General features: G+C 67.0%; 52 protein-coding genes and 1 pseudogene. 29 read left to right on the forward strand and 24 right to left on the reverse strand.

Annotated features, from left to right (window positions below):
- From MELE44368_RS14845 to rnhA, 3 genes and pseudogenes are all read right to left on the reverse strand, one after another.
- A pseudogene (locus MELE44368_RS14845) lies at window positions 1-219 on the reverse strand (HNH endonuclease signature motif containing protein); the annotation flags it as partial.
- Between the two features lie 157 nt (window positions 220-376).
- Entirely contained in the window at window positions 377-1375 is a 999-nt protein-coding gene (locus MELE44368_RS14850; RefSeq protein ID WP_206613773.1) for a glycoside hydrolase family 6 protein, read from the reverse strand.
- Between the two features lie 76 nt (window positions 1376-1451).
- Window positions 1452-1928, reverse strand: a complete 477-nt coding sequence (rnhA, locus tag MELE44368_RS14855; RefSeq protein WP_206613777.1) for a ribonuclease HI — start codon at window positions 1926-1928, stop codon at window positions 1452-1454.
- Window positions 1929-2019: 91 nt separating this feature from the next.
- Here rnhA and MELE44368_RS14860 point away from each other — a divergent pair, with 91 nt between their 5' ends.
- Entirely contained in the window at window positions 2020-2289 is a 270-nt protein-coding gene (locus tag MELE44368_RS14860; protein WP_128109200.1) for a YdeI/OmpD-associated family protein, read from the forward strand.
- On the opposite strand, the gene MELE44368_RS14865 is transcribed toward MELE44368_RS14860, so the two are convergent.
- Entirely contained in the window at window positions 2286-3503 is a 1218-nt protein-coding gene (locus MELE44368_RS14865) for an NAD(P)/FAD-dependent oxidoreductase (RefSeq protein WP_128109201.1), read from the reverse strand. The genes MELE44368_RS14860 and MELE44368_RS14865 overlap by 4 nt on opposite strands.
- A 385-nt stretch (window positions 3504-3888) precedes the next feature.
- Here MELE44368_RS14865 and MELE44368_RS14870 point away from each other — a divergent pair, with 385 nt between their 5' ends.
- A complete protein-coding gene (locus tag MELE44368_RS14870; RefSeq protein ID WP_128109202.1) occupies window positions 3889-5241 on the forward strand; it encodes a hypothetical protein in 1353 nt (450 codons plus the stop codon).
- A 25-nt stretch (window positions 5242-5266) separates the two neighbouring features.
- On the opposite strand, the gene MELE44368_RS14875 is transcribed toward MELE44368_RS14870, so the two are convergent.
- The gene (locus MELE44368_RS14875) at window positions 5267-6178 is read right to left on the reverse strand and encodes an NAD(P)H-dependent flavin oxidoreductase (RefSeq protein ID WP_128109203.1); all 912 of its coding nucleotides are present in this window, start codon (window positions 6176-6178) and stop codon (window positions 5267-5269) included.
- 107 nt (window positions 6179-6285) lie between these two features.
- Between MELE44368_RS14875 and MELE44368_RS14880 the strand changes: the two genes are divergently transcribed.
- From MELE44368_RS14880 to MELE44368_RS14890, 3 genes are read left to right on the forward strand one after another with little or no spacing between them, the layout of a single operon-like run.
- The gene (locus MELE44368_RS14880) at window positions 6286-7329 is read left to right on the forward strand and encodes an aromatic ring-hydroxylating dioxygenase subunit alpha (RefSeq protein ID WP_128109204.1); all 1044 of its coding nucleotides are present in this window, start codon (window positions 6286-6288) and stop codon (window positions 7327-7329) included.
- Window positions 7326-8408 carry an NAD(P)H-dependent amine dehydrogenase family protein gene (locus tag MELE44368_RS14885; RefSeq protein ID WP_128109205.1) on the forward strand — a complete coding sequence of 361 codons (1083 nt, stop codon included), beginning with the start codon at window positions 7326-7328 and terminating at the stop codon, window positions 8406-8408. The genes MELE44368_RS14880 and MELE44368_RS14885 overlap by 4 nt, the downstream gene beginning before the upstream one ends.
- A 19-nt stretch (window positions 8409-8427) precedes the next feature.
- Entirely contained in the window at window positions 8428-9054 is a 627-nt protein-coding gene (locus MELE44368_RS14890; protein WP_128109206.1) for a TetR/AcrR family transcriptional regulator, read from the forward strand.
- 74 nt (window positions 9055-9128) lie between these two features.
- On the opposite strand, the gene MELE44368_RS14895 is transcribed toward MELE44368_RS14890, so the two are convergent.
- Window positions 9129-10253: an acyl-CoA dehydrogenase family protein gene (locus MELE44368_RS14895; protein ID WP_128109207.1), complete on the reverse strand. Its 1125-nt coding sequence runs from the start codon at window positions 10251-10253 to the stop codon at window positions 9129-9131.
- Window positions 10254-10266: 13 nt separating this feature from the next.
- On the reverse strand, window positions 10267-11505 hold the full coding sequence (locus tag MELE44368_RS14900) for an acyl-CoA dehydrogenase family protein (protein ID WP_128109208.1): 1239 nt from the start codon (window positions 11503-11505) through the stop codon (window positions 10267-10269).
- Between the two features lie 162 nt (window positions 11506-11667).
- On the opposite strand from MELE44368_RS14900, the gene MELE44368_RS14905 reads away from it, so the two are divergent.
- Window positions 11668-12030 (forward strand): PAS domain-containing protein, encoded by a 363-nt coding sequence (locus tag MELE44368_RS14905; RefSeq protein WP_198529443.1) that lies wholly within the window; start codon window positions 11668-11670, stop codon window positions 12028-12030.
- A gap of 3 nt (window positions 12031-12033) precedes the next feature.
- Here MELE44368_RS14905 and MELE44368_RS14910 read toward each other — a convergent pair whose 3' ends face one another.
- Together MELE44368_RS14910 and MELE44368_RS14915 are read right to left on the reverse strand one after the other, a co-directional pair.
- Window positions 12034-12684, reverse strand: coding sequence for a ScbR family autoregulator-binding transcription factor (locus MELE44368_RS14910; protein ID WP_128109209.1), 651 nt, complete (start codon window positions 12682-12684; stop codon window positions 12034-12036).
- A gap of 64 nt (window positions 12685-12748) precedes the next feature.
- Window positions 12749-13417 carry a TetR family transcriptional regulator gene (locus tag MELE44368_RS14915; protein WP_128109210.1) on the reverse strand — a complete coding sequence of 223 codons (669 nt, stop codon included), beginning with the start codon at window positions 13415-13417 and terminating at the stop codon, window positions 12749-12751.
- 520 nt (window positions 13418-13937) lie between these two features.
- Here MELE44368_RS14915 and MELE44368_RS14920 point away from each other — a divergent pair.
- Window positions 13938-14870 carry an FAD-binding protein gene (locus tag MELE44368_RS14920; RefSeq protein WP_128109211.1) on the forward strand — a complete coding sequence of 311 codons (933 nt, stop codon included), beginning with the start codon at window positions 13938-13940 and terminating at the stop codon, window positions 14868-14870.
- On the opposite strand, the gene MELE44368_RS14925 is transcribed toward MELE44368_RS14920, so the two are convergent.
- The 3 genes from MELE44368_RS14925 to MELE44368_RS14935 are packed head-to-tail and all read right to left on the reverse strand — an operon-like array spanning window position 14817 to window position 19536.
- On the reverse strand, window positions 14817-16616 hold the full coding sequence (locus MELE44368_RS14925) for a putative bifunctional diguanylate cyclase/phosphodiesterase (RefSeq protein ID WP_276050821.1): 1800 nt from the start codon (window positions 16614-16616) through the stop codon (window positions 14817-14819). The two genes, MELE44368_RS14920 and MELE44368_RS14925, sit on opposite strands and share 54 nt — an antisense overlap.
- 47 nt (window positions 16617-16663) lie before the next feature.
- Window positions 16664-18790 (reverse strand): Rv1355c family protein, encoded by a 2127-nt coding sequence (locus MELE44368_RS14930; protein ID WP_128109213.1) that lies wholly within the window; start codon window positions 18788-18790, stop codon window positions 16664-16666.
- A complete protein-coding gene (locus MELE44368_RS14935) occupies window positions 18787-19536 on the reverse strand; it encodes a hypothetical protein (RefSeq protein WP_128109214.1) in 750 nt (249 codons plus the stop codon). Before MELE44368_RS14935 ends, MELE44368_RS14930 begins: the two co-directional genes overlap by 4 nt.
- 643 nt (window positions 19537-20179) lie before the next feature.
- On the opposite strand from MELE44368_RS14935, the gene purU reads away from it, so the two are divergent.
- A complete protein-coding gene (gene purU, locus MELE44368_RS14940) occupies window positions 20180-21076 on the forward strand; it encodes a formyltetrahydrofolate deformylase (RefSeq protein WP_128109215.1) in 897 nt (298 codons plus the stop codon).
- Between the two features lie 18 nt (window positions 21077-21094).
- Window positions 21095-21547 (forward strand): MaoC family dehydratase, encoded by a 453-nt coding sequence (locus tag MELE44368_RS14945; RefSeq protein ID WP_128109216.1) that lies wholly within the window; start codon window positions 21095-21097, stop codon window positions 21545-21547.
- Between the two features lie 119 nt (window positions 21548-21666).
- Here MELE44368_RS14945 and MELE44368_RS14950 read toward each other — a convergent pair whose 3' ends face one another.
- Entirely contained in the window at window positions 21667-22488 is an 822-nt protein-coding gene (locus MELE44368_RS14950; protein WP_128109217.1) for a mycofactocin-coupled SDR family oxidoreductase, read from the reverse strand.
- Window positions 22485-23657, reverse strand: coding sequence for an acyl-CoA dehydrogenase family protein (locus MELE44368_RS14955; protein ID WP_128109218.1), 1173 nt, complete (start codon window positions 23655-23657; stop codon window positions 22485-22487). Before MELE44368_RS14955 ends, MELE44368_RS14950 begins: the two co-directional genes overlap by 4 nt.
- A gap of 151 nt (window positions 23658-23808) precedes the next feature.
- On the opposite strand from MELE44368_RS14955, the gene fabG reads away from it, so the two are divergent.
- The 4 genes from fabG (at window position 23809) to MELE44368_RS14975 (ending at window position 27705) form a co-directional block, all read left to right on the forward strand.
- Window positions 23809-24549, forward strand: coding sequence for a 3-oxoacyl-ACP reductase FabG (gene fabG / locus MELE44368_RS14960; protein ID WP_164890115.1), 741 nt, complete (start codon window positions 23809-23811; stop codon window positions 24547-24549).
- 81 nt (window positions 24550-24630) lie between these two features.
- Entirely contained in the window at window positions 24631-25845 is a 1215-nt protein-coding gene (locus tag MELE44368_RS14965; protein WP_409366126.1) for an acetyl-CoA C-acetyltransferase, read from the forward strand.
- Window positions 25842-27035 (forward strand): acyl-CoA dehydrogenase family protein, encoded by a 1194-nt coding sequence (locus MELE44368_RS14970; protein ID WP_128109220.1) that lies wholly within the window; start codon window positions 25842-25844, stop codon window positions 27033-27035. The genes MELE44368_RS14965 and MELE44368_RS14970 overlap by 4 nt, the downstream gene beginning before the upstream one ends.
- A 1-nt stretch (window position 27036) precedes the next feature.
- Window positions 27037-27705 carry a GntR family transcriptional regulator gene (locus tag MELE44368_RS14975; protein WP_128109221.1) on the forward strand — a complete coding sequence of 223 codons (669 nt, stop codon included), beginning with the start codon at window positions 27037-27039 and terminating at the stop codon, window positions 27703-27705.
- Between the two features lie 112 nt (window positions 27706-27817).
- Here MELE44368_RS14975 and MELE44368_RS14980 read toward each other — a convergent pair whose 3' ends face one another.
- The 6 genes from MELE44368_RS14980 to MELE44368_RS15005 are packed head-to-tail and all read right to left on the reverse strand — an operon-like array spanning window position 27818 to window position 34683.
- Window positions 27818-29305, reverse strand: coding sequence for a class I adenylate-forming enzyme family protein (locus MELE44368_RS14980; protein WP_128109222.1), 1488 nt, complete (start codon window positions 29303-29305; stop codon window positions 27818-27820).
- Window positions 29298-30812, reverse strand: a complete 1515-nt coding sequence (locus MELE44368_RS14985) for a class I adenylate-forming enzyme family protein (protein ID WP_128109223.1) — start codon at window positions 30810-30812, stop codon at window positions 29298-29300. Before MELE44368_RS14985 ends, MELE44368_RS14980 begins: the two co-directional genes overlap by 8 nt.
- Entirely contained in the window at window positions 30805-32271 is a 1467-nt protein-coding gene (locus MELE44368_RS14990) for a class I adenylate-forming enzyme family protein (RefSeq protein WP_128109224.1), read from the reverse strand. Before MELE44368_RS14990 ends, MELE44368_RS14985 begins: the two co-directional genes overlap by 8 nt.
- Window positions 32268-33056, reverse strand: coding sequence for an enoyl-CoA hydratase/isomerase family protein (locus tag MELE44368_RS14995; RefSeq protein WP_128109225.1), 789 nt, complete (start codon window positions 33054-33056; stop codon window positions 32268-32270). Before MELE44368_RS14995 ends, MELE44368_RS14990 begins: the two co-directional genes overlap by 4 nt.
- A complete protein-coding gene (locus MELE44368_RS15000; RefSeq protein ID WP_128109226.1) occupies window positions 33053-33862 on the reverse strand; it encodes an enoyl-CoA hydratase/isomerase family protein in 810 nt (269 codons plus the stop codon). The genes MELE44368_RS14995 and MELE44368_RS15000 overlap by 4 nt, the downstream gene beginning before the upstream one ends.
- Before the next feature lie 17 nt (window positions 33863-33879).
- Entirely contained in the window at window positions 33880-34683 is an 804-nt protein-coding gene (locus MELE44368_RS15005) for an enoyl-CoA hydratase/isomerase family protein (RefSeq protein WP_128109227.1), read from the reverse strand.
- Between the two features lie 96 nt (window positions 34684-34779).
- Here MELE44368_RS15005 and MELE44368_RS15010 point away from each other — a divergent pair, with 96 nt between their 5' ends.
- The 4 genes from MELE44368_RS15010 (at window position 34780) to MELE44368_RS15025 (ending at window position 38366) form a co-directional block, all read left to right on the forward strand.
- Window positions 34780-35442 carry a hotdog family protein gene (locus tag MELE44368_RS15010; RefSeq protein WP_046754034.1) on the forward strand — a complete coding sequence of 221 codons (663 nt, stop codon included), beginning with the start codon at window positions 34780-34782 and terminating at the stop codon, window positions 35440-35442.
- On the forward strand, window positions 35439-36218 hold the full coding sequence (locus tag MELE44368_RS15015; protein ID WP_128109228.1) for a FadR/GntR family transcriptional regulator: 780 nt from the start codon (window positions 35439-35441) through the stop codon (window positions 36216-36218). Before MELE44368_RS15010 ends, MELE44368_RS15015 begins: the two co-directional genes overlap by 4 nt.
- Before the next feature lie 10 nt (window positions 36219-36228).
- Window positions 36229-37110, forward strand: coding sequence for an enoyl-CoA hydratase/isomerase family protein (locus MELE44368_RS15020; RefSeq protein WP_128109229.1), 882 nt, complete (start codon window positions 36229-36231; stop codon window positions 37108-37110).
- An 80-nt stretch (window positions 37111-37190) separates the two neighbouring features.
- The gene (locus MELE44368_RS15025; RefSeq protein WP_128109230.1) at window positions 37191-38366 is read left to right on the forward strand and encodes a thiolase family protein; all 1176 of its coding nucleotides are present in this window, start codon (window positions 37191-37193) and stop codon (window positions 38364-38366) included.
- 55 nt (window positions 38367-38421) lie between these two features.
- Here the strand turns inward: MELE44368_RS15025 and MELE44368_RS15030 are convergent, their stop codons facing one another.
- On the reverse strand, window positions 38422-39153 hold the full coding sequence (locus MELE44368_RS15030) for a TetR/AcrR family transcriptional regulator (RefSeq protein WP_128109231.1): 732 nt from the start codon (window positions 39151-39153) through the stop codon (window positions 38422-38424).
- 234 nt (window positions 39154-39387) lie between these two features.
- Between MELE44368_RS15030 and MELE44368_RS15035 the strand changes: the two genes are divergently transcribed.
- From MELE44368_RS15035 to MELE44368_RS15045, 3 genes are read left to right on the forward strand one after another with little or no spacing between them, the layout of a single operon-like run.
- Window positions 39388-40149 carry a crotonase/enoyl-CoA hydratase family protein gene (locus MELE44368_RS15035; RefSeq protein WP_128109232.1) on the forward strand — a complete coding sequence of 254 codons (762 nt, stop codon included), beginning with the start codon at window positions 39388-39390 and terminating at the stop codon, window positions 40147-40149.
- 7 nt (window positions 40150-40156) lie between these two features.
- A complete protein-coding gene (locus tag MELE44368_RS15040; RefSeq protein ID WP_128109233.1) occupies window positions 40157-40954 on the forward strand; it encodes an SDR family NAD(P)-dependent oxidoreductase in 798 nt (265 codons plus the stop codon).
- A gap of 10 nt (window positions 40955-40964) precedes the next feature.
- Window positions 40965-41972 carry a dihydrodipicolinate synthase family protein gene (locus MELE44368_RS15045; protein ID WP_128109234.1) on the forward strand — a complete coding sequence of 336 codons (1008 nt, stop codon included), beginning with the start codon at window positions 40965-40967 and terminating at the stop codon, window positions 41970-41972.
- 137 nt (window positions 41973-42109) lie between these two features.
- Here MELE44368_RS15045 and MELE44368_RS15050 read toward each other — a convergent pair whose 3' ends face one another.
- A complete protein-coding gene (locus MELE44368_RS15050) occupies window positions 42110-43528 on the reverse strand; it encodes a hypothetical protein (protein WP_128109235.1) in 1419 nt (472 codons plus the stop codon).
- Window positions 43529-43975: 447 nt separating this feature from the next.
- Here MELE44368_RS15050 and MELE44368_RS15055 point away from each other — a divergent pair, with 447 nt between their 5' ends.
- The 8 genes from MELE44368_RS15055 (at window position 43976) to MELE44368_RS15090 (ending at window position 52313) form a co-directional block, all read left to right on the forward strand.
- Window positions 43976-44824, forward strand: coding sequence for an enoyl-CoA hydratase (locus MELE44368_RS15055; RefSeq protein WP_128109236.1), 849 nt, complete (start codon window positions 43976-43978; stop codon window positions 44822-44824).
- Complete coding sequence (locus MELE44368_RS15060) at window positions 44821-46029, forward strand: amidohydrolase family protein (RefSeq protein ID WP_128109237.1); 1209 nt, start codon at window positions 44821-44823, stop codon at window positions 46027-46029. Before MELE44368_RS15055 ends, MELE44368_RS15060 begins: the two co-directional genes overlap by 4 nt.
- Window positions 46030-46032: 3 nt before the next feature.
- Window positions 46033-47637 carry an acyl-CoA synthetase gene (locus tag MELE44368_RS15065; RefSeq protein ID WP_128109238.1) on the forward strand — a complete coding sequence of 535 codons (1605 nt, stop codon included), beginning with the start codon at window positions 46033-46035 and terminating at the stop codon, window positions 47635-47637.
- Window positions 47634-48470 (forward strand): amidohydrolase family protein, encoded by an 837-nt coding sequence (locus MELE44368_RS15070; protein WP_128109239.1) that lies wholly within the window; start codon window positions 47634-47636, stop codon window positions 48468-48470. Before MELE44368_RS15065 ends, MELE44368_RS15070 begins: the two co-directional genes overlap by 4 nt.
- Window positions 48470-49516, forward strand: a complete 1047-nt coding sequence (locus MELE44368_RS15075) for an acyl-CoA dehydrogenase family protein (RefSeq protein WP_128109240.1) — start codon at window positions 48470-48472, stop codon at window positions 49514-49516. The genes MELE44368_RS15070 and MELE44368_RS15075 overlap by 1 nt, the downstream gene beginning before the upstream one ends.
- Window positions 49516-50709 carry an acyl-CoA dehydrogenase family protein gene (locus MELE44368_RS15080; RefSeq protein WP_128109241.1) on the forward strand — a complete coding sequence of 398 codons (1194 nt, stop codon included), beginning with the start codon at window positions 49516-49518 and terminating at the stop codon, window positions 50707-50709. The genes MELE44368_RS15075 and MELE44368_RS15080 overlap by 1 nt, the downstream gene beginning before the upstream one ends.
- 90 nt (window positions 50710-50799) lie before the next feature.
- Complete coding sequence (locus tag MELE44368_RS15085; RefSeq protein ID WP_128109242.1) at window positions 50800-51828, forward strand: NAD-dependent epimerase/dehydratase family protein; 1029 nt, start codon at window positions 50800-50802, stop codon at window positions 51826-51828.
- Window positions 51825-52313, forward strand: a complete 489-nt coding sequence (locus tag MELE44368_RS15090) for a nuclear transport factor 2 family protein (protein WP_128109243.1) — start codon at window positions 51825-51827, stop codon at window positions 52311-52313. The genes MELE44368_RS15085 and MELE44368_RS15090 overlap by 4 nt, the downstream gene beginning before the upstream one ends.
- Before the next feature lie 6 nt (window positions 52314-52319).
- Here MELE44368_RS15090 and MELE44368_RS15095 read toward each other — a convergent pair whose 3' ends face one another.
- Together MELE44368_RS15095 and MELE44368_RS15100 are read right to left on the reverse strand one after the other, a co-directional pair.
- Window positions 52320-53144, reverse strand: a complete 825-nt coding sequence (locus tag MELE44368_RS15095; protein ID WP_128109244.1) for an alpha/beta fold hydrolase — start codon at window positions 53142-53144, stop codon at window positions 52320-52322.
- A gap of 219 nt (window positions 53145-53363) precedes the next feature.
- On the reverse strand, window positions 53364-54509 hold the full coding sequence (locus MELE44368_RS15100; protein ID WP_128109245.1) for a thiolase family protein: 1146 nt from the start codon (window positions 54507-54509) through the stop codon (window positions 53364-53366).
- A gap of 126 nt (window positions 54510-54635) precedes the next feature.
- Here MELE44368_RS15100 and MELE44368_RS15105 point away from each other — a divergent pair, with 126 nt between their 5' ends.
- On the forward strand, window positions 54636-56759 hold the full coding sequence (locus MELE44368_RS15105; RefSeq protein ID WP_409366127.1) for a molybdopterin-containing oxidoreductase family protein: 2124 nt from the start codon (window positions 54636-54638) through the stop codon (window positions 56757-56759).
- Window positions 56760-56828 lie beyond the last annotated feature (69 nt).

Below are 56828 nucleotides of genomic sequence, written 5' to 3' on the forward strand. Positions count from 1 at the left end.
GCCCATTTCCTGCGGTGTGGTCTCGGTCTGCAGCCGCGCCAGCACGCGCTGGCTGATCGTGGGCAGCCGGCACGACAGCGTTTCGATCTCATCGAGGGCGGCCAGCAGATCGGGGCGGGTCAACAAGCTCAGATCGCAGGCGGCCACCTGTTCATAGGCCGCACGCAGTTCGGCGATCGCCGCCTGCAACCCGCTCCCCGACATACTTCGAACATACATTCGAGAACCGACAAACAGCCCGCGCACTCCAGGCCGTCGGGTGGAATTTGTTAACGAGCGCGAGATGCCGACGCAATCCACTGCGACGGCGGACATTACGTCGATCTCGATCTGTTTTCTAGACCGACGACCACCAGGCGCCCGCCACTAAACGCTCCTACCAGCCCGCGTTGCGGGCGAGCTCGATGCCGTAATCGTTGACGAATCGTCCCGCCGCGGGTTCGCCGCGGTTACACGACCCGTCGGACTCACCCGGGCGTTTGATCCACAGGTAGGCGTCGGCATTCGGGCTCGCGGTCTGGGTCGTCGGCGGGACACCGAGCGCCCGGCCCTTCGGATTGCACCAGTACAGCTCGTCGTCGGTCGGGCCGGCGCCGTTGCGTGACGTGTCGATGACGTAGTGGGCGCCGTTGGTGAGCCCGGAGATCGCCTCGCCGTAGCCGATCGACTCCTCGGTGGTGAAGAAGTTCGCGGTGTTGAGGCTGAATCCCTGCGCCTTGGTCACCCCGACTTCGTTGAGCCGGGCGGCCATGTCCTCCACGCTCACCCAGCGCGGATGCCCGGCGTCGACATACACGGCGGTGGCCGGGTTGCGGGTCAGGGTGTCGACCGCGTAGCGGATCAGGTCGAACCGTTCCTGTCGCTGGTCTGCCGACAGGCAGTCGGCCATGGCGAGCGCATCGGGTTCAAGGATGACCGCGGCCGGACCCGACCCGATGGCGGCCGCGACCCCGTCGATCCAACCGCGGTACGCGCCGGCGGACCCGAACCCGCCGGCGGCGAAGCTTCCGCAGTCGCGGTTGGGGATCCCGTACAGCGCCAGGATCGGCATGGCGCCTGCCGCTTGCGCGTCAGCGATGTACTTCGCGTCGACCGCGGGAGTGGACAGGTGATCCATCCAGTAGGCCGTCGGTGTGTTGGCGATGGCGTTCAGTTCCGGGCTCGGCGGATTGGCGCCGTCCGCGGCGACCCTGGCCTTCGACTGCGGGTTGACGTAAAACGGCATTCCGGCCAACGGGTTCGCCTCTGCGGCGAGCCGCGCCTGCGGGCCCGGGCCGGCCGTCACCGGGTCCGCGAGTAGACCCGCGCCGGCCACCGCGGCCACGGTCAGGAAGGGAAGGGTCCAGCGAGCGACTGCGTGTACAGCGGAGGACATCACTCGGAGAAAATAAGGCCTCGGCGCGACAAAGCGCCAATCGATGCGCCAATCAATGCGCCAATCAATGCGCCAATCACCGCACAGAAGGCCCGGCAACCGGCTGCTGCAGGGCGAGGGCTTCTTGCAACCCGCGGGTCGCCAGCGCATCGGCCAGTTCGTTGTCGGCGACACCCGCGTGCCCCTTCACCCAGAACCATTCGACCCGGTGGCGGGCGCACGCCTCGTGCAGCCGCTGCCAGAGGTCGACGTTCTTCACCGGCTGTTTGGCCGCCGTCATCCAGCCGTTGCGCTGCCAGCCGAGCACCCACTTCGTGATGCCGTTTCGGACGTAGGTGCTGTCGGTGTGTAGATGGACCACCACCGGTCGGGTGAGAGCCTCCAACGCCATGATCGGCGCCATCAGCTCCATCCGGTTGTTACTGGTTTGAGCGGGTTCACCGCCGTACATCTCGCGGACGTGGTGCCGGTGCCGCAACACCGCCCCCCAGCCGCCCGGTCCTGGGTTGGGCCGGCAGCCGCCGTCGGTGTGGATGACCACGAGGTCCTCGATAGACTCGAGCATGCGCCGAGAATAGGCGCCGCACTGAGCAATTGGCTTCACGACACACGTTCGGCAAGGAGGCTGGATTATCGTGGCCGCCGTGAGTAGTCAGCGAGTACCCGGCGGGGTGGTCCATAAGCTACCCGCGGATCTGCGGTCGGCGTTGGTCTCCAACGAGAAGGCATTGGCTGCATGGAAGGACATCACGCCGCTGGCGCGCAACGAGTTCATCTGCTGGGTTGAGGACGCCAAGCAGGCGGCGACCCGTGAGCGGCGCATCCGTCGCACCCAGGAGGAACTGGAAGAGGGGATGCGTCGGCCGTGCTGCTGGCCGGGCTGCAAGCATCGCGAGCGCAACGGCAGACCCTAGTGCCCGTATGCCGGGGCGGCCTGCACTTGCGGGGCCGCCGCCGCGAGCAGCGCGGCGCGATCGCCGGTGAGCGGAGGATAGATGCGCTGACGGTTGATGGTCATCTTGGTCGCCTTGGCGTCCGCGCCGGTGCTGACCACTTGGCGGTCCCAGCCTTCGGTGTAGACCGCGCCGGCGGGCCCTAGATCGAGAACCGTTACGTACCAAGGGATCCGCAGCGGCAGGAGGGGTGCGCCCAGCAGGTCGCCGATCACGTTGTGGCCCGCATAGCGGCCCATCGGCCGGCCGTGCTGACACGACATCACCGAGAGGTGCTCGTCGTCCATCCTCGCCGCCGCCACATCACCGGCGGCGAACACCCCCGGCACGCCCTTGACGCGGAGATAGTCGTCAACGGGTAGGCGGCCCAGCCTGTCGCAGGGCACACCGAGTTGTGCGGTCAGCGGGTTCGCGCGCATCCCGGCGCACCACACCACGGTGGCCGCGGGAATGGCCTCGCCCGTCGACAGCGTCACACCGTGGCCGTCGACGGCGCTGACGCCCACACCCGTGATGGTCTCGATGTTGTTGTGCGCCATGGCATCTTCGATGACCGGGCGGGCCGACTCGCCCATGTCCGAGCCGATGTGCGGGTTGCGGTCGACGAGGATCACCCGTGGTGTGACGGCCGGGCCGAGCGCCTCGGACAGCATCGACGGCAGCTCGCTGGCGATCTCGATGCCGGTGAGGCCGGCGCCGACGACCACCGCCGTCGCCGCTGCCGGATCGGACCGGTGCCGGGCCAGGTGCCGGATGTGGGTGTGAAGCTTGGTCGCGCCGTCGTAGGTGTCGACGTCGTAGCCGAATTCGGCCAGCCCCGGCAGGTCCGGTTTGACCACCGTGCTGCCCAGCGCCATCACGAGCCGGTCGTAGTCCAGCGTCGCACCGCCCGCGAGGCGCACCGTCGCCGTCGACGCGTCGATTCCCGTCACCTCAGCCGTGACGTGGCCGACGCCGGCGGGTTCGAGCAGCTTGTGCAGCGGGATCCGGGAGGGGCTCAGATCGGCCTCGTAATTGCGGACCCGGATGTCGTGGAACGGCTGCGCGCTGACGGAAATGACCTCGACGGCATCCGGGGGCGTCCCGAGTTCATCAAGCCGGCGCGCGGCTCCCAGCGCCGCCCACAGGCCTGCGAACCCCGCTCCCAGAACAACGACACGTCTCGTGCGCGGCACGGTCACATCGTCGCCCCCGGCGAAGACGCAAACAAGCAGAGATTCAATATTGCGTAAATCGGACCAGCACACCCAAGGCACTGGCAACCTCCGACGCCGCCTTTACGTTCCGTGCATTTCAATGGAAACAAGCAAACGCGGAGTAAATTGCCGATGCATCCCGCAAACGTCAGCGTTCGAAGAATTGCGGCCGAATAGCCGAATCGCGAAATGGGATCAGCAACCGTCTGTGAGGGACGGGGAGCCACCGTGTCGCGCCGATTTCGCAGCGGTTTGGTGCAGTTGACCACCACTCTGTGCGACAATGGCCAGCGACTATTCGCGGGCGGGGGCTTGCTGGACGGAGGCGATCATCCCTACGTCAGTTTTGCGCATCTCGGCGGGCGTGTGCACGCTCGCACTTGGCCTGTTCATCGGCAGTGCCGGCGCGGTTGCCGCGGCGGACTCCGACACGGGTGGTTCATCGACATCAAGCCAGGGCACGACGGGCACAGACCAGGGTCAGGAGTCGTCGAGCAAGCCGTCGAACAAATTGACCGCTGGTTTCGGCATCCGCACGCCGAAGTTCACCACGGGCATCGTGCGGGTGGGCGCCACGCCTTTCGCTGAGGACGACACGGCGACCACCGGGGAGGCCGAAGAACCCGCGTCGACCGATCTCGTCACGGACGACGAGGACGATGCCGCAGCCGGTGTCTCGGACGTGGACGAGAACACCACGGCCGAGGACTCCGAGGTCACGATCCTGCCCGCGGCCGACCCGGATGGCGCCGCCGACACCACGCCGGCAGCGGCCTCGACGACACCGGCGGCCGGCTCGCCCGAGCCGACGGCGCCCGCGTCGGCGTCGCCGAAACCCAGCTGGCGATCCAGCCTGCAGTCCGCGCTGACCCGCACCCCGCCCGCACCGGAGGGTGTGCCTGACAGGTTCTCGCCTTATTACTCCACACAGTTCCTGAAGGCGATCGAGCCGATCACCAACGCTTTCACCACCGTGGTGCAGGTGATGGAGACGGTGCCGCGCACCTTGGCGGCGCTGCCGACGTCGAAGACCCCGATCACTGACGTCATCACCTCGATGCAGTACATGCTCAGCACGGTCGTCGAGGCCGTTGTTCCGATCGTTTACGTGCCCCGGAACCTGTACGCCTTGATGGTCACCGTGCCGCCGGTGACGCCGCCGGTGTTCGCCGGGCCCGTCACGTCTGAACGGCCGACACCGGTGCCCGCCGGCGAGGCCCCGTTGTTCGGTCCCCAGATGGCGCAGGTGCCGTATCTCGCACCCGCCGGTGCGCCGCTGTTCGGCACCATGACCCCGCGCGCCGCGCTCGGAACCGTCGTCAGCAGCGGGTTGAACAAGCCCCTCTCGGTAGCGGGGACGGTGCCGGCGGCATCCGAGGCGGCCAAGCCGCCAGCCGCGAAGTGGTTCCTCGACCACGTCGTCAGCGCGGTTCTGGTGCCTGCCTCGTTGACCGCGCTGGCCGCGTTGGCGCTGCCGGGCGTCGCCGGTCTGTTGGTCATCGTCGCTGCGGGCATCCGGCTGGGTTACCGCCAGGCCAAGGCGGCGTTCGTAATGCGGGCAAGCGGCATCGCACGCTTCGCCGGTTCAGGGCCGGTGGGCGTCGTCCGCTCGGGCTCGTTCATCACATTGCGCCAGCGGGCCCGGGGTCCGCGGACCAAGCGCGCGGTCTGCCCCCAGTCGGCGGGTGTCGTGCGCACGCTGGAGGAAGTCGCCTAGCGTTCGGAGCCGTCCGTCGGCGCCGTCACATCCCCGTGCGGGATCGCGCGGCAGCCAAGGCCGTTTCGATCTCCTTCCACGTCCGCTGCACGATATCTGCCACCGGTAGCAGCTCGGCGATGCGCGACGACACCTGCCCGGTGTTGGCGACGCTGGCTTCCATGTCGCCGTCGAAATAGAGCCGGGTGACCTCGCCGAGAAGTCCGGCGTCGGCGGCATCCCGCGTGGCCATACCGGTGCGCAGGACCCGCATCGTCGGGTTGCCCGGAACGGCGAGAAGCACGGTGCCCGAGTCGTCGGCCTCGACGATCGCGTTCTTGAAATTGGCGTGCACCGCGGACTCCAGGCTGGCCAGCATCCGCGTGCCCATCTGAACACCCTCGGCGCCCAACACCAGTGCGGCTGCGGCCGACCGTGCGTCACACATGCCGCCCGCCGCGATGATCGGCAAGTCGACGTGATCGGCGATCAGCGGCAGCAGGACCACCGTCGACGCTCCCAACAGAGACTTGAACCCGCCGCCCTCCACGCCTTCGACCACCAACGCGTCGACTCCCGCGTCGACGGCTTTCAGCGCGCCCTTCAGCGATCCCACCACGTGCGCGACCGTCATCCCGGCGTCGTGCAGCCGCGCGGTGAACAAGCCCGGGTGACCCGCCGAGGTGAAGACGTGGCGCACCCCGGCCGCGGCCAGCGTGTCGACGATCGACGGATCGGATTTCCAGCCCTGGATCATGAGGTTCGCCGCGACCGGCTTGTCGGTGAGGTCGCGCACGCGCAACAGGTCGGTGCGCCCTTCGGGAGTGAGCGTTTCGATCATGCCGAGCCCGCCGGCGTCCGAGACGGCCGCGGCGAGTTCGGCGCGGGCGATGTAGGTCATCGGCGCCTGGACGACGGGATAGTCGACACCGAGCAGGGTCTGGATGCGATTGGCCACGGGGTCATTCTGTCCGGCCGGGCGTCGGTGTTGGCCAACCAACTGGCATTTTTATCATTGAGTGCTCTATCATTTTGCCGTCCGGCCGTGTCGACGAGAGGACGCCGATGGCCAAGCCGCCGTTGTCGATGAAACCGACCGGGTGGTTTCAGGTCGCCTGGTCGGCCGAGGTTCAGCCGGGCGAGGTCCGGCGGATGAAGTACTTCGACCGCGAGATGATCTGCTGGCGCACCGCCTCCGATGAGGCTGTAGTGATGGACGCCTACTGCGAGCACCTGGGTGCCCACCTGGGCTACGGGGGCCATGTGGAGGGCGACGTCATCCAGTGCCCGTTCCACGGTTGGCAGTGGAACAAGGAGGGACGCAACGTCTGCATCCCGTACGAGAGCCGACCGAACCGGGGCAAGCGCATCCGCAGCTACCCCGTCGTCGAGCGCAATGAGTCGATCTACATCTGGCACGACATCGACGGCCGCCCACCATATTTCGACGCACCGGACGTATTCGCCAGCTTCGCCGACGGCAGCAGCGCCGACGACTACTACCCGCAGATGACGCTGTTTCGGGAGGGCCTGGAACTGCATCCGCAGTACGTCCTGGAAAACGGTGTCGACTTCGCGCATTTCAAGTACGTGCACCAGACGCCGATCGTGCCGGTGTTCACCCGCCACGATTTCGACCAGCCGGTGTCGTTTGTCGACTTCACCATCACGTTCGAGGGCGACGAGAACCAGTCGATCGACGACGTCAAGAGCGGGGTCGAGGCGATCAACGGCGGGCTGGGCATCGCCGTCACCAAGAGCTGGGGCATGGTGGACAACCGGACCATCTCGGCGGTCACCCCCGTCGACGAGCGCAGCTCCGATGTGCGCTTCACGGTCTACATCGGCCGCCCGAAGAATGCCGTCAAGGACCCGGAGCGGGCGGCGGCGAAGGCTCGGCAGTTCGGCGAGGAAGTCATCCGGCAGTTCACCCAGGACATTCACATCTGGTCGCACCAACGGTATTCCGATCCGCCCGCACTGGCCGGCTCCGAGTACGAGGGATTCACCGCGATCCGCAAGTGGGCCACCCAGTTCTACCCCGACGGGCTCGGCGGTTCGGCCGCCGAGCTGCGATCACGTCACTTCGAGAAAGGCTGTCCCGCATGAGCGCACGCCCGATTCGTGTCTTCCAGGTCGCGACCGGCAACCTGGGCACCGAGATGATTAAGCGGATCGGGCAGCACCCCGATCTGGAGCTCGTCGGATTACATTGCTACACACCCGAAAAGATCGGTCGCGATGCAGGCGAGATCGTCGGCATCGACCCGGTCGGGGTGACGGCCACCGGCACGGTCGAGGAGATCATCGCGGCCAAGCCCGACGTGTTGACCTTCCACGGGGTGTTTCCCGACGAGGACCTGTACGTCAAGGTGCTGGAGGCCGGCATCAACATCGTCACCACCGCGGACTGGATCACCGGCTGGCACCGGGACACCAATCACCCGCATCCGTCGGGTAAGCCGGTGTCGCAACTGCTGCAGGCGGCGTGTGAGAAGGGCGGCGCGACGTTCTACGGCACCGGAATGAACCCCGGCGTGAACCAGATTCTGGGCGTGGTGTGTTCGGCCGACGTCGCCGAGATCGAGAATGTCACCACGATCGAGTCCGTCGACGTGTCGTGTCATCACTCCAAGGACACCTGGGTCGAGGTCGGTTACGGCAGGCCGGTCGACGATCCGGAGATCCCGGGCATGCTCGAGAAGTACACCCGTGTCTTCGCCGACAGTGTGCTGATGATGGCCGACTGCTTCGACATCGATCTCGACGAGGTGACCTTCAGCTACGAACTGGGCGCCTGCACAAAGGATGTCGACCTCGGTTGGTACCAGCTGCCGAAGGGCTCGCTGGGCGGCAGCTACATCAAGTACCAGGGCATGGTGGACGGGGTGCCTCGGGTCGAGACTCACCTGGAGTGGCAGATGACCCCGCACACCGACCCGCATTGGGATATCCAGGGTTGCTACATCACCCACATCAAGGGTGATCCGTGCATCTACAACAAGCACATGATCTTCCCGAAACCCGGTGTGGACCTTTCGGATCCGGGGTCCTTCGCGTCGATCGGGATGACCGTGACCGGAATGCCTGCGCTGCATGCGATCCGGTCGGTCGTCGCCGCGCCGCCGGGAATTCTCACCAGCGCCGACGTGCCGCTGCGCGGGTTCGCCGGGCGTTTCAAGAAGTAGCCGCGGGCCACGCTCGGCCATGACGCGCAACGTCGCCCCGCGCCGTCCCGCCAACGGCAAGCAGGAGCGCGCGGACCGCACCCGCGCGACGGTCATCGCCGAGACCGTCCGGTGTGTGCTCGACGAGGGTTTCGGCGCGGCGAGCGCCAAGCACATCACCGAGCGTGCCGGTGTGACGTGGGGGGTCGTCCAGTACCACTTCGGCGACCGCGACGGACTGCTGATGGCGGTCGTCGACGAGGGCTTCGCTCAGCTGCGGGCCTGCCTCGGCGAACTGCAACCCCGGCTCGGCGCGCACGTCGGCCGGGAGCGCACCGAGCTGGTGATCAACGCGGTCGCCGATGCGTTTCTGAGCCCGACATCGGTTGCTGCCCTTGAGATTCTGATCGCGACCCGGACCGGGCGCACCGCTGCGCAGCAACGTCATCTCGGGGAGTTGTTCTCGACGCTGACCAGGTTGGGCCGTTATGTCGCCGAAGGTCTCGACGCCGCGCACGCCGATGCGGTCGGCAACCTGATCTGGACGGCGCTGATGGGTGCGATGGTGGCGAGGATGACGGTGTCGGAGCCGATCGACGTCAGTCGTGAGTTGCGGGCGCTGACCGATGTCGTGACCGCCTACATCGATCAGCAGCTACGGGCCTAGCTGTTCGACGTTTTGGCGCGTCGCACCTGGGCTTTTCCACCCCTTTGTCCCTTTGGGCGAAAAACGAAAAACAGTCAGGCGCGCGTCAGCGTGGCGTAGCGGGTCACATGGTGATCGGTCGAGCCGAACTCGTACTGCAGCGCGGTCAGCCGTTTGAAGTAGTGCCCGATCGCCAGCTCCTCGGTCATGCCCATCCCGCCGTGCAACTGCACCGCCTGCTGACCGATGAACCGGGCGGCCCGGCCGACGGTGGCCTTGGCCGCCGACACCGCCCGCGCCCGCACAGCCGGCTCGGCTTCGAGGTTGAGGATCGCCAGATAAGCGGCCGACACCGACTGCTCGAGTTCCATGTACATGTCGACCATTCGGTGCTGCAACACCTGGAAACTGCCGATCGGCTGCCCGAACTGCTGACGTTGCTTGGCGTATTCGACGGTGTCGTCCAACACCTTTCGCATACATCCCACCGCTTCGGCACATATCGCGGCGGCACCCTCGTCGCGGGCCTGCTCCAGCGACGGCCCTGCTGCGCCCTCCTCGCCGAGAAGCGCGGAGCCCGGCAGTCGTAGACCGTCGACGACCAGATCGGACGCGCGACGATCGTCGACGGTGCGATAGTGATGGGCCTGCAGGCCCGTGGCGGCATCCGCGAGATCGACGACGAACAGCGAGATTCCGTTGTCGGTGCGTGCGGTGAGCAGAAGATGTGACGCCAGCGGCGCGCTGGCGGCGACGATCTTCGCGCCGCGCACCACCCAGCCGTCACCGTCGCGTTCGGCGACCGTCGCCACCTGCGTCCAGTTGTCGCCGGATGCGGCCTCGGTCGCTGCCAGCGCCACGACGGCCGTGCCCGCGACGATGCGCTCGAGCAGCGAGGTAGCCACCGGCCCGCCCGCACGCCGCAACAGCCCGCCGGCCACCACGACCGTGTCGACGTACGGCTCGATCACCAGCGCCTGTCCCAGCGCCTCGGCGATGACCATCATCTCCACCGGTCCGCCACCGCTGCCGCCGACCTCCTCGGGCAGCGCGGCGCCCAAGATACCCAGTTCGTCGGCGAAGCCGGACCAGATCTCCGGCTGCCACCCGGCCCCGGTCTTGGCCGCGGCTCGGCTCGTCTCGAGGTCGTACCGCGTCGCGAGGAACTTGACCAGGCCGTCGCGCAGAAGTTCCTGTTCCTTGCTCAGCTTGAAGTCCATACCACGCCCTTCGTCACAGTCCGAGGGCCGCTTTGGCCAGAATGTTGCGCTGAATCTCGTTGCTGCCCGCGTAGATCGAGCCCGCCCGATCGTTGAAGTAGCGCAGCGGCGCGACGGCTTGCCATGGTTCACCGCTGAGATAGCCGTCCGGTGGCGGCTCGAACTCCGACACCGGCCCGCCCGGGCAGGTGCCGTGGGGTTGGTACACGCGGCCGCGGGGGCCGGCCGCCTCCATCGCGAGTTCGGTGATGGCCTGGCTCAGTTCGGTCGCGAGCACTTTGAGCATCGACGACGCCGTACCGGGGTTCTTGCCTTCGGCCACGGTCGCCAGCACCCGGTATTCGAGGATCTCCAGCACCTCGGTACGGATCCGCGCGTCGGCGAGCTTGCGGGCGAACGCGGGGTCGTCGATCAGCTTGCCGCCGCCCGGCGCCGGTTGTTCGGCGGCGACGGCGGCGATCTCGTCGGCCATCACCTGCAGGGCGGGAGAGGAGGCGCCGCCGCCGCGTTCGAACTCCAGCAGATACTTGGCGACCGTCCAGCCATCGTCGATCTTGCCGACCACGTTCTTCATCGGGACCCGCACCTCGTCGAAGAAGACCTGGTTCTGCACCTCTTCGCCGGACGTCATCACCAGCGGACGGATCTGGATGCCCGGCGAGGTCATGTCGATGAGCACGAACGTGATGCCCTGCTGCTTCTTCTGGGCCTTCGTCGTGCGCACCAACGCGAACATCCAGTTGGCCTCCCGCGCATGGGTGGTCCAGATCTTGCTGCCCGTGCAGACCAGCTCACCGGCCGCTTCGTCGACGACGGCCGCCATCGACAGCGCCGCCAGATCCGAGCCCGCCTCGGGTTCGGAGTAGCCCTGACAGAAGAACACCTCGCCGGTCAGGATCCTGGGCAGAAAATAGTCCTTCTGCTCGTCGGTGCCGAAGGCGATCAACGCGTGGGCCACCATCCGGATGCCCATCGGCGACAGCGACGGCGCACCGGCCAGGGTGGATTCCCGGCTGAAGATGTAGTGCTGGGTGAGGCTCCAGTCGCAGCCGCCGTAGGCGACCGGCCATGCCGGCGCGGCCCAACCCCGCTCGTGCAGGATCCGCTGCCACTCCATGCTCGCGTCGTGATCGGCATAGACGCTGGTCATCAACCGGCCTGCGCGGCGTAGCTCCGGCGTCAGCTTGTCTGCCAGAAATGCCCGCACCTCATCGCGAAAGGCGATATCGGCATCTGACCAAGTGAGGTCCATCGTCGATCCCCTGTCTGCAGAGCGCCCTCACAGGGTAAACCTAGTTAATTAGGTGGGGTGAACGCGGGTGATCATCACGGATCGTGGGTGACGGTGTTTGCGGTACCCGTAATAATCGAGGTCATGGAAAGGCGTCGAGGCGGCCAGGACGGACAATCACCCATGGCTCTGTTGAGGGAGCTGCCCGCCCTCGTGGTCCTCGAGCGGCTGCCGGTGCCGGTGCTGGCCATCGCCGAGGACGGAGACATCCTGTTCGCCAACCCGGCGTTCGGCGAGATGCTGGGGCACACCCCTGAGGCGGTCATGGAGCTGAAGTTTCGCGACGTCTTCCACACCATGCCGGCGGACGAGTCGGCGGTGTCGCTGGTACGGGCCCACGCCAACCTCGTCGTCGAACTGATGCATCAGGACAGCTCGATCGTGCGGGCGAGGATGAGCAAGTCGGCGCTGCTGCGCGGTGACGACCCGGTGGCGCTGGCCACGTTCCAGGACCTCACCGAACGGCTGTGGGACGAGGAACTGTAGCCGCTAGCCGGATCCGGCATGGCGCATCGACTGCCTGGCCAGGAACTCGCGGAAATAGGGCAGCGATTCGTCGGTGACGATCGCGGGCAGCAGCAGTTCCCACATCCAGATCAGGCGGTCTGGCACGTCGGTGCCCGAAGACATTGCGTTCGAGAGCACTTCGATGCCCAGCACCGCGCCGACCAGCGTCTCACCGACCGCCCGCGCGTCGAGATCCGGCCGCAGGTCACCTTCCCCGATCGCTTCGCGGACACCCGAGGTCATGTTGCGGATCCAAGCGCCGTATTGCTGCGCCGCGACGTTGCTGAACTCGCCAAGGGCCTGGAGCAGGTGAAGCCCGCTGCGGGCCACCGTGTCGGTGCTGAGCAGATCAACGGTGATGAATACGCCGTGGATGATGCGTTCCAGCGCCGGTGCCGACGATTCGCTGATGCTGTTGAACGCGTGCAGCAGCTTCGCGTTTCCCTCTTCGATGATCGCGTTGGCCAGCGACTGTTTTGAGTCGAAGTGGTAGTACAGCGCACCCTTGGTCATCTCGGCATGCTCGATGATGTCGCCCAATCCGGTGGCGTCATAACCGATCTCGTTGAACAGGTGTACCGCCGAGTTGATGATTCGCCGCCGTGTGGCTTCAGACCGGGCTTGGCGAACCATGGTTCGGGTACCTCCGGAGAGTCCGTCGGCCGACCGGGGGCGTTGGCCTGGCGCAAATCATAGATTATCCCGGCAGCGGCTTGGCCTTCCTGATGGCGATGGCGGTTCGCCTCTTGATGAACTCGATGACGTACCCCTTGCGGTCGTCGGCGACGAAGCCCGGAACCGCCAGGGTCCATACCGCCTCGAGGTCGCGCAGGAATCGTTCGGGTTCGGCCAAGTCGCTGGTCTGTCGCAAGCCCAAATACATCGACACCAACAGCCGCGCGACGCCCGTCGGATCGACGTCCTTGCGGACATCGCCCTCACCGACGGCTTTCTTGATGGTTTCCGCGAACGCGTCGACCCACTCGGTGAGTACACGAGATTGCAGGCCGTCGGTCCGTCCGACCGATTCGAGCAGGTTGAGTCCGGCTCGGGCCAGGTGATCACCGATGTCGTCGGTGGCCACCAAAAAGCAGATGTCGACGAGTGTCTCCAGGCCGGAGAGTCGTCGCGCCAGCACTTCGGTGACCGCCGACTTGGCCTCCGCGGAACGGTGCTCGACGATCGCCGTCGCCAAGGCGTGTTTGGAGCGGAAGTGGAAGTACATCGCGCCCTTGGTCACCGATGCGTCGGCGAGGATGTCGTCGAGGCTGACCCTGCTGTAGGGCCGCTCGGCGAAGAGCCTGGCCGCGGCGTGCACGATCTGCAGCCGGGTGCCGTCCGAGCGTCGGTCGACTTGTTCAGTCACGTGGGTAGCGCCGTCCGCCGATTAATATTCTTTGCCGTAAATTACTCAACCGCACAATTCTTTCATCCCCGACATGGGAGTGACAGGGGGCATCCGGATGAAGTGGCTGCATACGGCCACGCTGCAAAACTCCCTCCCGACCGGGCTGTCCGCAGCCCATTCTGCGCCATCCGTTGCTAAAGACTCTAAGTCATGCATGTCCCCCCATAACAGCCGAAAGGTATGTAAAGTACTCCCTGTGATGACTTGCGGTCCGCGCCGACCTGCACATTGGCGTGCAGTGCGCGGCGGGGCCGTTGTGCGGTCGCCACGGCCGCTTGAGCTTCCGCCGAGCAAATCAGCGTGGAATATGTCTTTAGTTGCCGCTTCTCACGCCGGCAAACTTTTCAAGTTTGGTTCGGTGGCCGTGGCGGATTGTCGTGGTCCGCAATCCGTATCCGTTTTGTTCGCCCATCGGCTACGGCCGTTGCTGGTGTCGAGGTCAACGCCAGCCTCCAGAGCAATACTGAGGTAGTTAACGGTGAATTGGGATGAAGAAGTTGACCTGGTGTGCACCGGCTCCGGAACCGCGGGGCTGGCCAGCGCCATCGCGGTGGCCGACATGGGTGGTGACGTCTTCGTCGCCGCGTCCGCTGTCGGTTTCACCGCAGACGATCGGGCGGTAGGTTCGGCCGGCCAGCGGATCTCTTCCTGGCTGGGCCTCGGCGTATCCGACGCCGAGACGAACGACTACCTCGCCGCGGTGTCGTCGGACCTCGGGCCGCTGCCAAGTTCTGTCCGCGACCTCGATCTGCCGGTCCGGGTCGTGTCCGAGCCCCCTGCGGCACGGTCCGGGCGCACCGTCGCCCCGTTCGTCGGCGCCCGGCTCGGAGACTGGGCCGCGCGTTGCCTGGCATCGCCGTACGGCTATCTGCACTCCCGGGTGTCGGACTGGCACTCGAGCACGGTGCAGGCCGGCGACGGCGACATGATCGCCGTCGCCGAGATCGGATCGATGACACCCAGACCAGGCGATGTCGACGCTTCCGTGCACGACTGGCTGCAGGCGCAGGCGCGCGACCGGGGCATCACGGTGCACGCCGAGAGCGTGCTGAACCGCATCGTGTTCGAGGAAGGCGCCGTCGTGGGCGCGGTGTTCACGACGCCGCAGGGTCAGCTGGCGGTGCGTGCCCGACACGGGGTCACGATCGCCGCCGACGCCGCCCAACTCGGCTCGACCGCGGCGGACCGGCTACCGCTCGGCGATACCCCGCTGCGGGTCTGCCTGGTCAGCAAGCATGCGAGCCGGTTCGGCCGGGTCGAGCTGCTGACGTCTGAGCCCGTCGGCCCGCCGCTCCCACCTACCTGCCGGACGGCTAACCACAGGCTGCCCCACAGCCTGCACACCACGCACGACCGCTCACCCCAGTGGCGCTGCGGAAAAGTGCACGGGCATCCGCCCTTTGGCCAGTAGCGACGCCATCTCCTGACCCGGCAGCGGGCGCGACAACAAGAAGCCCTGAGCGCGGTGACACCCGTGCCGCAAAAGCGTCGTCGCCGCGGTGTCGGTCTCGACTCCCTCGGCGACCAACTCGAGACCGAATGCCTCGGCAAGCGCGATGATGGCCCGCACGATCGCCAGATCGCCCCGGTCGACTCCCAGGTCGCGCACGAAGCTTCTGTCGATCTTGAGCGTGTCGACGGGCAGGGATTTGAGGTGCGTCAGCACGCTGTAACCGGTGCCGAAATCGTCAATGGCGAGCTTCACCCCGACGTCCTTGAGTGCGGCCAAGGTGATGCGGGTGGTTTCGATGTCTTGCACCACAACGCTTTCGGTGATCTCCAGACATACGGATGAACCGTCGAGGCCGAACTCGTCGAGGATGTCGGCCACCGATTCGGCGAACCCGTCGGTGACCAACTGCACCGGTGACACGTTGATCCGCAGCAGCGCGTTCTGCGCCACACCGCTGGCCCGCCAGCGGGAGAACTCGGCACAGGCAGCGTGCATCACCCAGCGCCCGAGCTCACCCGCGAGGTTGATCGATTCGGCGACGCCGATGAACGCATCGGGTGCGAGCAAGCCGCGGGTCGGATGCTGCCAGCGGACCAACGCCTCGGCGGCGAGGATCTCACCGTTGCGCATGTCCACCTCGGGCAGGTAATGCAGAACCAATGCGCCGCCCTCGATCTGGCTCTGCAGGTGAAGCTCGATGTCATTGCGGAATTCGCTGTCCAGCGACATCTCATCGGAGAACACCGCCACCTGATTGCCGCCCGCGTTCTTGGCGGTGAGCACTGCCTGGTCGGCGCGTCCGAGCAGGTCTGAGGTGGTGTCGCGACCCGGAACACCCACCGCCACACCGATACTCACTGTGCGGGTCAGCATCTCGCCGTCGACCGCCACGCGTTCATGCAGCGCGAGCTTCAGCTCGTGAGCCAATGCCTCCGCGGTGGTGACCTCCATCGGTTTGGCCGGGACCACGACGAACTCGTCACCGCCGAGCCGCGCGATCATATTCGGTCCGTCGGCGCATTCCTTGAGTCGCTCGGCCAAAGTCCGGATGAACCAGTCACCCGCGGTGTGGCCGAGGTAGTCGTTGATCGCCTTCAGCCGGTCCAGGTCGAAGAACAACACCGCGACCGGCCCGGGCCGGCCCTCCTGTAGCCGGGCGTCCAGGCGCGTCAACAGCGCACGGCGGTTGAACAGCCCCGTCAAGTCGTCGTGTTCGGCCAGGTAGCGAAGCTGGCCCTCAGCGTCGATACGGGCCTGCACCTGCGCGAACAGTGATGCGATCGCCTTGAGCGCGTTGAGCTCCTCCGACGTCCAATCGCGGTCGCCGAACTTGACGAAACCGAGGACCCCGGAGGTGATGTCCCCGGAGAGCAGTGGCACACATGCCATCGAGGTGGCCGGCACATGCCTGCCCTCGTTGATCGTGTGCTGGTACTCGTCGGTGGCGGGTTCGGGGCGAAAGACGATCGGTTCCTTCTGATGTTCCGCGAGCGCGAACACCGGGTCGGCATCGTCGAAATGCACCACCGCCAACGGGTCCGGGTCGGGAATGCCCGGCCGTACCGGCCACTCCGCGACCAACACCGACGCCCGGATCTGATGATCGTTGCGCCGCAGGAAGCTGACGTCGACCCCGAAGTACTGAACGAGGTCGGCCAGCACGCGCTGGCTGACCTCGACCTCGCTGGCCGCGTTCACCCCCATCAACTCGGTCGCGACCGAGGTGACGAGAACTTCGAGGCTTCTTGGCACTAATCCTCCGAGACGGAACGAAACACACTGCGGCGGCGGCTTCGCACCGACGGCCGCGGCGCATGAGCGAACCGGAGTATCAGCGCCTGCGACTCCGTGGCCTCGGTGCCGGCGAGCTTACGGAAATTGTATTGCAGCTCCGCAAGCTCTTCGGTAAACGCAGGTGACAGGCCCCGCAGGTCGGCTTCGTCCACGGCGTAGAGGAACGCCGGTGAAACCGGTTGGACACCAAGCCCTTGCTGTTGGGCGGCCACCCACACCGCCTCGACCGCCGATCCCGCCCGCGCGTAATCGACCAGCCGCCGGCCCAGCACGCAGACCACGCCGAGGGCGCCGCACCCGGCGACCCGGTCATGGGTGTCATCGCCGAGAGCCGCGCCGCCGCCCCATGCCGCCAGGTGGGCCATCACCTCCGGGCGCCGCAGGATATCGAGCATCACCAGGTCTGCCTGCGGTAACTCGAGGCCTCGGATGTCGATCCCGGTGTCAGGTGAGGGGTCGCCGGGCCAGCGGAGCTCGGCGATCATCTCGGCGTGCAGACGCGGCGTCAGGTACCGGATGCGGTCGGCGGCGGCGAGGATGCGGGCGGCGGCCTGCAGCTGTTCGGCCCCGCTGAGAACGGCCAGCCGGGCACCCTCGCGGTCCGCGGCCGCGGCCAGGTGCCCGAGGACGTCGGGGGAGACGGGCGGGCGCCGGGCCTGGTGGCGGTTGGTCTCCCGGTGCAGCATCGCGTCATAGAGCGCGGCCAGCTCCGGATCGTCACCGGGTGAAAGCCTGACGGTGGCGACCAGGGGCGAGGATTCCCCGCCGGGCTCGAGCTTGACGTCGGCGAGCATGCCGTGGGCAGCCGCGGCGACCCGGGCGTTGAAGGTGGCCGCACCCACCGCGACGGCACTGCCCCGGCACCCGACATCCATCGCCGTCGCCCGTTCCGGGTTCAAGGCGATATGCACCTCGCCGCCGTGCGCCCGGATGCGCCACGGCTGCGCGTTTCCGCCAGACGGGGCGCGGTTGGCCGCGAGCATCACGGCCTCGACCGCCTCATCCGCCGTCATCGATGGTTCGCCGCCGTCGCCGGGGCCCGGCTCGGTGGCGGCGACGACCGGTTCCTCGATGCGGTCCAGCGCAGCGGCGACGTCGATCCGCACCCTGCCGGACGCCAGCGGTTCACCCAGCCCGACCCGGCGGACCGCCTCGGCGACCGCGCCGGTGTTCAGCGCCACCTCCGAGGCGATCTGCGGCCATGTCGACAGCGTCTCGCCGACTTCGATGAGCGACGCCGCCATACGGGCGGAAACCTGGCTAGCGTCGACCAAGCGCAGCGAGTGCGGCACCTTGTCACGCGCATCCAAGTCCTTGAGCTGGCTGGCGCGCAGATCACCGACCAGCCCGTGCAACGTCGGCCGGGCGGGATCGAGGTCGAACCGTTCGACGTCGAGCAGGCAGCGGTCAGAGGTGGCCATCAGCACCGGCAGCCGGCGCGCCCGCGCGACCTCGCGCACAAGCAGTTTCGCGTCCAGCGAGTCGCACTCCTCGAGCACGATGTCGACGTTGTCCATGAACTCGTCGACGGAATCCTCTGTGACACCGGAGGTTTGCACCACCAACCGTACGTAAGGGTCGAGCTCGGCGATCCGCCTCGCACACACCACCGCCTTGTTCAACCCGAGGTCGAACACCGTGGCGGGCACCCGGTTCAGATTGGACAGCTCGAGGCGGTCGAAGTCGGCGAGCCGCAGCTCTCCACAGAAGCCTTGCGCGGCAAGGGTGTATGCGATGGCATGTCCCACGCTGAGGCCCACGACGCCGATCCGCAGCCGGCCGAGCCGGTCGAGTTCGTCGGTGGTGACCAGATTGCGGTTGCGGTCCAACCGCAACCGCCTGAAGCCGCGCGGGCCCAGCACACTGACCACCCTTGACCGCCAAGGATAGTAGGCCCACCGGATCGGCTCGTCGGTCACGTCAGCACCCACTGGCGGCCGCAGATCCTTCAGCGCCCCGCGCTGGACGCCCGCCCTGTCGATGAACTCCACGCGCGGGTCGGCCCGCAACTCCTGAAGGAGCGGATCGTCAGTATCGAGGACTATTGCGCTGAACGGCTCTGCACCATCGGTGCCTGGTGTCATTGCGCCATTCCGGCAACCACAGGCTCCCGAGCTTCTTGGAGCCATGGCGCCATTTGCCGCTGCTCGGCATAGAACAGTGAAAGCTGCTGCGGATCAGCATATTTGGCGAAAGTCATGCGGTCCCACCACGCAAGCCGGGTCTGGTATCGGTGATCGGGGTACGGGGTGGCGGGAATCTTGGTCGCCAACTGGCCACCGGAGGACAGCCAGCGCTTGAGCACATAGGAGGCCGCCGTCGCCACGATGAACTGAATATCGAGCAGGTTCATCGCATGCAATGGGGTGCGCGAAATTGCGCTGGTCAGGTGCCGACTTCGGTCGGGGTCATCGGTCACCCATGCGGTCTTCATCTCGACGACGCCGAACGGCAGGCGGTCGGCGACCATTTTGCGCACCCCCGCATACCCTGGCTGGCCACTCCATTCCTGGAGCGCATGGCATTCGTCGGCCGACTGGTAGGGGCCTTTGGCACGCAGGCCGCCGACGACCTGGCCGGCGTCGTTCACGCATGCCGCGAACAAGACCGTGTCGCGGCCGGATGGCAGGGCATCCATGTCAAGCGCCTTCTCGACCCCGTGGCTGGTGTAGCTCTGGTAGGCCCCTTGAACGAAGTCCCGCCACAGATCCCGCTCGACTCGCGGATCGGCGAACACGACCGTGCACTCCGTCTGAGGATCCCAACAACTCGGGCTGTCCTGCAGGCTGGTGACAAAAGGATCGGCGGTGTCGACGGGAAGAATCGTCATGGTCGTCCATTCGTTGAGTAGCCAACGACCCCAGCGGTCGCCGGCGATTACTTGGATAGTTTTGCGCGCATGCAACGTTGAGTATCTCGCTGACGGTCGCTTGAAAACCAGCTAGCGACGAAATCTTTTCCCGTGTCCAAAGAATACCCAGGAGTAGCTTCGCCGACACGGTAGCAAGGCGGGACGTCACGGCTACCTTTATAGCCATTGTTTTACCAGGTCACCGACCCCGAGTTTCGGCCGTGGCGAACTCTATGCCGGTAATGCGCATGTGACCACGGCCGAGTGGCCGAATTTTGCTCCTCACGAGGGCAGCGAGACAATTCTCCGCGGTCAGCGCCGCCCGCAAAGGGGTGAAACACGGGATTCCTTCCCGGGCAGCGGACGTCGGCGACCCCGGTGACCGCCCTTTCGGGGCCCCACCAGTGCCGGCTCGAACCACAAAATCGGACCCCAGCTCACGGGCTATGGACAATTGCACGACAAATCACGGCCCGATTTCGGAAACGACGCGAAGCACGAAAGCCCGCAGGCATCCCGCCGCGTTCAGAACTCGACTGAGCCCCACGGAATTGTGCGCGTCGGCGCGGTTTGTTCGACGACTTTTGTGCGTCTGCCGCCCGCGGATGCCACGCTATGACGAATGGTGCAGGAGTACCCGGATCCGGGCCACGGCACCCTGCCGGCCAAAGACGTCGGCAGGCTGCTGCTGCGGTGCGCCGACAGGCCGGGGCTCGTGGCGGCCGTGAGCGCGTTCCTGGCCGATGCCGGCGCCAACATCGTGTCGCTCGATCAACACGCGACCCAACAGTCCGGCGGCACGTTCATGCAGCGCACGATCTTCCATCTACCCGGGCTGACGGCCGTCCGCGACGAACTGGAGCGCGACTTCGCCGCGCAGGTCGCCGCCCGGTTCGACATGGATTTTCGTCTCACCGAGGCGGCAAAACCCAAGCGGGTGGCGATCATGGCCTCCACGGAGGACCACTGCCTGCTCGATCTGCTCTGGCGCAACCGCCGAGGTGAGCTCGACATGGCGGTGGTCATGGTGATCTCGAACCACCCCGACCTCGCCGACCAGGTCCGGCCGTTCTCGGTGCCGTTTCTGCATGTGCCCGCCACGAAGCACATTCGCGAACAGGCCGAGCAGCGCCAACTCGAGTTGCTGAAGGGCAACGTCGACCTGGTGGTGCTCGCCCGTTACATGCAGATCCTCACCCCGCGGTTCATCGACGAGGTCGGCTGCCCGCTGATCAACATCCACCACTCGTTCCTGCCCGCGTTCATCGGCGCGGCGCCCTATCGGCGCGCCAAGGAGCGCGGGGTCAAACTGGTCGGCGCGACCGCGCACTACGTCACCGAGGACCTCGACGAGGGGCCGATCATCGAGCAGGACGTGGTGCGCGTGGGCCACCGCCACGACGTGGCGGATCTGCGGCGTCTCGGCGCCGATGTGGAACGCCTTGTTTTGTCTCGCGCGGTGCTGTGGCACTGTGAGGACCGCATCATCCGATACGGCAACCAGACAGTCGTCTTCTAGCGGGACGAAGGAGAAGCAGTGAGAACGTTCAAGGACCTCGATGAGCTCGTCGCGGCCGAAGGCAGCCAACTGGGTCCCACGGAGTGGCTCGAAATCACCCAGGAGCGGGTCAATTTGTTCGCCGACGCCACCGACGACCACCAGTGGATCCACGTCGACCCGAAGCGCGCGGCGGACGGCCCGTTCGGGGGCACGATCGCGCACGGGCTGCTGACGCTGTCGCTGCTGCCGCGATTCATGCACGAGCTCTACACCGTCGGCAACATCACGATGGCGATCAACTACGGCTACAACAAGGTTCGCTTCATCACGCCGGTCAAGGTCGGCGCCAAGGTGCGCGCCCGCGCGGAGCTGTCCAAGGTCGACCAGCTCGACGGCGCCGTTCAGTCGACCATGACCACGACGGTCGAGATCGAGGGCTCGGAGAAACCCGCCGCCGTGGCGGAGTCGATCGTCCGCTACATCCGCTGACGCCCCCTTTTCTTGCGCGAGCTGGGCCCACGTGTCAGCTGGGGAACGCGAAACCCCCCATTTTCACCGTGAAATGGGGGGTTTCGCGTCTGCTCGCCGGGCCCAGCTCGCCGGGGGGGTCAGTACTTGGTGGAGCCCTGGTCGACCGGGATGGCCGCCGCGGTCATGTACTTCGACTCGTCGGTGGCCAGCCAGCAGACCACGTCGGCGACGTCCTCGGGCTCGAGGATCCACGTCGGCAGGAACGGCGTCATCATGTTCTGCAGCGACGGGTTGGTCTCCATCGCCTTGCTGAGCGCGGTGACCATGTCGCCCGAACCCATCGCGGTGTTGACCGGGCCGGGGTGCACGCTGTTAACGCGGATCGAGTGCTTGCCGAGTTCGGCCGCGAACCCACGGGCCATGCCGGTGAGCGCGTGCTTGCTGGCGGTGTAGTGAACCATGAACGGCTGCAACTTGATTCCCGCCGCTGAGCTGATCAGGATGATGGAGCCGCCGCGACCCCCGTCGATGATCTTCTGCGCACCCGCCATCACGGTGTTCCAGGTACCGGTGACGTTGACGTCCATCACGTCTCGAAAATCCTCGGGCGTGATCTCGTTCCACACCTGGGGCGGGGAGATGCCGGCGTTCGCGACGATGATGTCGAGGCGACCGAAGGCCGCAACGCCGGCGTCGACGACCCGGCTCAGGCCGTCGGCGTCGCGGATATCGACCTCGGAGGCGAGGATCCGCCGGCCCGTCGCCTCGACGAGGCGGGTGGTCTCCGCGAGATCTTCGGGCGTCGCGTGGTCGTAGGGCACGCAGTTGGGCAGCTTTCCGGCGACGTCCACCGCGATGATGTCCGCACCCTCGCCTGCCATCCGGACGGCGTGCGCCCGGCCCTGACCGCGGGCTGCTCCGGTGATGAACGCCACCTTGCCGGTCAGCCGTCCGCTCATGCGCGCTCCTTCTGTGCTGTCTTGACCAGGTTCGACCCGATGATCAGGCGCTGAATCTCGCTGGTGCCCTCATACAACCGCAGTAACCGGACGTCGCGGTAGATCCGCTCGACGGCGACCTCGCGCATGTAGCCGCTGCCGCCGTGGATCTGTACCGCGAGATCGGCGACCCGGCCTGCCATCTCGGTGCAGTACAGCTTCGCCGCCGACGGGGCCACCCGGCGGTCCTCGTCGTCGACCCATTTGCGCGCGGCGTCGCGGACCAGCGCCCGCCCGGCCAGCACACCGGTCTGCTGGTCGGCCAGCATCGCCTGCACCAGTTGGAAGTTGCCGATCGGCGTGCCGCCCTGGGTCGCGGTGGCGGCGTAGGCCACCGACTCGTCGAGCGCGCGTTGCGCGGTGCCGACCGCGAGCGCGGCGATGTGGACGCGCCCACGCGCCAGCGAGATCATCGCGGCCCGGTAGCCGATGTCCTCGCTGCCGCCGACCAGCGCCTCGGCGGGCACTCGCACGTCGTCGAAGCTGACGTCGGCCGTCCATGCGCCTTCCTGGCCCATCTTGGCGTCCTTCGCGCCGACCTGGACGCCCGCCGTGTCGGCCGGAACCAGAAAGACCGCGATACCGGGGCCGGCGTCGTCGGCGGGACGGGTGCGGGCGAACACGACGAACAGGTTCGCCGTCGGCGCGTTGGTGATGAACCGCTTCTGGCCGCTGATGACCCAGTCATCGCCGTCGGCAACGGCTTTCGTGCGCAACCCCGACGGGTTCGAGCCGGCGCCGGGTTCGGTGAGGGCGAACGAGGCGACGACGTCGCCCGAGGCGATCGGCTCCAGCCAGCGGGCTTTCTGCTCGTCGGTGCCGAAGCCGACGAGCACCTGCCCGGCGATGCCGTTGTTGGTGCCGAACATCGACCGCAACGCCAGCGACGTGTAGCCCAACTCCATCGCCAACTCGACGTCCTGGGCGAGGTTGAGGCCCAGCCCGCCCCACTGCTGGGGGATGGCGTAGCCGAACAAACCCATTTTCTTGGCCTGCTCGCGCAGGTCGTCGGGCACCCGGTCCTCGCGGAGGATCTCCTGCTCCCGCGGCACGACCGCGGTGCGGACGAAATGCCGTGTCTGAGCCAGGATTTCGCGGAAGTCGTCGTCGCTGACCTCGGGTGTCGTCATCGGGAGTGCTCCCTTCGTCAATTGCGAGGCCGGGGTTGATGGCCCGAAGCACGCCGGCGGCGGCCCCGAGCATCGGGCGATCATATATGAAATATGATGTGCGATTGATACGCCCCTGGCGGGCTCAAAATCCGACGAGGAAGGTGGGCAAGTGTCGTTGTTGACCGGACAGACGGCGGTCGTGACGGGCGGTGCGCAGGGCCTCGGCTTGGCGATCGCGGAACGATTCGTCGCCGAGGGCGCGCGCGTGGTGCTCGGCGACCTGGATCTCGCCGCCACCGAAGCGGCGGCCAAGAAACTGGGCGGCGATGACGTCGCACTGGCGGTGCGCAGCGACGTGACCAAGCTCGCCGACGTCGAAGCCCTGGTGGACACCGCGGTGCAGCGGTTCGGTGGGCCGGACATCATGGTCAACAACGCCGGAATCACCCGCGACGCGACGCTGCGCAAGATGACCGAGGAGCAGTTCGACCAGGTCATCGCCGTGCACCTGAGGGGCACCTGGAACGGGTTGAAGGCGGCGGCGCCGATCATGCGCGAGAACAAGCGCGGCGCGATCGTCAACATGTCGTCGATCTCGGGCAAGGTCGGCATGGTCGGGCAGACCAACTACTCGGCGGCCAAGGCCGGCATCGTCGGGATGACCAAGGCCGCCGCCAAGGAACTCGCACATCTCGGCGTGCGGGTCAATGCGATCCAGCCGGGGCTGATCCGCTCGGCGATGACAGAGGCCATGCCGCAACATATTTGGGATTCGAAGCTGGCGGAGGTGCCGATGGGCCGCGCCGGCGAGCCGGAGGAGGTGGCCAAGGTCGCCCTGTTCTTGGCGAGCGACCTGTCGTCGTACATGACTGGGACCGTCCTCGAGATCACCGGCGGGCGGCACCTATGAGCCGAGAAATGGCGGGATCCACTCGCACTTCCCGCCCGTTTGTCCCTCTGGGCGAGAACAGGAGGGTGAGCCATGCGATCCATGCGTGATGCGGTGATCTGTGAACCGGTGCGCACGCCGATCGGCCGGTACGGCGGCATGTTCAAATCGCTGACCGCCGTCGACCTCGGCGTCACCGCGCTGAAGGGTCTGCTCGACCGGACCGGGATCGACCCCGGCGCCGTGCAGGACGTCATCCTCGGACACTGCTATCCCAACAGCGAGGCGCCCGCGATCGGGCGGGTGGTCGCGCTGGACGCCGGGCTTCCGGAGACCGTGCCCGGCATGCAGGTCGACCGCCGATGCGGGTCCGGTCTGCAGGCCGTCATCCAGGCATGCCTGCAGGTGGCCGGCGGCGACAACGACGTCGTGGTCGCAGGCGGCGCCGAAAGCATGAGCAACGTCGCGTTCTATTCAACCGACATGCGTTGGGGCGCAGCCCGAACCGGTGTGCGGATACACGACGGGCTGGCGCGTGGCCGCACAACCGCGGGCGGAGCGCACTACCCGGTGCCCGGCGGCATGCTCGAGACCGCCGAGAACCTGCGCCGCCAGTACAACATCTCCCGGCAGGAGCAGGACGAGCTGGCGGTGACGTCGCATCAGCGGGCGGTGGCCGCACAGAAGAACGGCATCCTGGCCGAGGAGATCGTCCCGGTCACCGTGCGCACCCGCACCGGCGAGGAGGTCATCGACACCGACGAGCATCCGCGTGCGGACACCACCGTCGATTCGCTGGCGAAGCTCAAACCCGTACTGCTGAAGGAAGATTCGGAGGCCACGGTGACGGCGGGCAATGCCAGCGGCCAGAACGACGCCGCGTCGATGTGCGTGGTGACCACCCCGGAGAAGGCCGCCGAACTCGGGCTGACGCCGTTGGTGCGGCTGGTGTCGTGGGGGTCGGCCGGCGTGGCGCCCAACATCATGGGCATCGGACCGGTACCGGCGACCGAGGTCGCGCTCGCCAAGGCCGGTTTGAAGTTGGCCGACATCGACCTCATCGAGCTCAACGAGGCGTTCGCCGCCCAGGCGCTGGCGGTGATGCGCGAATGGCAGTTCACCGCCGCGGATCTCGACCGCACGAACGTGCACGGCTCCGGCATCTCGCTGGGCCACCCGGTCGGGGCGACCGGAGGGCGGATGCTGGCGACCCTGGCCCGCGAGTTGAACCGGCGCGGCGCACGCTACGGCTTGGAGACCATGTGCATCGGTGGCGGGCAGGGGCTGGCCGCCGTGTTCGAGAGGGTCGGCGCATGACCAAGCTCGCCCAGACGCTAGGGCTGACCGAGACGCAGAACGAGATCCTCGCGACCGTGCGCCGGTTCGTCGAGAAGGAGATCATCCCGAACGCCCCGGAGTTCGAGAAGAGCGACACCTACCCGCAGGCCATCGTCGACCACATGAAGGACATGGGTCTGTTCGGGCTGATGATTCCCGAGGAGTACGGCGGTCTCGGTGAATCGCTGCTCACCTACGCGCTGTGCGTCGAGGAACTCGCCCGCGGCTGGATGAGCATCTCTGGTGTGCTCAACACGCACTTCATCGTCGCGTACATGCTGCGTCAGCACGGCACCGAGGCGCAGAAGCAGCGCTTCCTGCCGCGGATGGCGACCGGGGAGACCCGCGGCGCGTTCTCGATGTCCGAACCCGAGCTGGGTTCGGACGTCGCGGCGATCCGCACCCGCGCCACCCGCACCGACGACGGCAACTACACGATCGACGGCCAGAAGATGTGGCTGACCAACGGCGGCACGTCGACGCTGGTCGCGGTGCTGGTGCGCACCGACGAGGGCGCCGACAAGCCGCACCGCAACCTGACCGCGTTCCTGGTCGAAAAGCCGGTCGGCTACGGCGAAGTCGCGCCGGGGCTGACGATCCCGGGCAAGATCGACAAGCTGGGGTACAAGGGCATCGACACCACCGAGCTGATCTTCGACGGATATGTGGCGAACGCCGACGACATCCTCGGCGAGGCCCCCGGGCAGGGTTTCTTCCAGATGATGGACGGCATCGAGGTGGGCCGCGTCAACGTCTCGGCCAGGGCGTGCGGGGTCGGGATCCGGGCGTTCGAGCTCGCGGTGCGCTACGCCCAGCAGCGGCAGACCTTCGGCAAGCCGATCGCCGAACACCAGGCCATCGCGTTCCAATTGGCCGAGATGGCAACCAAAGTGGAGGCCGCGCATCTGATGATGGTCAACGCCGCCCGGCTCAAGGATTCCGGTGAACGCAACGACGTCGCGGCGGGAATGGCCAAGTACCTCGCCAGTGAGTTCTGCTCCGAGGTCACCGAGCAGAGCTTCCGCATCCACGGGGGCTACGGGTACTCCAAGGAATACGAGATCGAACGGCTGATGCGCGACGCGCCGTTCCTGCTCATCGGCGAGGGCACAAGCGAAATCCAGAAGAACATCATCAGCAAGCGGCTGCTCGCGGAGTATCGGATCTGACATGTCCGCCCCGGATTTCGTTTCGCGCCCGCAGCTGGCCGAGGACGTCGCGCGCTTCGTGCGCCGGCGCATCTTCGACGGCACCTATGGGGCGGGAAGATACGTGCGGCTGGATCAACTCGCGGCGGAGCTGGGCATCAGCGTCACGCCGGTGCGCGAGGCGCTGTTCGAGCTGAAGGCCGAAGGCCTGCTCGCGCAACAACCTCGGCGCGGCTTCGTGGTGCTGCCGGTGACGGGGCGCGACGTCACCGACGTGTCCAACGTGCAGGCCTACATCGGAGGCGAGCTGGCGGCGCGGGCGGCGGCCAACATCAGCATCGAGCAGTTGCGCGAAGCGGAGAAGATACAGACCGAGCTCGAGTCGGCCTACGCCGGTGACGACGTCGAGCTGGTGGTCCGCCTCAATCACGAGTTCCACCGGGCGATCAACGTCGCCGCCGACTCACCCAAGCTCGCCCAGTTGATGTCACAGATCACCCGCTACGCGCCGGAGTCGGTGTTTCCGACCATCGCCGGGTGGCCGGAGAAGTCCAACGAGCATCATCGGCGGTTGCTGGCCGCGCTCGAACAGCGCGACGCGGACCTGGCGCGTGCGGCGATGTCGGAGCACCTCGCCGCGGGCGCCGAGCCGCTGATCGACCACCTGACCGAACGCGGCGTGATCACGTAGCGGCTTTTTTGCGCCCAAAGGGACGTTTGGGCGGAAAAGTGCGAGTAGAAACCGCCAAAACGTCGTTCTCCGGCGGAGGCGGGGGCGTGAACAGAGGCCCGCCCCGGAACCGCTAATCCTCGGCGAGCAGCGCGCGCAGCCTGACGGTGTCGACCTTGCCGGTGGCCTTGCGCGGAATGTCGTCGTCGGAGTCGACCAGCCGCCACACGGTGGGAACCTTGAACGCGCTCAACCGGGTTCGGGCAGCGGCGCGTACCTCATCGACCGTGAGGTCGCCGACGACGAGCGCCCCGACGGCGCCGGAAACCTCGGTGACGCACGCATTGAGCACGCCGTCGATGGTGCGCAACGCCTGTTCGACCTCGCTGGGGTAGACCGTGGCGCCGCTGACCTTGAACATGTCGTCGGAGCGGCCGTGGTAGAACATGAACCCGTCGTCGTCGAGATGGCCGAGGTCGCCGGTGGGGTAGTAGCCGTCGGGGGTGAACAGCTCTTCGCGACTGCGCCGGCAGATCCCGCGCATCACGTGCGGTCCGCGGAGCTGGATCTCCCCGATGGTGCCTGCGGGAACCGGCTCACCGGTGTCGGTGTCCACGATCCGAACGTCCATGCCGTCAAATGGTTTTCCGCAACTGCCCCACGCCGATCGGGGCATATCGGTGTCCGCGCGATATCCGCAGTACGGCCCGAACGACTCGGTCATCCCGAAAAGCCTCGCCCGCGCGCCCGGTTCGGCCCGCTGCTCGGCGGGCAGCAGCGCCTCGAGGCTGCCCGGCCGCAGCGAGGACAGATCGGCGCCGACCGACTCGGCGTGCCGGGCCAGCGCCTCGGCCTGATCAGGCCAGCCCCGAAACAGCGTGACCCGTTCGCGTTCCAGCAACCGCAGGGTGGTCTCCGGTCGCGGGATCGGCTCGGTGACCAGCGTCGCGCCCGCCGCCAGCGCGGTCAGGACACCGCTGCCGAAGCCGCCGACCCAGAAGAACGGCATCGGCAGATACAACCGGCTGTCGGCGTCGACGCAGCGCGCATCCAGGCCGGAGCGCACCGCGCGCAGCGCGTTGCCGTGCGAGTGGATGACGCCCTTGGGCGGGCCGCTGCTGCCGGACGTGAACATGATCGCCAGCGTGTCGCTGGGCGTGACGGTCGCCGCGACCGCGCCGATGGACCCGGCGTCACCGGTCGACGGCAGGTGCGCAGGGGACCAGACCTGGCGTAGCGGAGGCAGATCCGCGCGCACAGCGGACAGATCGTCGAGATAGCGGTGCCCGCGGAACTCCTCGACCGTGATCAGGACCTGCACCGACGCGACGCGCAGTTGCGCGGCAAGCTCGGGGGCCTGCAGCAGCGTGCTCAACGGCACCAGGACGGCGCCGATACGGGTCAGCGCCAACGCGATCCGGGCCCACTCGACGCCGTTGGGCATGATCAGCCCGACGCGGGTGCCCTTACCGACGCCGGCGGCGAACAACGCCGCGGCCAGCTGCCGGGTGCCGGCGTCGAGCTCGGCGTAGCTCATCCGCTGCTCGGGGTCGATCACCATCGGCTTGGACCCGCGGTCGGCTGCGTGCAGCCGGATCAACGCGTCGATCGTGTCAGGCATCGAATACCTTTGTCAGACGGGGGATGTCGATCTTGCCACTGGACAGCACCGGGATCTGCGCGGCAGGCAGGGCGGCGAATCGGCGGGGGATCTTGTATGCCGACAGCTCGCGTTTCAACGCCTCACGCAGCGCCGACTCGTCGAAGTCGGGTGTGTGTTCGTCCAGCGCGATGACGGCGGCGACCAGCTGTCCGCGCTCGGGATCGGGGAGACCGACGACGTGGGCCACCGTTCCGCCGGTGACCCTGGCGATCGCTCGTTCGACTTCGGCGGGTGCGACGTTGGCCCCCGCGGTCTTGATCATCGCGCCGTGACGCCCCACGAAGTAGACGTAACCGTCACGATCGACGCGGACGAGATCGCCGGTGTGAAACCAGCCGTCGGCGTCGAAACACTCTTCGCGGCTGCGCTTGTAGTACCGCTGCATCAGGTAGGGGCCGCGGATGCAGAGTTCACCGACTTCACCGGCGGCGACGCTGGCGCCGGTGTCGGGATCGACGACCTTGGTGTCGAAGCCCGGCAGCGGCTTGCCGAACGACCCTCGGCGGTGCTCCGGCTGGTCGGATTCGTCGGCGTCGACGGTGATCACGCTGCCGGCTTCGGTCATGCCGAGCATGGAGTGGCGCAGCTCGGGATCGGCCGGACGCACCTCGGGGGCCATGATCGGATACAGGTTGCCGCGACGAACCGACGTCAGATCACGCTCCGGCAGGCTCGGGTGGCGGGCCAGATGGGCGATACCCGCCACGAAACCGTTGGTCATCGTGGGCTTTTCGGTCTCGATCAGGTCGAGTGTTTCGCCGGCGTCGGTGGCGTTGGAGCACACCAATGTCGCCCCCGCCAGCAGGGTCGCCAGGACCGCGAACGCGATCCCGCCGATCCAGAAGAACGGCGAGTTGCAGAACAGCTTGTCCTGTGCGGTCAGACCGCGAACCTCGTTGAGGGCCTGCTGGTGTTCCAGCAGCGACGCGTGCGTGTGCACCACCCCTTTCGGAGTGCTGGTGGAGCCCGAGGTGTAGACGATCGCCACGGGATCACAGGCGTCGACGTCGTCCTCCAGACCGCGCAGCAGCGCCTCGTCGGCGAAAACGTCGGGCGCGGTGTCGATCAGGACATGGCGCAACAACGGCAGCGCCTCGACACCGTCGAGTCGCTGCCGGTAGTCGTGCGTGCGGTAGGACGCCGCGGCGAGCAGGATCTCGACGTCGGCATGGGCCAGTTGCTCGCGCAACTCCGGCGCGGTGGCGAAGGTGGAGAACGGGATGACGACCGCCCCGATGCGCGCCGCGGCCAGCATCGCCACCAGGAAGGCCGACCCGTTCGGGTACAGCAGCCCGACATGGGTGCCCTTGCCGGCCCCCAGCGCGATCAGGCCGCGGGCCAACCGCGCCGATCGCTCGTCGGCTTCGGCGTAGGTGATCCGGTCGGCGTCGCAGATCAGCAGTGGGTGCGCGCCGCGGCGGTGGGCCTGGCTGCGCAGAACCGCACCGACGGTGGTGTCAGGCATGCTCGACGGAGTCGGTGAAGAAACGCCGAACCGCGCCGAGGTCGGCCTTGCCCGACGGCGTGCGGGGGATCTGGTCGACGACGGCGATGTCGGTGGGAACCTCATAGCGCGCCAGCCGCGTCCGCAGATGGTCCATCAGTGCGGAGGTCTCGACGTGTTCGCGCAACTCCACCATGGCCACCGGCGTCTCGCCGAGCCGCTCGTCGGGGCGGCCGACGACCGCGGCGCCTTCGACCGCGGGATGGCTTTCCAGCGCGGCGCGCACCTCGTCGGGCATCACCTTGAAGCCACCCCGGATGATCGCCTGATCGGCGCGGCCGAGAATCCACACGAAGCCGTCGGCGTCGATGCGTGCCATGTCGGTGGTGCGCAGCCACTCCGCGGCCGGTCCGAACTGACCCGGTTTGACCTCCAGCAGCCCGGGCTGGTCGGGCCCCAACGGGTTGCCCGCGTCGTCGACCACGCGCAACTGCGCACCGAGCGTGGGGCGGCCGACGCTGCCGCGCTTGGCTTTCCAGTACTTCTGATAGTCCGCCAGCGACCAGCCGGCGACCCCACCTCCGAATTCTGTTGCCGCATAGGAGGTCAACACCGGAATGCCGAACCTCTCGGTGAACGCGTCGGCGTCCTCGGCTGACAGCGGCGCGGTGCCCGAGGTGACCGCGCGGATGCTGGACAGGTCGTCTCGGGTCAAATCCGAGCGCAACACGGTGCGCAACGCGGCGGGCACCAGCGACACCGCCCGTGGTCGATGCCTGCGCACCGCATCGGCCCACCGCTGCAGTTCGAAGCGTTCCAACAGCGCGAAACCACGGCCCTCGCAGACACACTGCAGGACCCGGTACACACCGCCGATGTGCACCAGCGGTGCGTTGACGATCGCCACACCCTGTCGCAATTCCGTCGGTGCCGGCGCGTTGTCGTAGTCGGTGCCGATGACGCTGCAGGCCAGCATGTCGTAGGTGAGGTCGACGCGCTTGGGCGGCCCCGTCGTTCCGCTGGTCAGCATCCGCACCGCGACACCTGCGCGGCCGGCGCCGGCGGCCACCGTGTCCGCGGCTGACACCCGCGGCGAATCGGCGAGCCCGGTGATCGCCACCGTGGTGGTGCGGCCCGACGGTTTCACCAGCGCCTCGAGGTCGGCGGGGGATCCGATGATCAGCGGCAGCCGCAGTTGGTCGATGTCGGCCTTGATCCGCTTGTCGCCTCGGGACGGGTTGATCACAACGACGGTGCCGCCGCCCATGAGCACGCCGAGCAGCGCCGCCACGTGGGCGGGGGTGTTGCGCAACAGGATTCCGACGTCGCGGTGAGTGACGCCGATCGACTCGATGCGATGGGCGAGTTCGAAGAGCTGCCCCCAGGTGAACCACTGACCATCGTGCTCGATCGCGGGGGCATCGGGTTGCAGGCTCAGCACGGCGGTGACGCGCCGGCGCAGTGGGTGATCGGTGGTCATCGGATCCTCGGGGTGACCTTGTCGCCGCCGCGGGCGGCGAGTTCGGCCTGTCCGAGCGGGTTGCCCAGCCTGGTGTAGATCAGGTTCTGGTCCAGCGCCGCACGATACGGCTTCTCCAGCGACTCCCAGATCGCCTTCACGGTGCCCTGGGTGGCCGACGGCGGCTTGGCCGCGATGCCGGCGGCGATCTCATGGGCACGCTCCCAGAGCATCTCGGACGTAACCACCTCCGACACCAGCCCGATCCGCAGGGCGGTGTCCGCGCTGACCCGTTCGTCGTTGCCCATCAAGGCGATCCGCAGGGTCTCACCGATCCCGACCCGGCGCATCAACCCGATCGGTTCCAGCGCGCACACCAGCCCGGCGCTGACATGGGAGTCGAAGAACGTCGCATCCTGCGAACAGATCACCACGTCGGACTCGTTGACGAAGTAGAACGCGCCCGCCGTGCACATGCCGTGCACCGCGCACACCACGGGCTTGAACATCTTCTGCCATTTCGGGCTGAGCTTCTCGCCGGGATCCTCGTGGTTCCACACGTTGTCGGGCTGGCCGTACGACGATTTGATGTCCAGCCCCGCGCTGAACGCCCGCTCGCCCGCGGCCCGTAGCACGACCGCGTTGACCGAGTCGTCGAGCTTGACGATGCGCCACGCCTCGGCCATCTCGTCACACATCGCGCGGTTGAACGCGTTCAGCGAATCGGGTCGGTTCAGGGTGATCGTCGCAACGTGGTCCGCGGAATCCACATCCAGCAGGATCGTCTCGAAACCGTGCGTGGTCATCGGCACTTCCAGTTCGGCGCGCGCTTCTCCATGAATGCCTTGGGGCCCTCGATCGCGTCCTCGGTGCGCACCACCCGCTCGCGGAACGTCTCCGCGAGGATCTCGGCATCGTGCAACGGAAGATCCAGTGTCTTGTGGATGCTCAGCCGGGTGCCGCGAACCGCGAGTGGCGCGTTCGAGTTGACGATGTCGGCGATCTCGTTGGCGCGTTCCATGAGCCGGTCGTGTTCGACCACCTCGCTGATCATGCCGAGTTCGTAGGCCCGCTGGGCGCTCATCCGCTCGTGCTTGCCCATCAGCGCCATCCGCAGCGCGATGTTGCGGGGCAGCACCCGCGCCAACCGGACCATCTCGCGGGCGGCCACCAGACCGATGCTCACGTGCGGATCGAAGAAAGTGGCCTTGTCGGACGCGATGGCGATGTCGCCGGTGGTGATCCAGTCCAGACCCGCGCCGCAGCACAGTCCGTTGATGGCGGTCAAGACGGGTTTGGCCATGCGGCGAAACGGCGGCGTGCCCTCCTGCGGGGCTTCCCACTGGTCGTAGGTGGACAGGTAAGGACGTTCGTAGATCACCCTGCCGTCCTCGGGGATTTCACCGACGTCGGCGCCGGTACAGAACGCGCGTCCGGTCCCGGTGACGATGACGATCCAGACGTCGTCGTCGTTCTCGGCCTCGGCGTAGGCGGTGCGCAACTCGGTGATCATGTGCGGGCTCAGCGCGTTGAGCGCGTTGGGCCGGTTCAGCGTGATCGTCGCTTTGTGCCCGTCGACCTCGTACTTGATGTCGCTGAAAGTTGACGACATGTTCGGCTCCCTTTCCGTCAGCGCCCCTGAAAATCCGGCTGGCGCTTGTCGCGGAACGCCGCCAACCCTTCTCTGAAATCTGTTGTCCGACTAGAGAGTTCCACGTTGTACAGCTCCTGATTCATGGATTGGGTCAGCGTGGCATGTTGTCCGTAGCCGATTGCCTGCTTGGCGAGGCCGATGGCCACCGTGGGCCCGGAGGCCAACCGGGACAGCAGTTCCTCGCTCACCGCGTCCACCTCGGATGCGTCGACCGCGCGGTGGATCAGGCCCCACTCGGCGGCCTGGCGCCCGTCGATCTTCTCCCCGAGCAGCAGCATCTGCTTGGCGCGGGTGAGACCGACGAGCCGCGGCAGAAGCCAGGTGGATCCGGAGTCCGGGCTGAACCCTCTGCCGATGAACGGTTCCCAGAACACCGCGTCGGCGGCGGCCACCGTGAAGTCGGCGGCCAGCGCCAGGTTGCAGCCCAGCCCCACCGCCCAGCCGCGCACGCTGCACACCACCGGCAGGGCGATGGTGTGGATCAGCTCGACCACCCGGTTGGAGGTGTGGGGGATACGACGCACCAGGTCGCCGGTGCGTGGGCGCTGACCGGTCGAGTTGGTGGCGACCCAGTCCATGCCGCTGCAGAAGTCGTCTCCCGCGCCGCGGATGTGGATTCCGCGCAGCGAATCGTCGGTGGCAGCGGCGGTCAGCGTCGCGACGAATGTGTCGATCATCGGACGGCTCAACGAGTTCCGTCGCGACGGCCGGTCCAGCGTGACACGCAGGATGGCGCCGTCGCGCACCGCACTCACTGCGCCGTCGGCCGCTTCATTCACAGTTGAATCCGTTCGTGCAGGGCTATACGGTTAGACATACAGTATTGCTATCTTGTACAAGTTAGCAAGGAAAGCGTGGCCGGCGGAAGGGGACGGATGGTCCAGGACAGGCCCCGATACGGCGAGCAACCGCTGCCGCAGACCGTCGCCGCCGCCGGCGCGATCCGGCGGCTCAGCGGCCTGCTGCTCTCGTTGGAGCATGACCACCCGACCGTCGACGCCATGCTGGCGCAGATGGCCGAGTGGGAGCGCGAGCTGGCCGCGGCGGTGCCGCCCGACCCCACTCCGCGGATGGGCCCCGATGGCAACGAAACCCAGCGTGTCTACCTGGACCACGCGTTCGACATCGGCGCCTACAATCCCTGCTTCCCCGAGTACACCTTCGAGCACCTCGACGACCAGAACGCCTCGGGCCGTGTCACTTTCCCCGTCGTGTTCGAAGGCCCACCCGGACTGGTACACGGCGGTTACCTCGCCGTCTTCTTCGACTGCGTCACGCAGCATCAGAGTTGCGCCGCGCGCAGAACCGGCAAGACGCGCTCGCTGACGGTGACGTTCCGCAGGCCGACGCCGATCCTCACCGAGCTGCGTTTCGACGTGGTCCGCGCCGAATCCGATGGGCGGGTCACCTCGACGGCGCGGTTGTTACGCGACGACAGCGATGATGAGGTGCTGTGCGTCGGCGAGTTCAGCACCGTGGCGACCTCGCCGGACAAGCTCTCGGTGGTGGAGTTCGGCAAGCGAGCCACGAGTCCGTGACCAGCGTGCAGCGCATCCGCCAGCCCCGCGTGGCCGAGATCGTCGCGTCGCGGCTGCGCGACGACATCCTGTCGGGCCGGATCAAGGAAGGGGACGTGCTGCCGTCGCAGGACAGCCTGCTCGCCGAGTTCGGTGTCAGCCCGCCGGCCCTGCGTGAGGCGATCCATCTGTTGGAGACCGACGGGTTGATCTCGGTGCGTCGCGGAAACGTCGGTGGCGCAGTCGTTCATCTGCCGTCGGCCGAGCGCACGGCGCACATGATCAGCATGGTGCTGCAGACGCGGTCGGCCACGCCGGCCGACGTCAGCGGCGCGTTGATGCATCTGGAACCGATCTGCGCGGGGATGTGCGCGGCCCGCGAGGACCGCATGACCGAAGTGGTGCCCTACCTCGAAGACGCAATCCGCACGCAGACCGAAGAGTTCGACAACCTGTCGCGATATGTGCCCAACGCCAGACGGTTCCACGAGGCGGTGGTGTCCCGGTGCGGCAACGAGCCGATGATCCTCGTCATCGGATCGCTCGAGTTGATCTGGTCGGCGCACGAATCGTCGGTGTGGAGCGACGAGGCCAGCCCGGCCGATCCGATGAACCGCAAGGTCATGCGGGCCGCCCTGCGGGACCATCAGCGGCTGCTCGATGCCATCCGCGACGGCAACCAGGCCCGTGCGGTGCGGCTGGCGCAGGATCACCTGGCCGCCGCGCGGCGCAACACCCTGGCCGTCGGTGCGGACAAAACCATTGAAGCCAAACTGATCTCAAACGCCGAGCAATGAAGGAGCCACGATGACGGCCACCGGCGACGACCGCGTCTTGTTCGACGTCGAGCATGAGAAGCGGATCGCGACAATCACACTGAACAACCCGTCACAGCGCAACTCCTATGACGCGGCGATGCGCGAGACGATCGGTCGCTGCCTGGATCAGGTGGCCGAGGACGACGACATCGTCGTCGTGGTGCTGCGCGGTGCGGACGGGGTGTTCTCCACCGGTGCCGACATGAACAACGCCTACGGGTGGTACGGCAAGGCGGACGGCGGCGAGAAGGCGCCGGCCAAGAGCAGGCCCAGCCAGCGCCGGCGGTTGGCGGTGGACCGCAAGTCCTTTGGCTTCTACCACAACCTGATGGGCTTCCCGAAGGTGACGGTGGCCGAGGTCAGCGGCTACGCGCTCGGCGGCGGCTTCGAGATGGCGCTGATGGCCGACATCGCCGTCATCGCCGAGACCACCAAGATCGGTATGCCGGCAACCCGGTTCCTCGGCCCGGCGCTGGGCAGCCTGCACATGTTCTTTCACCGACTGGGCCCCGTGCTGGCCCGGCGGTTGCTCTTGACCGGCGACATCATCGAGGCGGGCACGATCGCGCACCTCGGGGTCTTCACCGACACGTGCGAGCCCGACGCGGTGGGCGCCAGGGCGCGGTACTGGGCCGAAAAGGTCGCCAAGATGCCCGCCGACGGCGTCGTCATCGCCAAGGAGGCGTTCCGTCTCGTCGAACAGAGCCAGGCGTATGCGGGCGAGGAGGTGGCCAGCTACCTGTTCCACGCCTACGGCACGAACCTGCAGTTCGCGCCGGGTGAGTTCAACTTCGTCAAGACCCGCGCGCAACACGGCACCAAGGAGGCGTTCCGGCTGCGCGACGAGCACTTCCACGTGCCCGAGCCCTGAGCCTGGCCCTCACCTATTCGCCGCGATACATAAGCTGCTATTTTTGTAACGTCGATAACCCCCCAGCGCGAGGATCCAACATGCCCACTCCCGTCATCGTCGGTGCCACCAGGACAGCGATCGGTCGCTCGTTCAAGGGAGCCCTGGTGAACACCCCACCCGAGGCGCTGATCACGACGGTCCTCCCTGAGGTGGTCCGGCGCTCGGGGATCGACCCGAGCGCCATCGACGACATCATCTTCGCTGAATCCCATTACGGCGGCGGCGATCTCGCTCGTTACGCGGCGACCGCGACAGGGATGGAACACGTCCCGGGCCAGTCGGTGAACCGGCACTGCGCGGGCAGCCTCACCGCGATCGGCAACGCCGCGGCACAGATCGGTTCCGGGATGGAGCGCGCGTTGATCGCCGGTGGTGTCCAGTCGCTGTCGATGACGCCGCTGACGAACCAGCGCATCCCCGGCCCGGAGCTGAAGTTCGAGGAGCGGTGGATGCCGCCCACCCACGTCGAGACGCCGGACGCGCCGTGCAAGGACATGTCGATCACGGTCGGGTGGAACACCGCGCAGACGGTCGGCATCACCCGCGAGGAGATGGACGCCTGGGCCGCACGGTCGCACCAGCGCGCCATCGCGGCGATCGACGCCGGCAAGTTCGTCGAGGAGATCGTTCCGCTGAAGGTGCAGCAGCCCGACGGATCGGTCGTCGACTTCAGCGTCGACGAGCATCCCCGCCGCGACACCACCGTCGAGAAGCTGGCTGGGCTCAAGGTTCTGCACCCCGAGATCGAAGGCTTCTCGATCACCGCGGGCAACAGCAGCGGCACCAATGACGCGGCCGCCGCGGTGGCACTGGTCGACAGCGCCTTCGCCGACGCGGAGAACCTGACCAAGATGGCGACGGTGAAGGCATGGGCCGCAGCCGGTGTCGCGCCGCGCGACTGCGGGCTCGGCGCGGTCAAGGTGATCGGCAAGGTGCTGGACCGGGCCGGGCTGAAACCGTCCGACGTGACGCTGTGGGAGATCAACGAGGCGTTCGCCTCGGTGCCGATCGCGGCGTGCCGCGAGTACGGCCTCGACGAGGAGCTGGTGAACTTCTCCGGAAGTGGTTGCAGCCTCGGCCATCCCATCGCCGCCTCGGGTGCGCGGATGGTGACCACGCTCGTCTACGAACTGCAGCGACGCGGCGGCGGCATCGGGGTGGCCGCGATGTGCGCCGGCGGCGGCCAGGGCGGCGCGGTCGTCATCGAGGTCTAGATTTCGGTGCGCCAACGATCGCTGAGCGCTGGTTAGCGCACCGAAATCGCAGCGCTCAGCGCTTCTTCTTCGCCGACTTGGCCTTCTTGTTGGCCTCGATCAGCCGCTCGGCATGACCGAGGATGCATTCCAGGCCGTACTCGAAGTTTCGCTCGTCGGCGGCGCCGATGTGATGGCCCTTCTCGGTGACCATGGCGAGCAGTGGTGTGCTCTCGGCATCGATGGTCATGGTGTCCTCGATGTCCGCGGGTCCCTCGTTGGCCGCCAGGTTCTTCTCCCGCAGCCGGTGCAACACCACCGACCCGCGCACGTGAACCGACACCGCGGAGTAGGTGTCGAAAGCCTCCTCGGGTGACAGCCCCGCCTCGACCAGGCTGGCGATCGCCTTCTCGACCTCTTGCACACCCAGCTTGGCCGCGCGGGGGCTCAGCGCCGACCGGATGAGGATCAGGTCGCACAAGATGGGATTGCCCACGAAGGTCTTTCGCATGGTGCGCGCATGGTTGCGCAACGTCTCGCGCCAGTCCTTGGCCTCGACATAGGGCGTCGCGAAAACGTACTGCCGCAACGCGCGGTCGGTCATCGCGTTGAGCAACTCGTCCTTCTTGCGGAAGTACCAGTAGATGCTCGTGACGCCGACGCCGAGGTGCTTGCCGAGCAGCGGCATGGACAGGTTGTCGATGCCCACTTGTTCGGCGAGCTCGAAGGCCCCCTTGATGATGTCCTCTGGATTGATGGACCCGCGCTCGCGTCGCTGACGCTTCTCGGCGGTCGCCTGCCTTGCCACGAGGGCACCTCCATCGGAATCAGCCGCGCACGCAGCCCCCCGCACACGGGGTGGTGGACCTGAATGTACCGGCAGCCGTTCTCTATCTGCGTCTTGGCAGGTAGTCGCCGCTCGGACGTTACCGTCAACCTTACCGGGAGCCATCCGGTTCGGGGATCCCGCTGCCGTTTCGCTGTTCTACTGTAAGTCCTATAGTAAGCTTTTCTAGCTACTTTGGAAATCGAAAGGCCGAGGGTGTCGGACGAAATTCTCACGGAACGCCGAGGGCGTGTTCTCGTCATCACAATCAACCGACCGGACGCGCGCAACGCGGTCAACCTCGCGGTCAGCCAGGGTCTGGCCGACGCGGTCGACGAGCTCGACGCCGACAAGGACCTCTCGGTCGGCGTGCTCACCGGCGCGGGGGGCAACTTCTGCTCCGGTATGGACCTCAAGGCGTTCGCGGCAGGCGAGCAGGTCGCGATCCCGGGCCGCGGCATCGGCTTCACCGAACGTCCACCGCGCAAGCCACTGATCTCCGCCGTCGAGGGCTATGCGCTGGCCGGCGGCACCGAGGTCGTGCTCGCGACGGACCTGGTGGTGGCGTCACGGGAAGCGAAGTTCGGTATCCCCGAGGTCAAGCGCGGCCTGGTGGCCGCGGGCGGCGGGCTGTTGCGGCTGCCGCGCCGCATTCCGTATCAGAAGGCCATGGAACTGGCGTTGACCGGCGACAGCTTCACCGCCGAGCAGGGCGCTGCGTGGGGCTTCGTCAACGTGGTGACCGAACCTGGCGGCGCGCTGGCCGGAGCGATCGAACTCGCCGAGCGCATCACCGCCAACGGGCCGCTGGCGGTGGCCACCACGAAGGAAATTCTCGTCAAGTCCGCGGAGTGGAGCGAGGAGGAGATGTGGCAGAAGCAGCTCGAACACATCATTCCCATATTCACCTCCAACGACGCCAAGGAGGGCGCGCTCGCGTTCGCCGAGAAGCGCCAGCCGAACTGGACCGGCACCTGACGGCGACATGGATCTCGGGCTGAAGGACGCAGCGGCCGTCGTGGTCGGCGGCGGTCGCGGGATGGGGCTGGCGTCGGCGCGTTGCCTGGCCGAGGATGGGGCGCGGGTGGCGGTCGTCGGCCGCACCCAGGCGGTGCTCGACGAGGCCGTCGAGACGCTGGCCCGATGCGGAAGCCCTGACGCGGTCGGGCTGGTCGCCGACACCACCGACGCCGACGCCATGCAGCGGGTGTTCGACGAGGTCGGCCGGCGGTGGAACGGTGAGCTCAACGTGCTGATCAACGCCGTGGGCCCGGACGCGGTCGGCACGTTCGAGGATCTGACCGACGACCAGTGGCGCGCGGCGTTCGACGGCGGCGTGATGGGCATGGTGCACTGTGTGCGCTCGGCGCTGCCGCTGCTGCGCAACGCGGAATGGGCTCGGATCGTGAACTTTTCGGCGCATTCCACGCAGCGCCAAAGCGTGATACTGCCCGCCTACACCGCCGCCAAGGCCGCGCTGACCAGCGTTTCGAAGAACCTGTCGTTGCTGCTGGCCCCCGACGAGATCATGGTCAACGTGGTGTCGCCGGGCAGCATCGCTTCCGAAGCTCTGCGGGGCTGGGCGGCCTCGGTGGGGGTCGACGGCAACGACCCGTACGCGCTGATGGCCGCCATCGACGAGCACTTCGGCCATCCGGCGCATCTGCCCCGTGCGGGCTCACCCGACGAGATCGGGCCCGTCGTCGCGTTTCTCGCATCGCGACGGAACTCCTACATGACCGGCGCCAACGTCAACGTCGACGGAGGATCTGACTTCACCTGAGGAGGGCATCGTGGCTACCGCAACAGATGCGCGTGAGTGGGCGCGAGAAGCGCTGCGCGGCATCGGAAATTCACTCTACACCCCCTTCTGCGGCGCCGACGGCGACGAGATCGACTGGGATGCCTACCGGACGTTGGTGCGGTACTGCGTCGGCGAACTGCGCCATCCGCTGTTGTGGTGCACCAGCGGAATCGCCGAGTTCTGGTCGCTGACAATCGATGAGCGCAAGCGCTTGCTCGAGGTGGTGATCGAGGAGGGCCGCGCGGCCAATCCGGACGTCGTCGTGCAGGCGTGTACCGCCGCGATGTCGGCCAAGGACTGCCTGGAGTTGACGCTGCATGCCCAACATGCGGGCGCCGACATCGTCTACATCCAGACGCCGATGATGGAGGTGCACGGCGGGGAAGGGGTGCTGCGCTTCTTCCGCTACATCGCCGACCGCACCGACATCGCGCTCGGCATGTTCAACTCGCCGTCATCGGGTTACGTTCTGACACCGGCGGAGTCAGCCCGCATCTATGCCGAGATTCCCGCGGTCTGCGCCACCAAGGAAGGTGCGTTTCGGCCGGCGGCGAGCCGTGCGCTGCACGAGTTGGCGCCGGGCCTGGCGATTTGGGAGTGCGACAAGACGGTCTACCGCGCCGGGTGGCTGCGCGAGGGGATCGTCTGGCCTGCTCAACTCGGCACGGCCGCATATCTTTTCGAGACCCCGCAGCACCGCCCGTTCTCCGAGTACTGGGACTTGATCGTCAACGACAAGTTGATCGAGGCCATGGATTACGCGCGCGAGTCCGGGCTGGACCGCTTCGAGATCGACATGGCGTCCTGGTTCACGTGCTATCCCGGCCGCCCCGACTACTTCACCCACTGGGGTGCGGCGTTCAAGTACGCGGCGTCGGTTCTGGGCCTGCCCATCGGCGCGTATCCGCATTCACGCCCGCCCCAAGCGGAGTTACCCGCGCAGGCCAAGGACCAGATCGAGGCCGCGTACCGACGGTTCGGGCTGATCGACGCCTGAGCCCCGCCATGGCGGCGACGTCAGCTACGAGTGCCCGACGGGTGATTCGACGCGGGGGATGACCTAGGGGACAGCCGGTTGTCGGCCATCCCCTAGGAGTGGTGCCTCGTTGCCGAGGAACCTTCACCTCAGCCGGTTCAGGCGCCGCCGCCCGAGCCGCCGGAACCGTCGCCGCCGGAACCGTCGCCGCCGGAACCGTCACCGCCCGCGCCGGAGCCGGAGCCCGCACCGGAACCGGAGCCGCTGCCCAAACCGGAGCCGGCGTCGTCATCGCTACCGTCCTCGGAGCCGTCGTCGCCGTCTTCGGAGCCGTCGTCCTCGCCTTCGGTCGGGTCGTCGTCCTCCTCGGTGGAGTCGTCGCCCTCGGTCGAGTCTTCGTCCTCCTCGGTCAGATCGTCGCCCTCGCCTTCGGTCGACTCCTCGCTTTCGCCCTCGGTCGACTCGTCACCGAGACCCGTGTCCTCGTCCTCCCCTTCGGCCGGGCCGTCGTCGGAGCCTTCCTCCTCGCCGGAGCCGTCGGTTCCGCCCGCGAAGGCCCCCTCGTTATCGCCTGGGGCACTTCCGGTTCCGGCATCGACCTTGAGCGCGAAGGCTTGGCCGGAGCCGGGGATGTCGGTCAACGACGACAGTCCCGTGCCCGACGCGAGAGCAGTCGCCGCGGCCGGCGGGGCGAGCGCCCCGGCAATCGCGTTGGGAATCTGAACGAAGAAGAAGTCGAAGAAACCCAGCTCGGCGAACAGTCCCGGGAATTTCTGTGCGGGGAAGTCGGGATCTGTGGTGAAGTCCGGAACGTATCCGTTGAGAAAGGCGTTGAGGACCCTCGCCGGAAGATTGATCAGTTCGCTTGCCGCCGTGGCGAAGTCGAGGTTCGTCAGCGCTTCGCGGGTGCGGTCGAGAATCTCCATGGCCTGGATGGTCGACGTGACCTGCGCGGTCAGCAGAGCCCGGCCGAGGTTGCCGATCACGCTGCGGGTCAGAAGCGCATCGGATACTCGCGCAAGGGGATACAGACCGATGGACTCCAGGAAATCGCCTGGCACCGCGAAGAGATCGAGCAGGGTCTGCCTGGAGTCACTCAGGAAATTGACCAGGAACCAGACGTTGATCGCGCTGAACGCCTCGACGAACTGCCCCTGTGCCAGCCAGGTGGCCGACTGTATCAGCGCTGCCGGCAGCGTCAGGAACGCTTCGAGTTGGGTTTCCCCCAAACTCGCCAGCGCCGCGCCGATCGTCGGGCCGTACTTGAACGGGAATTCGACCAGTGCAGTCAGCAGAGGGAGCGGGTTGGTCACCGTCGACACGACGAACTCGAGCAGTTCGGCGGAAAGCGACGGGCTGAGCAATGCCTCCAACAGCGCGGTCTGCGCGGCCGTCACGTCGATGCTGAGCCGGTTGACGCTGCCGAGCGTGTTGGCGAACGTCTCCTGCCACACCGTGAGCGGATTGGTGAACGCCGTGAGATTGACGGCTTCCGCGCGGACCTCGGGCATGGTGGGGGTCACCACCAGCGGGTTGACGGCGATCACCCCGGCGCTCGCCATGGCGACGCCGGCCACCAACAATTTGGTGCCGTGTGAGGCCGATTGTGAACGGACCGGCTCGGCGCACATGGTCGAGCCGGGGCTATGAGCTAGCTGCACTGTTCTCCCGTTTCTGTGAGGTTGCTGTGAACCGGAGCGAAGATTAGCTGAGCCTTCCCTAATTAACAATAGGGTTCATTTACCTAACTAAGGCGAGCTAGGTGAATTGCGACTTCGTCCTGATTTCCCGGCTTCGAGACTTGCGCTGGAGGCAGCTCGGCCGAGTCTGCCGCCGCCGCCGCTGAATTCGCCGAAATGCTCCTCGGCCGGCGCGTTGACGGGGTCGATCGTGAGGTCGCGGTCAGGTTGCCGCCGGGTTTGGTCGTCCGCGAATCCCGGTCGTGAGCCCTAGCGGAAGGTGCTACCGATAGGTGTACAGTATGCGCATACATCCAGTTCGACGCGCCTGAGAAGGAGTGACGGGTGAGCGTTGGAGATCACGTCGCGCAGCCCGTCGCGGCCGAGCCGGTGCGCTACGAGGTGCGGGAGACCGGTGTCGCGGTGTTGACGCTCAACCGGCCCGAACGGATGAACGGGTGGGGCGGCGGCCTGGCAACCACGTTCTACGCGTGCCTCGATGACGCGGAGGCCGACCCCGACGTCCGCGCGATCGTCGTCACCGGCAGCGGCCGTGCCTTCTGTGCGGGAGCCGACATGGGCGATCTGACCACGATCAGCGCGACCACCGTCGACGCCGCCGCCGACACCGACGTCGGCCAACTGGTCGGCGCGCGCCATCCGCACGCCGTGATGACGATGCGCAAGCCGGTCATCGCAGCGATCAACGGCGCGTGCGCGGGCATGGGCCTGACGCTGGCCTTGGCGTGCGACGCCCGATTCGCCGCCGAGGGCGCCAAGTTCACGACGTCGTTCGCGCGACGCGGGCTGATCGCCGAGTACGGCATCTCCTGGATCCTTCCGCGCATCGTCGGCACCGGGGTGGCGATGGACCTGTTGCTGTCGGGGCGGGTGTTTCTCGCCGACGAAGCCGCGCGTCTCGGACTGGTGAACGCGGTCCTGCCCGCCGAGGACCTGTTGTCACACGCCGTCGGCTACGCGGAGGACATCGCCGCCAACTGCGCACCGAGTTCTCTGGCGGTGATCAAGCAACAGGTGTACGCAGACACCATGCGCACGGTCTTCGAGGCAAGCGACCACGCGGAGAAGCTGATGCACGAGTCGATGCAGCGGCCCGATTTCATCGAAGGCATCACGAGCTTCTTCGAGAAGCGCGCACCCAACTTTCCGCCACTGAAGGGAGAGGGACAATGACCCTGGACTACCGGGCGATCGACGTCGACAACCACTACTACGAACCACTCGATGCGTTCACCCGACACCTGCCCAAGGAGTTCCGCAGCCGGGGCGTGCAGATGCTCACGGACGGCAAGCGCACCTACGCGGTGTTCGGCGGTGTGATCAACCACTTCATCCCGAACCCCACCTTCGACCCGATCATCGAACCCGGCTGCCTGGACCTGCTGTTCCGGGGCGAGATCCCCGAGGGCGTCGACCCCGCATCGCTGATGAAGGTCGACCGGCTGGCCGAGCATCCCGAGTACCAGAACCGCGACGCCCGGGTGAAGATCATGGACCGGCAGAACCTCGAAACCGTGTTCATGCTGCCGACTTTCGCGTGCGGCGTCGAGGAGGGCCTCAAGCACGACATCCCGGCCACCATGGCCTCGATCCACGCCTTCAACCTGTGGCTCGACGAGGACTGGGGCTTCGACCGGCCGGATCACCGTATCCTCGCCGCACCGATCATCTCGCTGGCCGACCCCGAGAAGGCCGTCGAGGAGGTCGAGTTCGTGCTGTCCCGCGGGGCCAAGATCGTGTGCGTTCGCCCGGCGCCGGTGCCAGGGGTGGTCAGGCCCCGCTCGCTGGGCGACCCGGTGCACGACCCGGTGTGGGCGCGACTGGCCGAGGCGGGGGTTCCGGTGGTCTTCCACCTGTCCGACTCCGGCTACATGGCGATTCCCGCGCTGTGGGGCGGCAGCGGGGTGTTCAAGGGCTTCGGCAAGCGCGATCCGCTCGACATGGTGATCATGGACGACCGCGCCATCCACGACACCATCGCCTCGATGATCGTCCACCAGGTGTTCACCCGGCACCCCAAGCTCAAGGTGGCCAGCATCGAGAACGGGTCGTACTTCGTCTACCGGCTCATCAAGCGGCTCAAGAAGTCTGCCAACAATGCGCCGTATCATTACAAGGAGGATCCGGTCGAGCAGCTGCGCAACAACGTGTGGATCGCGCCCTACTACGAGGACGACGTGAAGCTGCTGGCCGACACCATCGGCGTAGACAAGATCCTGTTCGGGTCGGACTGGCCGCACGGCGAGGGTCTGGCCGATCCCACGTCGTTCACCGCCGACATCCCGCAGTTCCCCGAGTTCAGCCACGAGGACACTCGAATGGTCATGCGCGACAACGCCTTGACCCTGCTCGGCGCGAATGTGACGGCCGGCGTCTAGAACATGGCGGAATGGACCATCGGCGCGGTGCTCAACGCCATCGCCGAGGCGGTGCCCGATCGGCTGATGACGGTCTGTGGTGAGCGCCGCAGCACGTTCGCGGAGTCCTCGCAGCGCACCCGCCGGGTCGCCAACTATCTGGCCGGCTCCGGGTTCGGCGCTCACCGCGAGCGCGACGAACTGCAGAACTGGGAATGCGGGCAGGACCGTGTCGCGCTGCTGATGCACAACGACCTGTATCCGGACATGGTGATCGGTTGCCTGAAGGCACGCACGGTGCCGGTGAACGTCAACTACAACTACGCCCCCCGCGAGGTCGCCGAACTGTTCGACTACCTCCGGCCCAGCGTCGTGATCTACCACCGGTCCTTCGGGCCGAAGTTCGCCGAGGTCCTGCCGCCGGCATCGGCGCGGTTGTTGATCGAGATCGACGACGGCGGCGACGCGACGCCGCTGCCGGGTGCGGTCCGGTTGGAAGACGCTCTGGCGCAAGGAGACACCGACGAACCGATCACCCCGTCGCCCGACGACGTGATGATGGTGTGCACCGGCGGTACGACCGGCAGGCCCAAGGGGGTGATGTGGCGGCAGTGCGACACCTACGTCATCTCGATGAACGGCGCCGACCACCAGTCCGTCGAGGAGATCCACGACAAGGTGCGTCACGGCGGACAGCCCTGGTTCGCGGTGTCGCCGCTGATGCACGCCGCGGGGATGTGGACCGCCTTCGCGGGACTGCTCAGCGGATTGCCCGTCGTGTTGTATGACCAGACGAGGTTCGACCCCCGCGCCGTGCTGGAGACCGCCCAGCGTGAAAAGGTCGGCCTGATGACCATGGTCGGCGACGCCTACGCCGGCCCCTTGGTGGAGGAACTGCGGCGCGGCTCTTACGATCTGGCGTCGTTGTTCGCCATCGGTACCGGAGGAGCGGCGACCAATCCCAAGCACCAACGGGCACTGTTGGACCTGCTGCCGCACATCACGCTGATCAACGGCTACGGGTCCTCGGAGACCGGCAACGTGGGCTTCGGCCGCAGCCAGCGCGGCGAGCAGAAGGACACGTTCGAGCTCCGTGAGGGTGCGCTGGTACTCGCCCCGGACTACCGCCGGTTTCTTGCGCCCGGCGACACGGAGGTCGGCTTCGTCGCGCGCGGTGGGCGTATCCCGCTGGGCTACTTCGACGACGCGGAGGCCACCCGCAAGACGTTTCCCGTCGTCGACGGGAAACGGGTGGTCATTTCGGGGGACCGGGGCTCGCTGGCCCCGGACGGCACCCTGGTGCTTTTCGGTCGCGATTCGCTTGTCGTCAACACCGGCGGCGAGAAGGTGTTCGTCGAGGAGGTCGAGGAAGTCTTGCGCGCACACCCGGGTGTGGCCGACGCGCTGGTGGTGGGGCGACCCAGCGAGCGGTGGGGCGAGGAGGTCGTCGCGCTGGTCGCGCTGCACGACGACACCGAGGCGGACGCGCTGCACGCCCACTGCACCTCGCAGCTGGCGCGGTTCAAGGCGCCCAAAGATTTCATCGTTGTCGAGCAGGTCCGGCGCCTGGGCAACGGTAAGCCCGATTACCGGTGGGCGAAAAGCACGGTGCAGAAGGTGAACGCATGAGCCGCAAAGCGATTGACTGCCTCGTCAACGTTCACTTCGGGGAGGTCGAGCAGCAGCCGACGTGGATGCTCAAGGTACGGGACGACTACTTCAAGGGCCCGGAGTCGATGTTCGCGCCCGTCGAGTTGTCGGAGCTGATCGACGAGATGGATGAGCAGGGCGTCGCCAAGGCGATCCTGATGGACAGCCTCGCCAAGCCGTCGACCACCGCACGCAAATTCGTCGATGCCAAGCCCGACCGCTTCGCGCTGGCGATGGGCGGTGTCAACCTGTTGCGGCCGATCCCGTCGCTGAAAGAGCTCACCGCGATCGTGAAGGACCTGCCCGTCGCCTATGCCGCTGTGGGGCCCAGCTTTTGGGGTGACGGCCAGTATCCGCCCAGCGACGCGGTCTACTACCCGCTGTACACCAAATGCGCCGAACTCGAACTGCCGCTGTGCATCAACACCGGCATACCGGGCCCGCCCATTCCAGGCGAGGTGCAGAACCCGATCCACCTCGATCGGGTCTGCGTGCGGTTCCCCGAACTGAAGCTCTGCATGATCCACGGCGCCGACCCGTGGTGGGATGTCGCCATCCGGCTGTTGATCAAGTACCGGAACCTGCGGCTGATGACGTCGGCGTGGTCGCCCAAGAGGCTGCCCGACAGCCTTCTGCACTACATGCGAACCCGCGGGCCCGACAAGGTGATCTACGCGTCGGACTGGCCGGTGCTGAAGATGCGCCGTGTCGTACCCGAGGCGGTTGCCCTTGACCTGCCGGCCGAGGTGCTGGACAACTACTTGTACAACAACGCGCAGGAGTTCTTCTTCGGCGCCGACAAGGAGCAGTGATGGACCGCTACGAACTGCGCAGGCTCGACTACAGCCTGTCCGAGGACCACCAGGCGCTGCAGGCCGCGTACAAGGACTTCTTCAAGACGCACTGTTCGATCGAAACCGTCCGCGCCGCAGAGGCATCGGGCTTCGACAAGAGCCTCTGGGAGCGGCTGTGCACGATGGGCGCGACGACGATGGCGCTGTCCGAAGACGTGGGCGGCGACGGCGCCACCATGGTCGATCTGACCTTGGTGGCCGAGGAGATCGGCCGTTCGCTGGCCCCGGTGCCCTGGATCGACCACGTGTGCGCGGCCCGGTTGCTCGAGCGATTGGGTGCGCTGCAGCCCGACGTACTCAACGGCACGCAGGTCGCCGGCCTGGATCCCCAGCACGACAGCGTGTCCGGGGTGCGGTTGGTGCCCAGCGGTTCCATCGCCGACCACGTCATCGTCCGTGATGGCGACGACATCGTGCGGCTCACCTTCGCCACCCGGCCGGCCAAGGTCGACAACATTGGCCGGCTTCCGATGGCGTGGATCGATCCCGCGGCCGCCGACGAACGGACGGTGCTGGCCGGCGGCGCCGGCGCGCTGACGGCCTACCAACGCGCACTCGATGAATGGCGGCTGCTGTCCGGCGCGGCGCTGGTCGGGCTCGTCGAGGAGACGATGACCATCGCCGCGGAGTTCGCCAAGACCCGGTACACGCTGGGCGTGCCGATCTCGACCCTGCAGGCCATCTCGCACCCGTTGGCCAACATCGCGATCACTGTGCAAGGAGGTCGCAACCTGGCCCACCGGGCGGCGTGGTTCCTCGACAACGAGCCCGACGAGCGGCCGGAGCTGGCGCCGTCGGTGTTCGTGTTCATGGCCGAGGAAGCGGCCAAGGCCGCCACCATGGCCGTGCACATCCAAGGCGGACTTGGGGTTTCGGCCGAGGCGGCCGCAACGGCGTATCTGGTGCGGGCCCGGGGCTGGCCGCTGGCGGGCGGCGACCCGGGCATCACGGCCAAGTACATCGCCGAGATCGTCGCGGCACGCGAGAGCGGGGAGAGGAAGTAATGGATTTCTCACGGGTCGAGCTCTCCGAGGAGGACCAGGCGTTCCAGCAGGAGGTGCGCGCCTTTCTGAGCGAGATCGTCACCGAGGACGTCTTGCGCCGGGACCGTGAGACCGGCGACAACTTCGACGAGGGGGTGCACCTGGCGCTCGGTGCGGCCGGTTACCTGGAACGCGAATGGAAGACCGAGGCCGAGGGCGGGTTCAACCGGGTCCGGCGGCGCATCTGGGAACTCGAGAAGCGGCGCGCGCACGTGCCGTGGGTGACGTTCGGCACCACGGCGCTCGTCCGGCGATCGGTGGAGAAGTTCGGCTCGCCGGAGGTCAAGGCCGAGGTACTGCCCAGGGTGTACAGCGGACACGTGCGGTTCTGCCTCGGCTACACCGAACCTGAGGGCGGCTCCGACATCGCCACCTGCAAGACCCGTGCGGTGCGGGACGGCGACAGCTGGATTGTCAATGGCTCGAAGATGTTCACCACGGGCGCGCACAACTGCCAGTACGTCTTCCTGATCACCAACACCGATCCCGACGCGCCGAAACACAAGAGCCTCACCATGTTCCTGGTCCCCCTCGACACACCGGGCATCGAAATCCAGGGCATCCGCACCGTCGACGGTGACCGCACCAACATCGTCTACTACAGCGATGTGCGCGTCGATGACAGGTACCGCCTCGGCGAGGTCAACGAGGGCTGGAAGGTGTTGCGTGAACCGCTCGACGTCGAACACGGGGCGGTGGAGGCCGAGCAGGACGGGCTGCAGGACCTCGCGATCATGAACCACCAGGCCATGACGATGGCCATTGCGGCGGACCGGGCCGCGGCGAAGGCCGGTCAGCCGGATGCCAACGGGCGCAGGCCGATCGACGACGGCGCGGTGGCCTACCGGCTCGGCCGCGCGGTCGCCCGGATGGAGGCCGCGTTCTCGACGCCGAGCATCTTCGGCCGGGTCGCGTTGGCGCAGACCATGCGCGACATCTCGCCCGACCTGATGGATCTGCACGGCACCGCGTCGTCGCTGCCGCTCGGCACCGACGGCGCCGCCGACGACGGCGCCGCCGAGTACGTGTATCGGTTCGCGCCTCTGGTCGGGATCTACGGCGGCACCTTGGAGGTGTTCCGCAACATGATCGCCCAGTATGTTCTCGGGCTGGGTAAGCCCGCGTACGCCCCACCGGCCAAGAAAGCGTCGTAACCTATCCGGCGAACGTGCGTGTTTGCGGGCGACACGCCGACGACCACCGCGACATCACGCACGCCCGCGCCCGAAGGAAGGTGCCTCCCAATGTCTTCCGATCCGACAACGACACCTCCCCGCCGCGCGCTGGTGATGGGTCCGAGCGGGTTCGTCGGCTCCCACGTCGCGCGCAGACTCACCGAGCGCGGCGACGACGTGCGGGTGTACCTGCGGACCACGAGTTCGACGATGGCGATCGACGACCTCGACGTCGAGCGGTGTTACGGCGACCTGTACGACGAGGAAGCGCTTCGCGCCGCGATGGCCGACCGCGACGTCGTCTACTACTGCATTGTCGACACCCGGTTTCACCTGCGCGACCCCGCGCCGCTGTTCGAGACCAACGTCCACTGCCTGCGCCGCGTCCTCGACGTCGCGGCGAAAGCCGGCCTGCACCGGTTCGTGTTCTGCAGCACCATCGGCACGATCGCGCTCGGCGACGGAAGCCGTCCGGTGACCGAGGACATGCCGTTCGACTGGGGGAACAAGGGCGGCGCGTACATCGAGTCGCGTCGCCAAGCCGAGGAACTGGTCCTGTCCTACGCGCGCGACCGCGGCCTGCCCGCCGTGGTGATGTGCGTGTCCAACCCGTACGGGCCCCGCGACTTTCAGCCCCACCAGGGGCTGATGGTGCAGTACGCCGCGTTGGGCAAGATCCCCGCCTACATCAAGGGGGTGTCCACCGAGGTCGTCGGCATCGAGGACGTCGCCGAAGCGTTCCTGGTGGCCGCCGAACGCGGCACAGTGGGGGAGCGCTACATCATCTCCGAGAGCTACATGCCGATGCGCGACATGCTCACCACGGCCGCCAGGGCGGTCGGTGCGAAACCGCCGCGGTTCGGCGTTCCGCTTCCCGTGGTGTACGCGTCGGTGTGGGTGGCCGGTGTAATCGCGCGACTGTTGCGGCGGGAACTGCCCATCAACACGACCGGGATTCGGCTGTTGCACATCATGGCGCCCGCGGATCACAGTAAGGCGACACGAGAACTGGGCTGGCACCCGCGGCCCACCGCCGAGTCGCTGGAACGGGCCGCGTACTTCTACGTCGAACAGGCAAGAAAGACAGTTGACAGATGACCGAGGCCGACCTCGTCGAGATCGAGGCGATCAAGCAGTTGAAAGCGCGCTACTGCCGGTTCCTCGACACCAAGGACTGGGTAGCGTGGCGCACGCTGTTCGCCGACGACTTCCTCAGCGACACTTCGCCTGCCGGTGGGAAGGTGATAAGGGGCGCCGACGAATTCGTCGCGTTCACTCGAAAGAGCCTGCGCAACCAGGCGACCGTGCATCAGGTGCACGCCCCCGAGATCGAGCTGACCTCACCGACGACGGCGCGCGGGGTGTGGGCGCTCGAGGACGTCGTCCGCTTCGGGCCCGGCGTGAACCTGCGCGGCTACGGCCACTATCACGAGACCTATGAGAAACTCGACGGTCAGTGGCGTTTCACCAGTTCGACGCTGACGCGTCTGCGCGAGGACGTTTTCAACGGCGTTGTCGCCGTTTACATCTCCGATCGGGTACGCAAGCTCATCATGAAAGCGTCGCGTCGCGCCCTGAAGTGACCGCGGTCAGGACCGGATGAACTCCAGCAGGTCGGCGTTGATGACGTCGTGGTGGGTGACGAACGCGCCGTGCGGATAACCCGGATACGTCTTCAGGATGCCGTTCGGCAGCAGCTTCGCTGACAGCGGTCCGGAATTCTCGTACGGGACGATCTGATCGTCGTCGCCGTGCATCACCAGAACCGGGATGGTGATCTTCTTCAGGTCCTCGGTGAAGTCCGTTTGCGAGAACGCGACGATGCCGTCGTAGTGTGCCTTCGCATCGCCCATCATGCCTTGGCGCCACCAGTTCTCGATGATGGCTTCCGACGGTTCCACTCCCGGACGGTTGAACCCGTAGAACGGTCCCGCGGCCAGCGAGCGATAGAACTCCGAGCGGTTGGCCGCCAGCTGCGCCTGCAGATCGTCGAACACGTCCTTGGGCAGGCCGCCGGGACTGGCGTCGGTCTTGACCATCAGCGGGGGAACGGAACTGATCAGCACCGCCTTGGCGGCACGCTGCTGACCATGGCGGGCGAGGTATCGCGTCACTTCGCCGCCGCCGGTCGAATGGCCGATGTGCACCGCGTCATGCAGGTCGAGGTGCTCGACGACGGCCGCGAGATCGTCGGCGTAGTGGTCCATATCGTGGCCGTCGGGGACCTGTGCCGAGCGGCCGTGCCCCCGTCGGTCGTGCGCGACGACGCGGTACCCGTGCTGCAGAAAGAACAGCATCTGGGTGTCCCAATCGTCTGCCGACAGCGGCCAACCGTGGCTGAACACGATCGGCTGGCCCGACCCCCAGTCTCTGAAGAAGATCTCGACGCCGTCGCTCGTGGTGATCGTGGGCATGATGGCTCCTTTTCGTGGAACGTCAAGCTATGCGCACTCTGCCACGCCCGCACATCTTTCGCGCGAGTTCTCGTCGCGTTGACCAGGCGTGCGGCGGCGCGGGCGGCTTGACAGCTTCCGGGATGCCCGCCGAAGGCGGGTCGGTCACGATCCGTGCTCGTTGGCCGACCTACGCGGATTGCGCCGCGCGCGACTAGTTTCCGGCGAGCTGTGTCGTCATCACCGCGTCAGGATCGTCGCGGCGGCGGTGCCGGGAGCGCCGTAGAGCTGGGCGAAGCCGACTCTCGGTTCGCCGGGCACCTGCCGATCACCGGCCTCGCCGCGCAGCTGACGCACCAGCTCGTGGATCTGACGCAGCCCCGACGCGCCGATCGGTTCACCGTTGGCGATCAGGCCGCCGTCGGTGTTGATCGGCAGCGACCCGGTGATCTCGGTGGCCCCGTCGGCGAGCAGCTTCTCCTGGTCCCCGTCGGCGCAGAAGCCGCACTCGGCCATGTGGATGATCTCGGCACCGGCGTCGGTGTCCTGCAACTGGATGACGTCGACGTCGTGCGGTGAGATTCCCGCCTTTTCGAACGCGGCCCGCGCGGCGTACACGGTGGGCGCGACGTCCTCCTCGACGGGCGCGAACGTCGTGTTCACCTCGTAGGCACCGTATTTGCGGGTGCGGACCTCGACCGCCCGCAGATAGACCGGCTTGTCGGTGTAGCGGTGGGCGATGTCGGCACGGCACATCACCACCGCGGCCGCGCCCTCGTCGGGCGCGCAGAACATGTACTGCGTGAGCGGATAGTTCAGCATCGTGGAGTTGAGGATCTGGTCCTCGGGGATGGGCTTGCGGCGAAACGCGTTGGGATTCAGCGCGCCGTTGCGGAAGTTCTTGGCCGCCACCTTGGCCAGCGTCTGCTGGGAGATCCCGTGCTCGTGCAGGTAGCGGTTGGCCTTCATCCCGAAGAACTGCGTGGTGAGGTACTGGCCGTTCTCGGCGTACCACCGCGGCATGCCGACCAGGGCGGGGTCTTCGGTGAAGGCGCCGCGCGGATGCTTGTCCAGCCCGATCGCGATGCCGATGTCGTAGTCGCCCAGCCGGATCCCGTCGGCACACGCCTTGGCGGCGCTGGCCGCGGTCGCGCAGGCATTGAACACGTTGGTGAAGGGGATACCGGACAATCCGACCATGCCGACGATCGCGTCCGGGTTGGCGACCGTCCAGCTGCCTCCGGTGGCGAATTGGATGTCGTTCCACTCCACGCCGGCGTCGGCGACCGCGGCGAAGATCGCGTCGACACCCATCTCCATCGCGGACTTGCCCTCGAAACGGCCGAAGGGATGCAGTCCGACCCCGATGATCGCCACGTCGTGCATGCCTGATCCTCTCTGGTCAACGCCGATCCGACGTGTAACTGTAACTCTTACAGTATCGTAATCGGCGTGGCATCCGTCATCGAGAACAGGCCGACGTTCTGCCGGATCTGCGAGCCGCTGTGCGGAATGATCGCCACGGTCGAGGACGGTCGCCTGGTGGCGCTGCGGCCCGACAAGGAACACCCGCTGTCATCGGGATTCGCCTGCCAGAAGGGCATCGCGTTCGCCGAGGTCGTCAACGATCCGGATCGGGTGCGGCGGCCGCTGCGTCGCGGGCCGGCCGGCTTCGAAGAGGTGACGTGGAACGAGGCGATGGCCGACATCGCGGGCAGGCTCTCGGCGATCCTGCGCCGCCACGGTTCCGGCGCGGTCGGCTGGTACATGGGCAATCCCGGCGCGTTCAGCTACGCGCACACCTTCGCCGCGCTGTTGTTCACGAAGGGGCTCGGCCGGCACAGCCACTACTTCACCGCGTCGTCGCAGGACACCAACAGCAGGCTCATCGCGAGCCAGTTGCTCTACGGGGTGCCGACGTCGGTGCCGATCCCGGACCTCACACGCACCGATCTCTTGGTCATGATGGGCACCAACCCGGTGGTGTCACACGGAAGCTTTCTCACCGCGCCGCGGATCAAGGACCGCATGAACGACATCGTCAAGCGCGGTGGGCGGGTGCTGATCATCGACCCGCGGCGCAGCGAGACCGCGGTGGCGTTCGAATGGCTGGGCATTGTGCCGGACACCGACTCGCTGCTGCTGCTTTCGCTGCTGCACGTCATGTTCGCCGACGGCTTGGTCGACATCGCCGCGGTGAAACGGAAGGCCGACGGCGTGGATTGGCTGCGGTCGCTGTGCCTGCCCTTCACCCCGGAGTCGACGTCGGCGCAGACCGGGATCGACGCCGACAGCGTGCGCGCGTTGGCGCACGACCTGGTGACCACCCCGCGGGCGGCGGTGTACGGCCGCCTCGGTACCTGCGTGGGCACCCACGGCACACTGACCACGTACCTGATCGACGCGGTGAACCTGGTGGCCGGCAATCTCGATGCGCCCGGCGGCTCGGTGTTCAGCTCGATGCACACGGTCGGCCAGAAATGGCAGAACGTCGCGATGGGAGCGGTCATGCGTCGGTCCTATCGGCGCAAGCGCTCGCGGATCAGCGGTACGCCGAGCGCGATCGGTTCGGAGCCCGCCGCACTGATGGCCAAGGAGATCACCACACCGGGCGACCGCAGGATCCGTGGCATGTTCGTCTCGGCAGGCAATCCCATGCTGTCGGTGCCCAACGGGGAGGAACTCGAGGCGGCGTTCGGCGAACTGGAGCTTTCTGTCGCGCTGGACTTCTACGTCACCGAGACCAGCGCCCAATGCGACTACATCCTGCCCGTCACGACGATGTACGAACGCGACGACTTCCCCTACACCTTCCAGGGTTTTCAGGCCACGCCGTTTCGGCAGGCGACTGAAGCCGTGCTCGCCCCGGTGGGCGAGGCGCGCGAGGAGTGGGCCATCGTCGCGGACCTCGCCGAACGGTTGGCCCGCTGGGTGCCTGCCTTCGCGGGGTTTGCGGCCGTGCGAAAGGTGCTGCGACTGTTCGGTGTTGACGCCTCACCACGGCTCATGATGGATGCCCTGGTGCGGATGTCGGAGGGCGGCGACAGGTTCGGGCTGCGCCGTGGCGGACTGAACCTGCGGCGGCTGGAGAAGGAGCATCCGCACGGCGTCGTGGTCGCGCCGCATGTCCGCACGGGCGTGTTGCGCCAAGCGGTCGGCTACCTGTCGCGCCGGGTTCGGCTGGCGCACCAGGGAATTGCCGACGAGGTCGCCAAGCTGTCTCGGCGCGCGGTGCCCGACGGCTACCCGCTGCGGATGGTCGGGCTGCGCGAGCCGCGCTCGGAGAACTCGTGGATGCACAACTCGCCGCTGCTGATGCGGGGTGAACGACGCCAGCACGCGCTGATGCATGTCGATGACGCGGCCGAACGCGACATCGCCGACGGCGACGAAGTGCGGATCACGTCGCCGTTCGGCACCATCACCGTGCCGGTGGCGACGACGAAGGATCTGCTGCCTGGCGTCGTCGCGGTGCCACACGGCTGGGGGCACAAGGGAACCGGGGGTTGGCGGCTGGCCAACCGCGCCGGCGGCGCGAACGTCAACCAGCTGACGTCCAGCGACCCCGACGATGTGGAGGCGCTGTCGGGCATGGCGTGGTTGACCGGGGTGCCCATCCGTGTGGAGCACCCCTAGCGCAGTCTGCGTTTGCACGAGCGTGCGTGTCTGAGGGCGACACGCCGAGGAAGCCCGCGATTTCACGCA

Source organism: Mycolicibacterium elephantis DSM 44368, from assembly GCF_004014805.1.
Lineage (GTDB): Bacteria > Actinomycetota > Actinomycetes > Mycobacteriales > Mycobacteriaceae > Mycobacterium > Mycobacterium elephantis.

Excerpts from the sequence above, each read along its gene's own strand:
- MELE44368_RS15075 (WP_128109240.1), top strand. The coding sequence starts at position 48,470 with ATGGACCGCTACGAACTGCGCAGGCTCGACTACAGCCTGTCCGAGGAC.
- MELE44368_RS14905 (WP_198529443.1), top strand. The coding sequence starts at position 11,668 with ATGGCTCTGTTGAGGGAGCTGCCCGCCCTCGTGGTCCTCGAGCGGCTG.
- MELE44368_RS15080 (WP_128109241.1), top strand. The coding sequence starts at position 49,516 with ATGGATTTCTCACGGGTCGAGCTCTCCGAGGAGGACCAGGCGTTCCAG.
- MELE44368_RS14925 (WP_276050821.1), bottom strand. The coding sequence starts at position 16,616 with ATGGGGGTGAACGCGGCCAGCGAGGTCGAGGTCAGCCAGCGCGTGCTG.
- MELE44368_RS14990 (WP_128109224.1), bottom strand. The coding sequence starts at position 32,271 with ATGACCACCGATCACCCACTGCGCCGGCGCGTCACCGCCGTGCTGAGC.
- MELE44368_RS14880 (WP_128109204.1), top strand. The coding sequence starts at position 6,286 with ATGGCCAAGCCGCCGTTGTCGATGAAACCGACCGGGTGGTTTCAGGTC.
- MELE44368_RS15100 (WP_128109245.1), bottom strand. The coding sequence starts at position 54,509 with ATGCACGACGTGGCGATCATCGGGGTCGGACTGCATCCCTTCGGCCGT.
- MELE44368_RS15065 (WP_128109238.1), top strand. The coding sequence starts at position 46,033 with ATGGCGGAATGGACCATCGGCGCGGTGCTCAACGCCATCGCCGAGGCG.
- MELE44368_RS14950 (WP_128109217.1), bottom strand. The coding sequence starts at position 22,488 with ATGAGCGGACGGCTGACCGGCAAGGTGGCGTTCATCACCGGAGCAGCC.
- MELE44368_RS14930 (WP_128109213.1), bottom strand. The coding sequence starts at position 18,790 with ATGACACCAGGCACCGATGGTGCAGAGCCGTTCAGCGCAATAGTCCTC.
- MELE44368_RS14995 (WP_128109225.1), bottom strand. The coding sequence starts at position 33,056 with ATGACCACGCACGGTTTCGAGACGATCCTGCTGGATGTGGATTCCGCG.
- MELE44368_RS15040 (WP_128109233.1), top strand. The coding sequence starts at position 40,157 with ATGGATCTCGGGCTGAAGGACGCAGCGGCCGTCGTGGTCGGCGGCGGT.
- MELE44368_RS14965 (WP_409366126.1), top strand. The coding sequence starts at position 24,631 with ATGCGTGATGCGGTGATCTGTGAACCGGTGCGCACGCCGATCGGCCGG.
- MELE44368_RS14895 (WP_128109207.1), bottom strand. The coding sequence starts at position 10,253 with ATGGACTTCAAGCTGAGCAAGGAACAGGAACTTCTGCGCGACGGCCTG.
- MELE44368_RS14985 (WP_128109223.1), bottom strand. The coding sequence starts at position 30,812 with ATGCCTGACACCACCGTCGGTGCGGTTCTGCGCAGCCAGGCCCACCGC.
- MELE44368_RS14970 (WP_128109220.1), top strand. The coding sequence starts at position 25,842 with ATGACCAAGCTCGCCCAGACGCTAGGGCTGACCGAGACGCAGAACGAG.
- MELE44368_RS14900 (WP_128109208.1), bottom strand. The coding sequence starts at position 11,505 with ATGGACCTCACTTGGTCAGATGCCGATATCGCCTTTCGCGATGAGGTG.
- MELE44368_RS14885 (WP_128109205.1), top strand. The coding sequence starts at position 7,326 with ATGAGCGCACGCCCGATTCGTGTCTTCCAGGTCGCGACCGGCAACCTG.
- MELE44368_RS15025 (WP_128109230.1), top strand. The coding sequence starts at position 37,191 with ATGCCCACTCCCGTCATCGTCGGTGCCACCAGGACAGCGATCGGTCGC.
- MELE44368_RS14935 (WP_128109214.1), bottom strand. The coding sequence starts at position 19,536 with ATGACGATTCTTCCCGTCGACACCGCCGATCCTTTTGTCACCAGCCTG.
- MELE44368_RS15010 (WP_046754034.1), top strand. The coding sequence starts at position 34,780 with ATGGTCCAGGACAGGCCCCGATACGGCGAGCAACCGCTGCCGCAGACC.
- MELE44368_RS14955 (WP_128109218.1), bottom strand. The coding sequence starts at position 23,657 with ATGACGACACCCGAGGTCAGCGACGACGACTTCCGCGAAATCCTGGCT.
- MELE44368_RS14980 (WP_128109222.1), bottom strand. The coding sequence starts at position 29,305 with ATGCCTGACACGATCGACGCGTTGATCCGGCTGCACGCAGCCGACCGC.
- purU (WP_128109215.1), top strand. The coding sequence starts at position 20,180 with ATGGTGCAGGAGTACCCGGATCCGGGCCACGGCACCCTGCCGGCCAAA.
- MELE44368_RS15020 (WP_128109229.1), top strand. The coding sequence starts at position 36,229 with ATGACGGCCACCGGCGACGACCGCGTCTTGTTCGACGTCGAGCATGAG.
- MELE44368_RS15095 (WP_128109244.1), bottom strand. The coding sequence starts at position 53,144 with ATGCCCACGATCACCACGAGCGACGGCGTCGAGATCTTCTTCAGAGAC.
- MELE44368_RS15105 (WP_409366127.1), top strand. The coding sequence starts at position 54,636 with ATGATCGCCACGGTCGAGGACGGTCGCCTGGTGGCGCTGCGGCCCGAC.
- MELE44368_RS15070 (WP_128109239.1), top strand. The coding sequence starts at position 47,634 with ATGAGCCGCAAAGCGATTGACTGCCTCGTCAACGTTCACTTCGGGGAG.
- MELE44368_RS14890 (WP_128109206.1), top strand. The coding sequence starts at position 8,428 with ATGACGCGCAACGTCGCCCCGCGCCGTCCCGCCAACGGCAAGCAGGAG.
- MELE44368_RS14975 (WP_128109221.1), top strand. The coding sequence starts at position 27,037 with ATGTCCGCCCCGGATTTCGTTTCGCGCCCGCAGCTGGCCGAGGACGTC.
- MELE44368_RS15085 (WP_128109242.1), top strand. The coding sequence starts at position 50,800 with ATGTCTTCCGATCCGACAACGACACCTCCCCGCCGCGCGCTGGTGATG.
- MELE44368_RS15060 (WP_128109237.1), top strand. The coding sequence starts at position 44,821 with ATGACCCTGGACTACCGGGCGATCGACGTCGACAACCACTACTACGAA.
- MELE44368_RS15000 (WP_128109226.1), bottom strand. The coding sequence starts at position 33,862 with ATGTCGTCAACTTTCAGCGACATCAAGTACGAGGTCGACGGGCACAAA.
- MELE44368_RS14850 (WP_206613773.1), bottom strand. The coding sequence starts at position 1,375 with ATGTCCTCCGCTGTACACGCAGTCGCTCGCTGGACCCTTCCCTTCCTG.
- MELE44368_RS14910 (WP_128109209.1), bottom strand. The coding sequence starts at position 12,684 with ATGGTTCGCCAAGCCCGGTCTGAAGCCACACGGCGGCGAATCATCAAC.
- MELE44368_RS15090 (WP_128109243.1), top strand. The coding sequence starts at position 51,825 with ATGACCGAGGCCGACCTCGTCGAGATCGAGGCGATCAAGCAGTTGAAA.